Source organism: Ruegeria sp. K3 (genome assembly GCF_056531845.1).
The window spans coordinates 1-57,671 of sequence record NZ_JBQFMM010000017.1; the positions used below are offsets into that span (position 1 = coordinate 1).

Consider the following 57,671-nt stretch of genomic DNA (forward strand, 5'->3'; position numbering starts at 1 on the left):
CACCGGGTGGTAGCACGATTTTGTATCGGTGGAATGCGGGCAGTTCCAATGTGACGGCTGTTGACGGCGGAGGGGATTGGATCGCAGATGCGTCAGCCGTTGTGGGCGGGCCCACGAACATCTACACCGGCAATGTCTCTTCTCTGGATTCCGGAGTGGATGCGACAGAAGTTCCGACGGACCTGTTCAGACAGGAGCGCTGGGATCCGTCAAGTGGCTCGGAAATGGGCCTTGAGTTTGGCGATGGCACGCTAGAATCTGGCACTTATGCAGTCCGTCTCTTTATGGGTGAAAGCTACTATAACCCAGGTGTCCGGCAGTTTGATGTACTGGTCGAAGATCAGCTCTTCCTTGATGACCTTGATCTTGCAGGTACTCTGGGCAAGGGCAATGGCGGTATGTTCGAGTGGATCGGAGAGGTGTCCGATGGCACCATCGATATCGACTTCCAGCGTGTCATCGAAAACCCGCTGATCAATGGAGTCGAGATTGTTCAACTCGATACCGGCGCTGATGAATTTGCATTTGTATAAACTGGCGCGTCAGTCATAGAGCCCGGATTACTTCCCGCCGATGTCGGCAACTGTCGTCCCGGTGAGCCAATGGCGACAAGGTGCGGAAAGGCTGGCTAGATCTGAGCTTTCAACTGATTGACGTCGACATAGTAATCGTTCAAAGCGTTTTGCGGCTCAAACACCAGCGGCGTGTGTTTGCCGCCAAGAATGTTTGTCAGTGTTATGAAATATCCCCGATCAAACACGTCTTCGGCAAAAAATTCTATAACGTCGGGCCTGTCGCAAAAGATCATGTTGGTCAGGCCGGCACCATGGGGCGCAACAATAGTTTTGACTTCGGAGAACAGCTTAATTTGTTCATGTACAGAGAGTTTCTCTGCCTCGACAATCTCAAAGCCGCGGTCCTGTAGAAATGCGGAGACTTCGTCGTTGTTCAATATCCGGCGCTGGTCTGCCAAACGCCTTGTGACGTAGATTTTTTTGAACGGCTCTGAGCGGTCGGGCGCAACTGCATCCAGAACAAAATTCCTCAAATTTTCAATTGCGTTTCTTGAAAGGGCAAAACGATATCGCGTTGGCGATCCGATCAATAGCCGCCGGACTTTGACGCACCGATCCGTAATATCGATAAAGTCATCCGGGTTGACCCCTAGAATTTTAAGATACTCCCGTTGCCAGTCCCAGGGGACGCCATAGGTTAGAATTTTGGTGTTGGGTGTAATCGCTCCGCAGCCTCTTAGTTGAAGATATGTGGCGCAGCAATCCACTAGAAAATGATAGTAATTTCTCCACCATTGCATTGAAAAGATGTAAGCCTCTTCAAAGTCACACTCGCCTTCGCGCGCGTGTTTAAACGCTCTTCGTCGGCCAGCAGAATTGAACCGCCAGTGTTTGCCCTCAACTGTCGGTGTTGGGTCGGCTAAAGTTTCCATGATGACTCGGTTGGGTCTGACGGGGTCCACGATATGAGGCAGGTTCACGCCCGCGCTCTCGATATGAAAATAGTACGGGCGGGGTATGGCCTGCGGTGTGTAATGCAAGCTCAGTTGCCTGTAGTTGCTACATGGATTGTTCTCAGGCAAGACCGGGGCATAAATCTGGTGGTCGCCGAAAAACACCACATCGTAATCAAACAGCGTTCGATTGAGCGACTGCATTGGAATTTGCTGATCCATCATCCAGGCATCAGTGAAGATGCCATCAGCTGTTAACTTCAGTCGTTTCAGCTGTCTGTATCGGGTTGGCATTGTTTGGCGCATCAGCGCCAGAGGAGACTTAAAATTTGTCATAAACGTTGATCCGAGCTTCAAAGCTTTGGAATGCATAATAACTCATAAAAAGGGGTAAGATATCCATATCCATCGATATTCGGGCGCAAAATGTGCACGTACGACGGTAAACGACCACTGAACGAAGGGTTCTCTTAAGATAGTCATTCCAACAGCCTCCATCTCGACGATCCGCCGAGCTGCGGAACCCAGCGTCGGTCAAAGGCTCGCCCGATGTATCTGAACCAATCATCCGGGCTTTAACAAAAACTTCCATGAGTAGTAGTAATGCATGTGCATTGTGTTGATCTAAAGGCATTTTAACAATAACGTTTTGGCTATGATAAACACATTACTCCATCTGGGCCACTGTCGCGCGGCACAGGGTTTCTAACCAGCGAAAGCCACCTTCGCCCAAACCAAGGGTCGGGCGAAGCATTCAAATCCTGCCCACCATCGCGCCACTAGGGCACCAATCAAGCGCAGAACTAAAAACTAGCGTTTTCTTTTGAGACCGGACACAATGAATTTCTTTGATCCATTTCCTCCGCCCGTTCGATCCGGGACTGTTGGATTGATTGGTACTGTCAAAGATGAAGGCCCGTGGTTGATCGAATGGGTCGCGCATAACAAGGTACTGGGTTTTGACGAAATCGCTGTGGCCAGTAACGATTGCTCCGACGGAACTGACCAGATTTTGGACCGCATGCAAGACTTGGGTCTCTTGGTCCATATTGATAATCCGGGTCCATATCAGCGTACAATCCAGATGGATGCCTATTTTGCGCTGCAGAATCTCCCGGTCATGCGGCAATGCGAGTGGCTTATGCCGCTCGACGCCGATGAGTTTTTGGTAGTCAATATCGGTGATGGTACTGTGAAGGCGCTAGTTGAAGCAGGCAAAGGTTGCCACCGGATTCCGGTGCGCTGGCGCATCTTCGGCGATAGTGGCATTTCTGGGTTTGTTGATCCGCCGATTACCGAAAAGCTCTTTCAATCCGCTCAGCGAGAAGACCCTCAGAACTCTTACTTCAAGGCCCTTGTCAGGGAACACCATAACTTTGAAATGAGTGTTGCGCTAACGAGGGTGCGGAGGCCACGCGCTCGCTTTGGTCCGTATCGCTTACAGAAGCTGAAATACTACTGCGATGGTAAAATTCTAGTATTTCCCCAAAATGCTTCCTTTGACAGCGTAATAGAGTCCGTTCGGCATCATGGCGCACAAAGCAAAACAGCTCAAATCAACCATTATTCGGTCCGCACACGAGAACTGTGCCAACTGAAACGTTATAAGGGCGATGTAAACAGGAACCAGGCTACCTATGGGACCGATTCATACTTCAACCGCCTGAATCTGAATCACGAAGAAGACCGGTCTGTGCTTCGCTATGTGACACATAAAAACAAACTGATGAAAGATTGGCTTAGCGACCCACAACTGAAAAGCCTCTATGAAGAAACAATTGAGTTTACGTGCAACCAACTTGAGGTTCTCTCTGCGGGATAGCTTGAAATGATGAGCGCGCGGAGATGCATTCAATATGAGGCCGTCGGAATTGATTGTTCCCAAAAGCGTCAGAAAACTGATCAAACGCCAAAACCGTGATGAAATCAATACATTGATACGTTGATTTTGGCGCCTCATTGCCTTGCGGATTGTTTTGCCGAAGCAATTTTGCGACAACTTCCGTTAAAGGCGATGGAGGCGTCTACTATGAAATTTTTTAATCTGATCTCCTTTGTTGTGGTTTTGTTGATCAGTGCAGTGACGGCCAATGCGCAGGGTGACTACCGCATCAGACCGGGCGATGTGCTACAAATCGAAGTGCTGGAAGATCCTAGCCTTAACCGGGCGGTTACTGTTTTACCCAATGGGCAGATCACCTTCCCATTTGTAGGTACCGTCCGAGCGGGCAGACAGACCGTAAGTCAGGTGCAGACCTCATTGCGCCAGGGGCTCAGCTCCAATTTCACTTCCCCTCCAACAGTTTTTGTCGGTGTGCAACCGTTTCTGGACCTCAACGCAACGACACAAACTACAACCGGCCCGACAATTGATGTCTATTTTGTTGGAGAAGTGAACAACCCTGGAGTGATCCAGGTTGAAAGGGGCACGACCCTACTGCAGGCAGTGGCTGTCAGCGGTGGTGTTTCGCGTTTTGCAGCAATCAAGCGTATCCAGTTGCGCCGAACCGATCCGCGCACGCGTGTCCAGCGAGTAACAATTCTTAACTATAAGGCTCTGGCAAACGGAGCTGTAACAACAGATATCGAGCTTAAGGATGGTGATGTTATTCTGGTCCCGGAACGGCGTTTGTTCGAATAACCGACCCGCGCAAAAGAAAAAAAGTTTTACCGTGCAGCGAGGGGCGGTGGCTGTCACCCTCATTTGCTGTGCCGGAGTTGTAGTTCACGCACAGGGTGTGCCTTCTGCAGAGGAATCCCCTTCAGGACTCCTTGCGACCTTCGATGTTTCGCAGCGCTTGGAGTACAGCGACAATCCAGATCTGGATGTCGATGGCACTTCTGATTTTTATGGGCGCACCGTTCTGGACTTTGGTTTGGAAAGTGTCACGAACATCCAGCGCTTTTCGCTAAATCTTGGAACTGATATTGAAGAATTTCGCGAGGATAATCCGAACAGCTTCGACTTCACGAACACATTTGCGACGCTTTCCTACGACAGGACAACTCGTAATGCCTTTTTCGGAGCGGATGCACGGTATCGCGAATCTGATACCGACTCGACGTTCTCTGACGAGGATTTCGATCAGGACAGTAGTATCATCAATCAGGATAGCGGTACACGGGTCAGCTATGGTTTCGCTTTGGGCGGGGCCGTCGGCGAGGAGGGGCCGCTGGGGGCCAGTTTCGACTGGGATTATAACGAGATCAGATTTAGGGATACCGACGACCCCGGCCTCAGTGACAGCACACAGAATGATATCTCTGGTCAGGTCGATTTCCGGATCAACCCGCGTATAACATTGGGTTTGACAGCCGGCTACAATAACTTCACCACTGAAGCCGTAGACGGTACAAACCGCAAAACCAGACGCCTTGGGTTGGCGACCGAACTTGAGTTGAGTTCCGTCCTGACAGTGGATGCCGAGCTGAGCCACGACCGAATTGAACGGACCGGCGGGACAGAGCGGGACGACGATGGCATTAGTGGCGAGATCGAGTTCACGCGAGCGCTACCCAACGGCACCATTGGGTTGCGCTATGCATCAGAGGTCTTTGCGAACGTCGACGGTCGGCGGTCTTTCCTGAGCGTAAGTCGGGACATGGACCTGCCCCGCGGTGCTCTAGCCGTGTCACTAGGGGTGACAGGCACCGATGCGGTTGGATCAGATCCGTTAGTAGAGATTGACTACATATATGAGTTACCGGCCGCCCAACTGAGCTTTGGTTTAAGTCAACGAGTTGTGGTCGACGAAGATGACAACGAAGATATCAATACCTCTCTGCGTGCCGCATACGATCAGGAGATCAACAGCCTTTCCAGCTTTGGGATCAGCGTCGATTTTTTCGACCGCAACGAACTGGGTGACGGTAACAACGATGGTCAGCGACTTGATGTTGAATTGGTGTACCGCCATGACCTGACCCGGGATTGGGCGCTTGAGAGCGGGATTGCGCATACTTTCGAGACCGAAGACAATGAGGAAAACCGATCCCGTACAACCCTCTTTGTCGGGTTGGAAAGATCCTTCAGCTTTTCGCCCTGATCGACCTTACTTACTTTTGTCGGATCAGGAGGCTAGCGGAGGCATGGGTTACATTTGACTGTGTGCTGACAGCTTTGAATACAAAGCTCGAGGACACCTCCTTCAAATAGACTTCCAAAGGTGAAGCCGCTATTATTTAGCTTGTAATTAGTGAGGATTGTTCATGCCAACCTTTAAAGCCGTTGCATTAGCTGGCATTTTTGTATGGCCCGCGTCGATTATTTCAACCGCTCATGCGGACACCGTTGGATGCTACCACTACAAAGACGAAATATACGATTCCTATAGATCATCCGATTGGGAGAAAATCACCGCCGACCTGAAAATATGGCTGTCAAAGCATAAAAGACATCACCCGTATTACTACACGATGCAGAACAAGCTCATGGATGCCGAATACAATCTAGAACAGTCGAAAAATACTGGACACCACAAGAAGAAGCGCAACAGATGCAAGGATGATGTAAGCCCCAGTTAGAGTCAGCGATGCAGAAAGACTCGTCCCAACGTTGCTCTTTGTCTGTTTTGGTCAACGGTGGAGGATAGGGGGCGAGCGCGGCGGTAGCTATCGGTTTTTTTGTTCTCCCACGACTGCGGAAATTGCATCTAAATACTCTCTTAGGACAATATTTTCGTCGAACTCCCGTTCTACTTTTGCCCTTGCTTGAACGGACATCTGCATAAATTTTTCGTCATCTAAATCGCAAAATCTTTCTAAAGCAATGAGCAAAGAGTTTACATCACGGGGCTCTACCATAAATCCATTGACTTCATCATCAACAACATCACGACAACCTACATTGTCGGTTGTGATGATTGGGCGCCCTACCGCGCAGGCTTCCAACAAAACCCGAGGTACACCTTCACCATAATATGAAGGCAAAACTAAACAGTGCGAACTCGCCAGCAATTGATCTATTTCTTCAGGCTTAACAGCGCCATGGTACACCACCTGACCTTTTTTTACCATTTTATTTAAAATAGAAAAATCCACATATGAGCTATGATTAAGATGCTCGCCAACAAAATGAAACTCAGCTCGGTTTTTTCGATCGGGTTGCCCCAAAAAGCTTTGAATAGCCTCTAGAAGTTCTCGTACGCCTTTTTCCTTCAGCATGCGTCCAACAAAAATAAATCTGATTGCTCCGTTTCGGAAAGGTTTGACCGAGAACCGTTCCAAATCGACCCCGCTTCCGGGGATTCTCTGCGCGAGTTCCTTTGCAACGACCTTTTTGTTAACAAACATTTTCATGTCGTCGAAGTTTTGAAAGAAAACTCGAGACGAGTGCCGCAGTCCTCTTCGGTATAGCCAAAGTACAAGCGACCTCAACATCGTACTCTTGCCAGAAAATACCTGCCCTGCACCTGCTACGTTGTTTATGACCGGAAGCCCGGCCCGCTTGGCGGCAAAATTTCCGAAGATATTTGGCTTTACGGTGTAGTGCAGAGAGGCGACGGGTTTGATTTCTTTCAATAGTTTTTCGATTTGCAACGCACATCGTATCTCGGAAAGAGGGTTTAATCCATATTGGCTCATACCTATTGGATAGTGCCTTATTCCATGATCTGTTAAGTAATCAGTGCTTTCATCTTTTGGAGACAAGACACAGACATCATACCCAGCAGTCTGAATTTCAGCGATAAGACGCATACGTGACTGAGCAATATGTCTGGAACTGTTGTAGACAATAGAAATTACTGGCTTTTTCATCCAACTCTTTTCCGCTCAATTATGTTGAGCTACTCCCCAGTCTTTAGATGAGTTTCGATGTACTTTAAGCTACCCTTTGCATCTGATGAGCGGGGCAGGCTTCGTTTCTTCTCGGTCAATAGACCATGGCTAGTAGCTCGTCGCCAAGGGCGGATTTGAGCTGCTTATGGTTATGGGTTTCGAGCCATTCCCCATCCCGCGAAGGCATTGCCAAGGTAGCCCGCGTGCCGTCCGATCAAAGTAGACGATGGATTCAGTATAGCGCAGACCTACGAATTATTTTGAGCATGCCTTATTCTGAACAAACCGCGATGGGCCAGACGTGCCGAAGGGTGCTACACCCTCGAAAATCCTAACTCTTGTTTCGACGATAATGTCGTAGGCGCTTTCAACGTTATGGATACAGTGCGCCAGCATGAGGTGAGGCATTTGTTGATGGCCTCAGCCGGCTCGTGTTATGGAGCCAATAAGGACATACTCTTTGTCGAAGCCCATAAGGCCGACACACCGCTTGTTATCTATGCCGCAACGAAAATACTAATGACAGCACGGGTCATTCCTATGAGTATTTCTGGAACCTGCCCACGACGATGTTCCGCTTCTTCAACGTATTTGGGACCTAGGGGTGACCTGATCTGGCCCTGTATCGTTCGTTCCTGCTTTCGATACGGCAGGCGATTATTTTCAGCGCAGTTATTCAACCTTTCATGCAATTAGCAGTCAAGGCCAGTGCAATTTCGCGCTTGGCGCCGCCGTAAGACCGAAGCTTGTTTGTGATGAGCTCCTTGGGGATAAATCCTTGTCGTTTCATCGGCTTCATCATCAGCTACTTTGCAGTTTGTTGATCTTGTGGGGTCTGGAGAATTTGATCTGTTCGTTTGAAAATCTACGTTGCATATTGTACCCATTGTTTAGAAGGATCACTAATATCTCGTCGGCCTGATTTCAGGGGGCTGGGTTAGTAGCCTGAGCAATATGACTATAATGATAGGCTGTACAGGGGTAGGTTTTGTCGAGGTCGCCACCGTACCAGGAGCGCCCTTACAGACCGGAAAGGCAAGCGTACATTTTGTCACGAGATATAGTAATCTCGGTATTTTCCTTTGTAATAATTATACCCGTCATATGCGTATTTCGAGGCCCGTGCCTCGTTTACCATCGTCATTACAACACCAGCAATCGGGGCATCTACAGATCGCATTTCCTTTAAGCCCTCCAGCACAGCACCGCGTGGGGTTTTGTCCCATCGCACCGCATAAATAATCGTATCCACCAGCTTTGACAGAATCCGCGCGTCAGCTACGATCAAGGCCGGTGGCGCATCAAGGATCACCATATCATAGTTCGAACTCAGGACTTCGATAAGTTTCTCAAAGCGTTTAGAGGACAGAACATCAGCGGCATTGACTGTTCCAAGACGTTCGCCTTCTCGGACTGTGAGTACGTGGACGCCTGAGGTAGGTTCGGTGTAAATCGCTTCATTGATCGGGGTTGTCCCATCGACTACCGATAATAATCCGGGACGTTCATCGGTGTCTTGGAGCATGTGCGCCAAAGCGGGCATGCGCAGATCGCAATCAACTATAATTGACGTTTTTCCCATCTGGCGGCTGGTCATTGCCGTTAGCATTGCGCTTGAGGTCTTACCTTCTTGCGGGACGCTGGAGGTGAACATTAACACTTTTGGCGGATTATCCACATTTGACAGGAGGATGCTGGTTCGAAGGTTTCGGACGGATTCCGCCAGCGAGGAATTGGGTTTGTTCCGTAAATTATCCAATAGGGCTTGGCGTTTCATCCGTGAGCCGATCGATGGCAATGTGCCAAGAACTGTTATTCCAGACATCTCCTCCAACTGTGCCGGCGAACGGAAGGTGTTGTTCAGGAAGTCAAGCAAGAAAACGATACCAACTCCGATCGCCCCGCCCAGAAACAGGGTTAGTAGCATCGTGCGGCGCTGCTGTTGTGATTGTGCAAAGAGGGGAACCTCTGCTGGGGACAAAATGCGGGCATCTGCGGTTTGCAAATCTTCTTGCACGTCTGATTGCTGTAGCCGAGCCAGAAAGTTATCATAGAGAACCCTGCTAGCCTGCGCCTCCCGCTCCAGTTGGCGCAGTGCCACCTCATCCGCAGCCTGGCTGAAGGCTTTCTGCTCCAACTCACGCACCTGCGCTATGAGGACAGCTTCCCGCTCCTGTGCTGCGATAAGGTCGTTTTGAGTGGCTGCCACGATTTTGGTAGCTTCCTCGAGGACTTGTTCGCGGATTTGTTCGCGTACATCTGCGAGTTGCCGCTTGGCGAGCTGCAAGGATGGGTTGTCCTGTGAGACAGATGCATTCAGTGTGAGAACCTGTGCAGCAAGTTCAGATTCCTGCCGTCTGATCTGCGAGATCATTGGTGACGCTCGAAATGTCGAAATCGTGTCCAAACCATCCGGGTCTGCCAATGCGGCTTCCAGCCGGTTATACTCCGCTAGAATGCGCGTGGTGTCACTTTGCGCCCCTACCAACGCGGCGTTGAGCGCAGCCAGCTGCTGTTGGGTGATGTCAAGGCTCTGACCCTGTTCGGCGGCAAGGGCTGCACGGGCGGCTTCGACTTTGTTTTCTGCAGTTTCCACATTGGCCTGCAGTTCATCGACTCGGACACTGAGCCAGCCTGTAGCAGCCTGTGTTGCTTCAAGCTTTGCCTCAAGCTGGTCGACAATATACTGATTTGCTATGGCATTGGCGATATCTGCTGCGGTGTTCCGGTTGGTCGAAACATAGGAAATGCCCAGAACATTGGAATTGCCCAAGGGAGCCAAGTCTAAGCCCCTCAACACATTGCGCACAATTAACACACGCAGGCGTTCTTCCCGCGCGAGTTGACGCGCTTCGGGATCGGTGATCGGGGGCGGAGGGGGGGCGATCAGACCGAGATCCTTCATGATATCGGTAATCTCGGGGGGGAGCGAAATATAGCTTCCAACACGTTCCAGCAAGCTGGGTATTGGTTCACTCAAAGTCGGGTTGAATTCGGGATTGTTGTCCAGATTTAAGTCATCCACTACGCGTTCGATCAGGTTGGTTGAGGACAGGATCATTATCTGATCTTCCAAATTGCCCCGATCAATACCTTCTTCGTTCAGGATACTTTCGATGACGTTGCTTTGCTGGACATCAAACATTACCGTTGCTGTTGCCCGGTATGTGGGTACGATCTGGGATATCGAGAGATAGCCAAGCACATAGGCAATCAGCAGGCAGATCGCTATGATCCACTTGCCATGCCAAAACTTTGAAACAAGCCCGCGAATATCAATCGTGTCGTCGATGTTGTCCAAGGGGTTGTTCCGTGGTTTGGCCGTGTTCACCGGGTTCGACAGGACTAATGGCTGAGCTGACTTATTCACTTTATACACACCTGAACTAGAACCAATTTACAACCGTAAAAAACTCTAAACACGCGCCTTCACCAGCGCGCACCAAAATGCGCCGGAAACCGGTTATCTGTACTATATTGGCCCACTTATATGCATTTTCTACAGCCTATATCCACCTTAAGGCATCAGCTTTTTTACTTGCCGAGACTGACAAGCGTCTGAATATTGTATTCATATCACGTTGAAATAATGTGCAGACGTTGTCTAAAAGAAGGCGATGCCCAGGCTTTCCTGTTCGAATTTGGGTGTTAGAGAGTGCGGATTGTGAAAATTGAATTTATCGAGAGCGTTGTCCGTGTCTTCACCATTGTCGTTTTTCTGGCATTGGTGTGGGTGTGTTTGGGCGGGGAAACAGTGCTTGTGGCCCCGACGCCGATTTCAAGCTTCCTTGTGCATTTGGTGGCCTTCTTCTTCCTCGGTTCGGCCTGCCATTTAGGCTGGGTGGAAGCCGCCGCCCGCGTGGCTGTTTTGATGGTCATCCTTGCAGTGGCACTTGAGGTCGTCCAGATTGCCTTGCCCGGGCGTACTTTTTCCGTGCTAGATCTTGCCGGAAATTTGATCGGCGTGGGATTGGCCTGGGTCTTTTTCAGGGTTTTGCTGAATTTCAAACGGACTATTCGACTGTAGACGTGGCCATTTGGTCTGTGGATGTCTGTGACGGAGTGGCGGGTTTTTGTGTGGCTCTGCCTGTCCGCGGATTCCGTGTCGAAAAACTCTGGGCCCACCCCATTGCAAGGATGACTGCAAACAATGCTGCAACGGCGGGGATCTGCAAGCTGAAATCAAAGAGAGAATGAGTGGCTGCCGTTGCAATGACGGCGAGCGCAAAGCAGGGGAACACTCGGTTTCGGTGGCGGTTTACGGTTCCGCGGTAAATGCGCAGGGCGATGATCAGAAGCGCCAGATAAAAGGCAATCGCGGCGGGAATGCCAAACTCGAACATGTTCTCCAGGTATGAGTTGTGCGCTCTGACCCATTCGCCAATGGCCGCTTCCGCGGGTACATATTGGCGAAAAACATCATGAAACGACCCTAGCCCATGGCCCAAAGCCGGGCGATCCATGATTGCCCTGACGACTTCAGGATAAATCAGAAAGCGAGCGTTTCCTGCCTCTGTCGTTAGGATTCTGTCAATCATGCCTGTCGCGCTTGTAAGAATGACAAACCCGACCACGGCCACCACAACCACTAAGAGCCACGGGTTCCACCGCCGTCCTCCACCTTTCCATGACACCAAAAACACGCACAGCCCCACAAGTCCTGCAAGCCCTCCTGCGCGGGACTGTGTCAGAGTCAACGCCCCTAGACACAAAAGGGCGCCAAGGGCATAGATCCATGCACCGCTAAAGAACCCCTCCAGCATATCACGCAGAAAGCTTTGCCAACTATCGTTGTTGACCGGCGCACGGCTAACGAAGTGCAGATAGGCTGCAATATTTGCCAGAAACCCAAAAACCGCATAGGTGGCATAGTTATTGCGGTTGACAAACGTTGAGGTCACAACCAGCACCTGCTCGCCGTCGCCCAAAACAGGATTATACCCGGTTGCCATTGTATAAAGGCCGTAGATCGCGAATGCGGTTGAAGTGATGGCAATAATCCTGAGCATCATTTCCACGCGAGCCGTGGCCACAGAGGCACGGAATGCGATCCAGAAGATCATCGTGTAACACAGATAACGCATGATAATCTGCCGCCCCTGTCCGGGATCAGCCGAGATGTAGCCGGGTATATCGCCCAAGGCAGTCCAGACTGGATGTGTTTGAGGGGCCGGAAGCCCGGGAAGAAGCTGGATACAGCCCCAAATAACCGCGCCCAGGAACAGAGCGGCAGGCAACCACAGCCCCCTAACTTGTTTGGGCAGGCGCTGGATGCTGTCAACAAGCACCTGCATTACGAAAATCACCAGGATGGCAAGGGACAACAGCGACCATGATACCGGCCGGTTCGCTCCCAGGGGCACAGCTGCAAGTAATACGCACCCCATAAGCGCCCATAGGATAGCCCATTGAAAAATAGAGAATCGTTCACGTGTTTTCATAGCACCACGTTTCCTCGGAATTGCGAGACTATCTCAGCAGATCTGTGACAAAAGCCCCGGCGATACGCTATGCGGGCAAACGTTGCGGCGAGGATACATCTGCACCGATTGACCCCAAATCGCAAAACAGAGCTGCAGCCCAATAGACAGGCAGGAGAACTGGCGCCTACACTAAGTATTGCGATCTTTAATGTGCCAGGTGTGACAATGGGAAAAATTTTGGTGCGCATTTTTTGTGTCGCTGTCCTGATTGGCGCGATTATGAATTTTGCGATGGTGTTCGAAACCAGTCCTGCCTTCAATAGCAACGCACGAGATAAAAACGTGGGAGGTAATTGGAGAGTGCCCAACGCCGCCGCCCATTACGACAAATCGGAATACCTGCTCGAACTTGCGTACAGCTTTCTCAACGAGCTTGACCTGACTTATGATCCGGCCACCGGTGATGCGATGGTCATTAGTATAGAGGAACAAGGGGCGCGAACCCGGAAAGCGCTGGACCTAATCAATCGGTCTCTTCGTCTTGACCCCGCAAACGCCTCTGGCTGGACGTATCTGGCACAGGCCCAAGCCCGCGCTGGTGATATCGATGCCATGCGTGACAGTCTGGAGCGGTCGTGGGAGCTTGCCCCCTATAACGTGCAGCTTGCGCCATTGCGGCTGCAGCTTGTGATGCAGGTATATTACGCCAATCTTCACTTGCCTGAACAAGTGACGATCCTGTCCGATCAGGAGATTGCATCAGCCTATCGAGATGGCAAGGTGCTGAACGCGCAATCTCCGATCCATTTTGAGCGCCTGATGCCCGATGGCGACCCGGTTCGCTCGTTACTAGGTGATTTCGGAATTATACACTCCAGTAGTTAAGCCGAGCGTATGTGAAATTTGGCGACATTTTGGACCATGGATCTGTCACGGAGAAGGATACCACTACCTTCTGGTTGAGCGTTTTCAGAGAGTTCAAACCAGTCAGGGACAAATCGGGTATACCTATCGGTGTGATTGAATACATCTTCAAGTAAAAGTGACTGATGCCTGGTTTCCTTTTACGTGTTATGATCCATCTCAACATAGATAGGCAGAACTCCACCGTTCGGGACAATTATTGTAGCATAAGCGTCTAAAAGGCTGTTAACTTGTTATTAAGGCGAGTGGTGCAATAACGTTCAAAAAAGGACAAGCTAAAAAATGGCCACATTTCTCATTGGCGTTGTGGTGGGATGGGCAGCCACTTTTGCCATGTGGTTTGGTTTGTCGTTCGGTTTCATATCAGGTCTAATGTGGGGCACACTGATCGGTGCCGCCACCATATTTGTGCTCGCTGTTTTGCAATGGGCGTTTCGGGATATGAACAACACACAGAACCACAGTGAGAAATTTACCTGATTCAAGGCTCATTGAACGCGGTTTGTGAAATATGGCGCCGATTCTTGAGCGCTGGGTGAATAAGTAGGTATCTCCGCTTTACACGCTTATGATGGGCCCATCTCCCAAGGAAACAAAACCCGATCGAGCGCACAAGATTGTTTCCGATTTTGCGCAAAAAAGGCTTGAAACGCAAGACTGTAGCGCTTCGCGCACATCGGTCCTGTGCCTGTACCAACTGTATTGCTTCGGTTCAAATTTGCTGGTAAAAAGGGGAAGGTTAACGATTTAAAGGAACGGAATAGTGGCCAAAAAACTTAAAACCTGGGAAGCCCCTAAGCTGAAAACGCTTGACGTTGAAAAGACACTTAGCGGCCCTCTTACTCTTCGCCGGGAAATTGAATTGTACTGCTTTGGCATTGGCGGCCCCCAAGGCTCCTGAGCGACTTTAAAAAAAATTCCAAGACATTTCTGCCTTGGAATTAACAGGTAGCCTGTTGTCAGCTTTTGTAGCTAACAACAGGTGAATATCTTTTTCGCTGATCTTCCCCTAGCAACACTTCATGTCCCACGCAAAGCCAGGCATGCGCGTGCATGTCTTCTTTGGCTTCGGAACGACCTGTGTTCACGCCAAATACCAGAGATGAGCTGACCCCCCTTCGCCGCAACATATCTTGTCCTGCCATCCCGACCATCAAACACGTGAATACGCCGCCAAATATGCGGTTCAGTTGATTGATAGCCTTACGGACCAACCTGATTTCCAACGTTATTTCAATCTCTGCGGGAAACACTTCGCCAGGTGAGGATGTCCCCAGACGCCCTTTCCATTTTTTAAACGGAAAACACCTCACCAAAATCCAGGCTTGGCAAAGTCGAAAAAATGCCTCGAAAACGATGCGTTTCTTTTGAGCAGGTAAAGATATGAACTGGGAAAATCGCGACATTTTCAGTACTTCGCACAGATGGTGGGTTCAGTCATCCCAAATTTGTCGCTAGCGTCCAGTTTGAGATGATCTGTAGTTATTGAGAAAACTATGAGCGCAATCCTTGGTCGAATTGAATACAGCGGACGATCGCTTGACAGGTCCCAATTCGACAGGGCCTTCAAGACATTATCCGACTATGGGCCCGATGGTAAATCCACCGTTTACGGAGAAAATTTTGCATTTGGCCTTCAGTATTTCGGCGTCAAGGCCGGGCAGTCTGATGGTTTAGAACTGGAACGCAATGGCTGTATTCTGACGGCAGATGCTATCATCGATGCGGGCGAAGATTTGGCGGCCGAATTGGAGCCGCTACCATCGTCAGAGAACGGCCTAACCGATTTTGAACTGATCAGAAGCGCCTATCTGAAATGGGGGCAACGCAGTCCGGATTTCCTGTTCGGTGACTATGCCTTTGCGGTGTTTAATCCCGAGACCCAAGAGCTGTTTCTGGCGCGGGACCATATTGGTAAACGCCCGCTTTATTGGGCCCGCAGAGACAACAGCTTTACATTTTCCACGGACATTGCCGCCCTTTTGGAGTTTGATGACATAAGTCGTGAGATTGATCAGGACATCCTGCTGCGGTTTATGGTGCGCGAAGTTGCCTGGCTGCCGACAAAGACGCTCATTAAAGGAATAAATTTCGTTGATCCCGGCTGTTACATGACTGTTGACCAATCTGGGCAAAAACAAAAACGCTGGTGGAATCCACATGATGTCAAGACGGCCCACGGGCGTTCGGCACAAGATTGTGTTCAAGAACTGACCGATCTTCTTACTGAAGTGATGGAAGATAATATTGATACCAAACTGCCCGTGGGTGCGCATTTGAGCGGTGGAATAGATTCTGGGGCAGTAACAGCGTTGTCGGCAAAAGCGCTCAGATCGCAAGATCGATCTTTGGTGTCAGCTTACGCTTGGGCACCTGATTTTTCAGACGATTTTCCAGACAAGGGTAAGGTTGACGAACGTCATAATATCAATCGCATATGCGAGAGCTCAGGTATTTCGATACGTTTCGGCAGTCAGGATTACAAAGAACTGGAAGCGTTCCATCAGCGGGAATTCGAAATTGAGGGATTCGCAGACCTAACTCAAGAGGCCGGCATTCTCTCTCAGGCATCCCACGATGGCGTTCGCATCCTTCTTTCCGGCTGGGGCGGAGATGAGGCGTTTTCTACGATGGGGAGATTTTATCTACCATATTGCTTGAAACGGTTCAGGTTTGCTGAGGCTTTTCGGGTTCTAAGAATCGTATCCGGTGGCCGTAGAAAGCCCAAAATCCTTCTGCGCAGTCTTTACTATCACGGTCTGCTGCCGCTGATGCCTGAATGGTTGAAGCGACGATTGACGCAGGACCCGAATTTTGGTGAGCCCGCATCCTTTATCCATCCAATATTTCTGAAAAGCGACCCCAGTTTGAAGACCTGGTGGTATGGTCAGGAACTGCCCGAACCAGCGAACCCTAAAGTGTATTTGGCGCATCTCCAGCTTTACGGTCATTTGGCCGAAAGGGCGGATACATGGGCCGCGTGGTCATCCAGGTTCGGTATCCAATATCGATATCCTCTGATGGATCGCCGCATTATGGAGTTTATCCTGGGTGTTCCCAATGAACTTCTTTTTGCGGATGGGAAGCCCCGGTTTTTAGCCCGGCACGCGACTAAGGACGTGCTTCCCGACGATTTGCAGAAATATGACGTCGCCAATGAAGCGCTGCGCTCCAAACGCCGGTTGGACTATTGGAAGGCTCTATTGGAGTATGAGCGCGTCGGGATGTTTGATGGAGAGAGTTCATGGCTTGATATGCCAAAAGTTAGAGAAGTAATCCGAAAATCCCAAGGCCCTCTCGGCAAAGAGGAGACACTGCTATTCAGGCGCCTCTCGTTGTCTATTAGAATCTGGTACCTTGAACAAAGAAACCGCTCGATCTCTAAAAAACCGTAACTGTGTCGTGCTGAGACAGCGGCCTGTCAGATTTGACTTGCATGGTATCATACGAACACTGCCATCCAGTTGAGCCACTGAAGCGTGCACGATCAGTGCCCTGCGATGGCGTTCTATTGGCGCTATACGCGCTACAAAGTGGCTTCTTAGGACCCTAATCCAGCACCCGTTGTTCTCTAGAGGTCATTACCCCTATAGACCTAAAGTCGGTCATGAACTAACAATTAGGTCGAACCACTCAGGTGGAGTTGATCGCCAGACTAGGCTAGCTAAATTCATTTACTAAGCTGGAAGTTATGTCCCAAAAATTAACAACATTTCAAAAAGCTCTCCGGATGCTGACGCCAAGAGAACGCAAATCCGGTTTGCTCTTGCTGTGCTTGATCATTGTAAAGGGTGTTGGCGACATGATCGGTGTTGCGACAATCATGCCATTCCTATCGTTGCTGGGCAACCCAGACCTAGTCAAGACAAACCCGATCGCAAATTACTTTTACGTCCTCTTTGACTTTCGGACCGTAGACTCGTTTATCACGATGGTTGGTGTCGCATTTGTGTGCATGCTGATAGCAGTGGGTATTTTGAGGAGCGTCACAGCATATGCCTTAAACCGCTGGATATCCATGAGAGAATACAGCCTCTCTCTTCGGCTCTTATCCGTTTATCTGCGCCAGCCTTACGAGTTTTTTTTGAACCGGCATACAGGTCAGCTCGGCACATATATACTCAACGAAAGTGCTCAAGTAGTAGCCAACGCTTTCAGACCAGCCACTGAAATAATAAACAGCCTAATGACATTTTTTTTGATCGCCTCATTTCTTCTGTGGGCAGAACCAACTACAACAATTATTTCTGTATTGGCTTTCGGAGGATGTTATTTTTTACTTTATTATAGCCTCAAAGCTATGATTTCGCGTATGGGGGACGACGTTCTCCAGGCAAACCAAGCACGCTTTAAGATAGTTGTTGAGGCGTTCAATGGAGTAAAACAGATTAAGCTTCTCGGGCGGGAACAAAGCTACGTAGCAGAATTTGCAAATGCCGCCGCACGACAGGCAAAAATTCGTGCTCTAAGTTTAACTCTTCGGCAAGTGCCCAAATTTGGACTTGAAGCCCTAGCGTTCGGCGGAATTATTATCCTGACATTGGTTTTAGTAGCACGCAATGGCGGTCCAGGAAGTGAAACAGTTGCAGATATCCTGCCGATATTGGGCCTTTATGCGTTTGCCGGGTATCGAATGCTTCCAACCATGCAAACTATGTACTCATCTATTTCTTCCCTTAGGTTCGGAGAGGCGGCCGTGAACGCTATCTACGATGACCTAAACCTACCCACCGAGTCGACCGACTTTCCAAAATCCCACGTGACACCTTTAGGTCTTACAAAAAGTGTCAACTTCATAAGCCTAAACTATCAGTACCCAGGCTCAGACGAAGGTGGACTCAAAGATCTGACATTCGGTATAGACCGTGGCCAGACGGTCGGCGTGGTTGGAACCACCGGCGCTGGTAAGACGACACTCGTAGACGTTTTTCTTGGCCTACTGCCGGCGACGGACGGTCGTATTGTCATAGATGACAAAGACCTGACTCCTAGTCGTGTGCGTCAGTGGCAAGCAAGTGTCGGATATGTCCCCCAAGAAGTGTTTCTGGTGGATGCTTCAGTTAGCGAGAATATCGCACTGGGCATCCCCAAGGATGAAATTGACAATGAGGCTGTGCGCAAAGCGGCAACGTCGGCCCAGCTGCTCGAATTTATCGAGACACAGATGCCCGAAGGATTCGACACGCATGTGGGTGAACGCGGCGTCCGCATTTCCGGGGGCCAGCGGCAAAGAATAGGGATTGCCCGCGCCCTCTATCACAATCCCGAGATACTCGTATTTGATGAGGCGACCAGCGCTCTGGACAACGCCACAGAGCGAGAGTTGATGAAAGAGATAAATGCGCTTTCAGGTGACAAAACAATCATCATGATTGCGCATCGGATCAGCACTTTGAAAGATTGCGATTATGTTCTCGTTCTGGAGAAGGGTCGATTGGCCAGAAAGGTTACATATGATGAACTTCTGGCCGACAACACGTTCTCTGAGGAACTGACATCGTAAAAGAGAGTCAAGCTGCTTTGATCGAGATAAGCTTCGCTTCAAGCATGTCGTCAAGGAATGAGATAACGTTTTCCAGGCAAATATTCTGATCAACGTCATATGTAGATATTAGGGTATCAACCAGCGAGGATACTGATTTAGGCTCGCTGAGTTCCTCAATAATGACTGTTCCGACCTCATTCAGGCCAACATACGTCCCACTTTCGTCGTCGAAAATAACCGTCTCGTCCCCGACTTTCGTCGTTGCCAAAGTTCTGTCCATCGTAATGACACTTTCTATTGTGATGGTCATAATTTCATACCTCGTACTAAACGCCTTCCCAACAGGACAATTCTGGAAGCTGCCCCTCCCGGAACTGGTTAGCGGGCAACGGGCTTTGAAAAGTGTTTGTCGAATGAGAAAGTTACATGCTCCGGATCGCGCGCTCCAGAATGGTCCGCGTTTACTGCGCCAGTGATAGCAGGGGCTGGAAATTAATCCAGCCCCAATGCCTTAGACAATAGCATCTATCAAGCTGATGTTGTCGAATGTGCTCATCGCGGCGAGGTTGGCATCGTCATCGTTTACCAAAACAAGCTGTTGCACAGAGCCGGTGAAATACTGACCTACGGGAATTGAATAGGAAGTATAGCCCGATCCTGTCTCATAGCCATCATTGAAGTCCTGAACGCCAAGGGTCTGCGACCCGTCGAGTTGGAAAAACGTGGTTTCCAGTTCGCCATCCTCGTTGACGAATCCAATACCTTGAATTTCACCTTCAGCATCGCTCTTGAAATCAAACTCAAGAACTGTCGCCTCCGTGATATCCTCATTGATAGCCAATGATTTCCAAGCACTACCTTCAAGCTCGATTGCGCTTTGATCTATGGAAACCGTCGCGACTCCTTCATCCTGCGCCTCGGAGTAGCTCGAAACAATATGTGCGCTTCCGTCAATGAGAACGCTGTCATAATCTCCGACTTCGAATTCCACCGTTACCTTCTCAAGGACCGACCCCTTGCCGTTTTTGTCTGAGTACACGGTAAGAGTAATGGAATGGGCCCCGTCAGAGAGCTGCTTTCCACCAAAGAAATTACCTTTGCCGTTGTCCCCGAACAAGGCATAGGGCTCAACGTTCTCTACCCGACTATACTGTCCGTCCAATTCAAGCCTTACGCTGCCAATGTTGACGTTTGGGTTGAGTGCCTCGGCCGACAGCGTAACTGTTTTACCAGAGAGGTCGCTGCTGGAGAGCTTGGCACCCTGGTAGAGGTCTGTCAGAAACGTGTCTGTGCTGGTGTCAATCAACTGGAGATCCAGAAGTTGGCTGTAGGGTTCCTGTGGGGTTGCGTCCGGCGCTAGATTTTCCTCAGGTGCAACCACTTCAACCGGATCTTCTACCACCGGATCCTCAGCGATAGGATCTTCTACCACCGGATCCTCAACGATGGGATCTTCTACAACCGGTGCCGAGCCTGTGTCACCAACAGTGAATTCGAATGTAACAGTTTCAAGCACGCTGCCCGAGCCCTTTTGACCATCAAACACGACGAGTTCAGCGCTATAAGTTCCCTCGGTTAGTTTCTGTCCACCAAAGAAGTCGCCTTTGCCGTCGTCTCCGAAGAGGGCATAAGGTTCCACATTTTCCACACGGGAACCAACGCCATCTACTGTAAGCTTCACGCTGCCGATCTGCGGCGCGCCGTCCTGCGAGGTGGCAACGATGGTCAGCGGACGGCCATCCGTGAGGCTGCCATCAACACTCGAACCGTCACCAAGCTGCGATACCGTTTGATCGGTGTCAGTGTAAGCGAGGAAGATATCGAGATAGTTGCTCGCTTCGACAGGTGCCGGATCGTCCTCAACAGGATCGCTCTTGATCGGCTCCTCTACAACCGGTTCATCGACACCCGATTCGACCTCACCCGGACCAGGCTGAGTAGTTTCCGGTGGTGTTGGCGTCCCATCAACCGGATAAGAGATGTTCGACCAATCTGGCCCCGCCAAGTTCTGATAGTAGGCGTCGCCAGCCTGTCCGCGGGTTTCACCTTCTGTTACGCCCGTACCGGAGACGTTCTGAGGTAACCCTATATTAAGGTTTGAAATTTCTCTGGATTCATGCACCAAACCCAGAAGGCTTACATCACTCCAATGTACATTATATCCGTCTTTCACCAACAGCATGCGACTAGAGTAATTCGACGAAGTATTCTCAATGACGGAGTTTTCTATGGCAATATTCTGAGCGGCGTATTGTTGAGCATTACTCGTATTCAGATACGAACCTCTATCCTCAGTTGTGACAACAACGGCATTGGTGTTGTTAATAAACTCAGAATCCGTAATGAGGATGCCGTCATTCCGGTTTCCCATAAGGTCATCAGATGAATCATAGATTGATTTGATGTCCATTCCGGACACGCCGTTGCCGACGAAGTAAGTGCCCGTAACAAGCGAGTCTGCAAACCCTCCGGTGGTGTCGATTCCATCTCTGCCATTATTGAGAAAAACAGAACCAATAACTGTCGCTTCGGAGACACCAGTTCCGTTACCACCTGGGACAGTTTTGATGCCATCCCCCAGGGAATTCTGAAACAATGAGTTTTGGATAGTGGGGCCGCTGAGGTCTCCTCCAAGCCGCAATTGGTAGAAACCACCATTAAATTCTGTATTCTCGACCAGAAGGTTATCGCCCCCCCGGATGTCGAGCTGAATCCCGACGTTACCTTCGAAGTAACTGTTCAGAACTTTTACGTCGTCTTTGTTTTCAGCAACAATAGTGACTTTGTTATGATAGTCGACACCTGACTTCGGATTAGTCGAATCTGTCCTTGTTTGAGGGGCATTGCTGTGCGTAACGGTTAAATCAACAAGGGTATTAGCATTCCCCAATTCGATCAGCGGGTTCGAATTTGAGGCGGTATCGATCACATTGATACCCGCCCCCGGCGCTCCCCCGGCAAGCGTGAAATTGTCGGGCAGCTGTATGCCGTTTCCGGAGATGTCATACATGTGGTCGAAGACAAATGTATCGCCTGGCTTGAACGTTTTCGCCAGTGCAGCAAACTCTTTGGAGATGTCCTGGCCTTCGGTCCAGCCTAGGTCGGATGAGTGGATTATCGTCATTCTGGTAACCTGTCTACATTTGTGGGCAGCGATCATGCGATGCAAAAGAGTTTCGAATGATCTTAGTCAGGGCCCCTTGGTGTTCATGTGAGTGGCATTTGTGGATTAGCGCCAACCGCGCTGTCTTGACGAACTATGTACCGCCAGGGATTTGATCGACATCGCGTTTGAACAGAAGGACTCGCTTCAAATGCGCGCGAATATAGATCCGCCCGGAAGCGCGGAGCCTCGGCTCTGCAATGTTTCTTACGTCTGCTCCCTGCTCTCTTACTCATATTCAAATGTATGCCGGTTGTTATTGGCCCTTGGTGGGCGAAACTCCGGTTTTTCGGTGGCGAAAAGAAGTCTTAAATATGAGGCAAGGTCAGCACAACATGACCCTAGGGCAGGCAATCAAAAACCGGAGAAATTTCGCTTATGACAATGATAATTTCAGCGCGAGCCTGCCCATTTTCCACTCAAGCTCGTCAAAGCGGTGTAGATTGGCCGTTCGGGCCAGAGCAATAGCACGGCAGCTTTGGCTCTTTTTTGTGGTGAGTGCCAGCGCATCTCTGTATCGCCGAACCTGTAAGTATGGTCGCGCGAGCACCTCAGTCATCCGACACAATATCGCAATGAGAAATGCCGTCTTTCAACTTAACCAAGCGCTCAATGAATGGGCCTTGAGGTCATCAATCGAGTAAATTTTGCCGTATTGTTCTGCCTTACGGGCGGTCTGGTCGAAATTTGTCAAAAATATGTTGCTCATAATTCTAACAATACTTTACCTAACGACAGTGTAGTGAGAGTGTGGTATACAGATTCTCGTGTGAGTGCCGTTTGCACATTACGAGTAAAAATGGATACATTCTTGATGGTATTTGAGCTATAAGGGTACTGGGGGCTTTCAGCCGTAAAATAGTGAGTTGCTTCGCTGATTTTCAGCGTATCTTGGGTTAAGTTAGTACGAGGTTTTGAGTATGACCGGTTTGACTGATGACACTGCTGCCAGTGGAAGCTGGCATTTTAAATCAACAATTAATAACACCACAAATAGAGGCAAAGCCGTTTACTTTGCGTCTAAGCGCGTTGCCGACATCATCGTGAGCATTGCGGCAATGCCGATCTTTGCGGCCCTTTGTATTGTTGTTTCCGTATTGAATATCTTCTGGAACCCAGGGCCCCTGTTCTATTGTCAAACGCGTATGGGTAAGGATCAGTGCAAGTTCAAGATGGTCAAATTTCGCACGATGCTGCCCGAAGAAAGCTCCGTCAAGCGCGGCCCATTTGATGGGCTGGAGGAGTGGCGGATAACACCATTCGGTCGCTTTATGCGAATGACGCGTTTGGACGAAGTCCCACAGCTTCTGAACGTTATCATGGGGCAAATGAGTCTGATCGGGCCGCGTCCCGAAATGTTTGAATTTGCTCAAACCTATTACAAGGCGATGCCTGACTACCACGTGCGGGGAACCGTGCGGCCAGGCATCACGGGTTACGCGCAGGTGACGCAGGGCTATACGGATTCTGAGGAAATGGTGCGCGAGAAGACAAAACATGATGTATTCTATGTGCGCAATATGAATTGGTGGCTTGATCTCAAAGTACTTCTTTTGACAGCACGCGTTATCCTTACTTCTCACGGGGCGCGATAACGAGGTTGTTTGGTTGTATTTGATTGCCGACGTTCAATATCTCAAATCGGTTTCTGAACACATGCCTGTTGATATCCGCATGAATGGCATTGTTGCTGTCACATTAATTCCTTTAACCCCAGAGTAAGGTGTTCATCGTCAAAGTTTCTCCGAAAGCTGAGGCCATTTCTTAGCCGAGGCTCTGGTTTGATTTCTTCTCCATCTAAGCGGCAGCGGCTTGGTGCTGCAACCGGCGTTTTCGGATTGTCCGTTTTTTTGATCTCTGCTTACATTTTCAGGACTTTCGCGTTGCGGCCGCGATAGATATCGACCGGGGTCAAGTTAGTCAGACTCTCGTGGTAGCGATGGTTGTTGTAGTGGTTGACGAAGGTGCCAATCCGCTGTTCGAGGTCACCGAGCAGGAAGTAGTTTTCCAGCAAAACCCGGATCTTCATGATCTGGGGCCAACGCTTGATCTTGCTCTGGGTCGGAGTGTGATACGCTGCACCATGAACACGATCCATACCATTGTCGTCGAGGTATTTGACCAGATCAGTGGCCACGTAAGATAAGCCATTTTCACTGAGCAGTCGCGGTTTGTGCGCGACGGTCGCGTTATCGCGGCCTGAAGCATCCACGTGTATCTGTTGCATCGCGTGCCTTCATCGTGGTGCAAATCTCCCAATCGACGATTAGCGGCTGTAATCGTCGAGAATAACCAACTTGTCAGCAGCGCGCTTCGATGGTCCGGGTTTCTTATTAATCTGCACTCCATATAGGCTTCGATGAACCAGAAATCTTTCGTAACTCAAACCCCTAAACCTATCAGAAAATCCCAGACGTCAGATAATCGCCAGCCATAAAATCACTCGGCTGGACGACATAATGCCATACCGCTACGCTTCCGACGCAGCATAACTCGAACTCATCATGCTCAAAAGAGCGAGTTCATCGGGCAGGCACGAGACAGTCAAGAATTCTAAGTGCAAAAATGGTTTTAAGGAGTTGTTTAGTGTCAAATGACAAGTCAACTAGTACTTATCAGGAAATTTACCATGAGGTGAATTTATTACAGAAAAACAAATTTTCGTCTCTAACTTTGCGAATCCTTCGAAGGTTGCGGCTTATGAATGCGCGGACTGACGGCCAATCGCAAGAGTTAGTGTATCATGCTCACTTTTGGGGAGACCAACCGGAACAACAAAAGAAAAGAGTTAAGCTACGTGATTACATCGTTGGCCGAGACGACACTAAGTGTTCTGGGAGCAGCAGACTTGAACGTTCTTTCGTAGCTTCACGCGATCTATATGCGACACCAGCTAATTATTTCGCTTCAAACGTCACATACACATCAAGAGGCTATGCCTGGGTGGGACGTTGTTTGGACCGTAGCGCTTCATCTGCCAACATAAGATCCCCGCTACGATTCTTTAAAGAAATATCCATCCGACCATCTCGTCGGATAAAGGAGGGTACCATCGTACAGTCTACCACACCATTCACATATGGAGATTGGGCTGGCGATCAACGAAACTCGATAGTTTCTGCTAAGAAGTTTCCTACCCCCCTGATACTACCTTCGTGGATTGGAAATCGTCCGTATGTAAAAAAGGACCTTTCAGACCTCGGAGTTGAGTATATCTTGGCAGATAGCGACATCTTCATTCGCAAGGCTTATGTTCTTCAAAAAAAGAGCAGGTGCAACCTGTTATTCGAAGATGATGTTCAAGCGTATAAAGCCGCATACAATTCCCCCGATGTTACACCTAAACCCGGCAGCATAGTTTATCTATCACGAGGGTCATTCTCTCGCCTTTTCGAAATGGCGGGCCGTAACTACCCTAGTGAGATTATAGGTAAAATTGTTGAAGAGCTCGGCGGTAGGGTCATTGATACCAATGGGAAGGACAGAAAGTACTATCAAAAGATTGCAGATGAAGCAGATATCGTAATAGCGGACCATGGGGGTGCTCTTTTTCATATAATGGAATGGAAGCCCCGTGTAGTAATCGAGATTGTAGAAGATGGGTGGTGGTGGCCGTGTTTTGTTTTTTTGAGCGCCGCCTGCGGAGCAGTATATCACGGGATAATCAGGAGTTCGCATCGATCTGAAAGTGAGCTTCGCAAGCAGATAACTGAGCACATTGAAAACGGAACAAAAAAACAAGATCGACTGACTATTCGGAAGCTTAGCCCGGAAGAGGCTTCAGCCATAGAAGTGAACGTAACCTATCAGAACGCATCAGATGCTGAATTAGTGCGGTGAATCATGGGGGCAGGACCCATTGATTTCTGTTTTTCGGCATGCTTCATCTCGCCCAAAACAAGCGGTGACAATGTCTGATCTTTTTTGGTTGAGCGATGAGAAAATTGCCGACTAGCGCCCTATTTCCCGAAACCCCATGGCAAGCCTCCCGTTGATAACAGGTGTGTCCTCCGTTTCTCAAACAATAACGGCGATCCAAATCAAATGGGGCACTCCAGGGCCACATACGACCTTGTACAAACGTTGAAAGCGATAGGGTGACGATCCATCCCACCCCTCGTTTCATTGCGCGTCATACTAAGTGTCGTTGTGGTCGCAAGTACTCCCATACTCTTTTGTTTAATTGTTTGACACAGCCAAACGATCCTGCAATCAGTGAACAGCATTAATGTCCGTTTAAGGCCTGTTGGAGAGGTCTGCGGGAAAAGGAAATAAGATGAAGAAGGTTTTGATAACAGGGGGATCTGGTCTGCTTGGCAATAGCATGATTAGGTTGAATCCAGGCAAGCTGGATATCCACGCAACGTATCATTCAGCATTCTCAAAACCGAATCCAAACACTCATTGGCATAAAGTAGATCTCGCCGACGAGGACGCCCTCAAGTCTCTGATTGATACGATCCAGCCCGACGCGATCGTGCATGCAGGCACTATTGGCAGCGTCGATTTCGCAGAAAAAAACCGCGAGATTTCCTACAGAATTAATGTGGATGCAACCCGCATTGTTGCTGAATCTGCCGAACGCCTTGGCGCCCACATGATTTTCCTCTCGAGCAACGCTGTTTTCAACGGTGAGAAGCCACCATATTCAGAGGATGACCCAGTTTCGCCAGTAAACTATTATGGCGAGCTTAAAGTCTTGGGGGAGGAAGTGACCAGAGAGTTTGGCGGGTTGACATCCATCGTCCGCCCAATCCTCATGTATGGTTGGCCGAATGAGGGGCGTCGCGGCAACCTCGTAACCTTTTGGTTGTCTAAGCTCGAAGCAGGAGAGGAAATCGTTGCAGTCAACGATGTATGGAGCAAGCCTCTCTGGGTGGACGACGCATCAAAGACGTGCTGGGCTGTGCTGAACGGCAGGTTTGAGGGTACGTTTAACGTCTGTGGCGGGGAACGCGTTACTTTGCATGGGCTAGCGAGTGCCGTTGCACGGAACTTTGGCTTCGATCTTCAGAAGGTCAAAGCGGTCCCGAGTTCTTACTTTGGCGACATTGCGAACCGGCCAAAAGATACGTCATTTACAAATGAAAAAATTCAGAAAGTCTTGGGGATTAACCCGTTAGGGGTGGATGAGGGCCTCGCTGCGATGAGCGCCGCGCGCTAACTGTTTGCCTCAGAGGACGACATTCCTTCAGCAGAACATTGGTTCAATGCTACATCAACAGGCGCCAGATCACGACCTAATCGGATGGAGCCGGCAATGCCGGTCGAGCCCACCCCAGGGAGACAGGTAAGCATCTCGAGGATAGCAATCCCTATCGACGTCTAGGTCATGTTGACAAATGGCGCAGCCAGAGGCGGATCGATGTGATGTTGATGAAGCCGAGGTAGCTTTCGGCGGTCTTGTCATATCGGGTAGCGACACGGCGCGCATTCTTCAGCTTGTTGAAGCAACTCTCCACCAAGTCACGAAGGCAATAGAGCGGCCTGACGACACCAACACGATTCTTGCGTGATTTCCACATGGGGATGACTGGCAGCATATCGCGGTTGTCCATAGTTTTGCGAATGCCGTCAGCCTCATAACCAAGGTCTACCAAAAGAACGCGCAACGGGGCAGATTGTCTGCCATGACCAGATTAAAGCCGAGACGGTCGGAGGTCTGGCCTGACCTGATTTCTGTTCTCATGGGTAGACCATGCACGTTCACGCGGAGATGGATCTTGCCCGTGATGTCCGGCCCTGCGATATTTGAAACCTGCGGGCTGCCAAACATTGCTACTATCATGCCTCCTAGTGACACTTCTGCTTTGTGGACCGCGTGACATTTTTGTTTGGTTGCAACGGGAGCCCCATCCGCGGCCCATTCTAAACTGAATTGCTACAAATCCCTTATCTTGCTGGGAAGGAAAGAGAACGGAAAATCACTCAAATACTAGATGGTGATGAGCGAGGCAAAAAAGCTACGCTTCTGCTGCCATTAAAACTCTTTTCCAGACCATCAATGCCAAACTATTTTATTGACCGCTTTGTCTCAGGTGCCACGAACAATCACCCTCGGTATGGGAATGATCTTGGACTTCGAAGCTCAAACCGCTTTAATCAAAAAAAATTAGAGCAGTATTTTTATAGTTACATATCAAAATTTTAAATGGCACAAAAACGTAGACGTTAAAACCAAATGCAAAATAAACAAGGCATCAGCTAATGGCTCAAAATTGTATCGCGCAAGTGGCTTTCTCAACATGCTCATATCTTACGTCAACGCGAAGCCCTCGTGCCCGCATCGTGAAGGAAGCTCTTGAGACATGGGATGGACTGCTAGACTTAGGGTTTTGTCGCCGTTTTTTTGTGGATGACAGAAGCCCCAGTTGTTCCGCTACCAATGCTCTCTTAATGACAAGCGTATCGTCGAAATTCGATGACATTCGTTATACGCCCTTTTGCCACCCACCTCACTCCAATTTCGGTATTGTCTACAGCTTCGATATCGCTGATGCACCATACATACTTCATCTTGATGATGATGTGAAAGTGCGAGGGTCTAGGCAAAAACTCCTTCAAACCATCCAACAAGCCGTCGAACTAATGGATAACGACAGCAACTTACTAGGCATTAACCTGCTTACGCTTGATAAGCCCGACGAGAGTCAGAAACAATGGAAACCAAAACTAGATTACAGCCGAGATCCCTCAAATAGTTTTGCCCATCCCGCAAAATTCTTTGGTACGTGTGCAAGTCTAATTCGTCGCGATCTTCTGAATAAGATGACATTGGATGAAGTTATTTCACTCGGAGATGCACAGCCAGCAGGGTGGGAGGAAAGCGTAAGCCATGACACCAAGCAATTTCTAGTTTCGCAATCAACCACACCTTTCTTTGTTGACCAAGAGGCATGGTCGGTCACCGCATCCTCTAGCTTTGGCCTAAGGAAGCAAGCTAAGGCCATAAGGAGGCAAGCTAAGGCGATCATAAAAAAGCTCACATGACATCGTTGAATAGGCTGCTCCGACTTCGGTCCAATTATGATTACCAGTATGGATTGGCTAAGCCATATTGAAAATGACCCAACCAAAGGTGGATTTATGTGTCTTCGATGAAGCATTAGGCTGTCTTCTCATTACGAGTGGTGACACGGCGGGCATTCTTCAGCTTATTGAATCAGCGCTCCACCAAGTTGCGAAGACGATAGAGCGACAGGTCGTTACCGACACGCTTATTGCGTGATCCCCACCCGACGACGCATACTGAGTCAGCTTGGAGCAGAAAAAGCAACCTGAAGTGAAACCAAAATCCACCTTAAACCGGGCTGCAAACTGGTCAAAAATCTAGTGCCACCTCTGGATTTTGTGTCCCTGCCCCTCAAAGATGGTCAGCAGTTCCACGTGTTGTGAATCGTGGAGATTGCTCGCGGGAGGCATTAACCCCGTCGTGGATCTACTCTCTGTTTGATGCCCGCATGACCCGTGAATTGGACGAACTGATCTGCCGCCGTGGCCAGCCGGACATGATTGTCTCAGACAACGGGGCGGAATGACTTTTCATCCCATTCTAAAATGTTGCAAGACAGTTGTGTCTACATCGTGCAGGGGAAACCTATGCAGAATGCCATCGTCGATTCATTCAATGAACGTTTGCCGGACGAATGTCTGGACAAACACATCTTCGGCGATTGAAGAACCGTCCTCAACACACAACGCCATACATATCAATTGGTGAACTAGCTCCTGCCGCCTACACCAATTCTCAACCGGACCACCCGGCTTGCTTCGCTCAACAGATCTTGACCACAACCTAATCACGAGAAAGAAACAGGAACAGATTTACATCCAAATGGCCAGGATTAAGGGGCTGAGCCGATATTCTTGAGAAACTCCGAATTTTCCGAAACCCGGCACAAAAAGTGCCAATCGGATGATTGGGCGAAGGGGTCGGACAAATTAATGGTTTGCCCAGAAGCGCTCACGGACTCTTCTGGGCAAACATATCCCTCTTTTCCGACAAATGGAGTTTCGGAAGAAAAATACCAGAGCCAATTTTTTGAGTTTTTCAACACAATCGGCCACTATCTTTCTGCATTGCTTCGAATTAGTTAATTAAAAACAGAACTGGTTTAAACACAACTCATGACCAAGACAGCACGTTACTTGTACCACGTATTCGGATTTCCTGTTGTGTCTGATTTTGAACTTCCGGAACTCGCCGCACCCAAAGCGATGGATGTTCACACGCCGCCATCAGATCAGGTTGTTCACATCACAAGAGGCTCTGTCCCGAACAGCTTGGAAGACAGTCATAAAGTAGAGGATTTCCTGGAGTTCAACAGAACCGAATGCATGTATTTTGTGAAAGACGTTGGAAAGTACCTGATATCTGAAGGAAGAAGGATTGTCATTCAGCCCGACACCGATGCCTCGTTGATTGATATCAGGTATTACCTGTTCGGCACGATATTCGGAGCCCTCCTGCATCAACGAAAGCTTCTTCCGCTACATGTGAGCGCCGTTGAGACCCCAAATGGTATTTTGGCCTTTACCGGCCAAAGTGGCGCAGGAAAGTCGACAACTGCCTACGAAATCCTTAAGGAAACCGGTTGGCGCTTGTTATCTGACGATGTTGCGGTCATCGACCCGACTGAAAGCAAGACGCTGCTCCATTGTGGTATTTTCCGTCAAAAGCTGTGGAAAGATACAGTCGAACGCGCCGGATTGCAGCCTGATACCCTTACACGCGATACAACCCGCGCTGAAAAATTCCACGTCTTTTCGCCGGAGTTTTTCGTCACTGAACCACGTCACTTGCATAAGCTTGTGATCCTAGATGTTGCAGATGAACCAAAGTTGGATCTATTGGGGCCATCCGAAGCATTTGCCCAAGTCATGAACACGATTTATAGACCCGACCTCGCGCGTCTCTTCGGAGACTTGCCGGCAACCATGCAAAACGCAGCAGATATCGCGAGCGAAATTGAGACCTTCAGATTTAGCCGACCCTGGTCCGTCGAGCGTATGCCGGCTTCAATACACTATCTGATTGAGCGCTTCGGTGATGCACACCCCGGAGGCTCAGCGCAACTATCAAAATCACTCCTGTAGCTGCTTCAAATAAGTACCATATGTGGACTTAGCGAACAGTTGCGCACGTTCGGCAAGCGCGGCGGCGTCAATCCAGCCGTTTTGCCATGCGATTTCATCAAGGCTTCCAGTCTGCATGCCCTGCCGATCCGTCAGGGTTCTGACAAAGTTTCCAGCATCCAGCAGGGAACCATGGGTGCCGGTATCCAGCCAGGCAAAACCACGGCCCATGGTTTGAACATTCAAAAGTCCTTCTTTGAGGTACATCTCAAGCAATGTGGTGATTTCCAGCTCACCGCGTTCGGACGGTTGAACCTGGCGCGCGCGGGCTGGCGCGTCGCCATCCAGAAAATACAATCCGGTCACTGCGTAGTTTGACGGCGGAATTTGAGGTTTTTCGATGATGCCGCGGGCTTTCTTGCCTTCGAAATCGACCACGCCATAGCGTTCGGGGTCCGCAACCCGATAGGCAAATACGGTTCCGCCGCTCTCCTGTACGTCGGCCTCGCACAGCAAATCCGGAAGACCGTGGCCAAAGAATATGTTATCGCCAAGGATCATTGCGGATGGTGCGCCCGCTAGAAAATCCTCTGCCAACAGGTAGGCCTGTGCCAGACCGTCAGGAGACGGCTGCGTGATCCAGGTCAGCGATAGGCCATATTGGCCGCCATCACCCAGCAAGCGCTGAAACTGATCCTGATCCTGCGGTGTAGTGATGATCGCGATCTCGCGGATGTTGGAAAGCATCAGCACGCTCAGCGGATAGAAGATCATCGGTTTATCGTAGATCGGCAGTAGCTGCTTCGAGACCGCCATGGTGATCGGATACAGCCGTGTGCCGGATCCACCAGCCAGAATGATGCCTTTACGTTGCATGCTCTATCCCTCTTTCACAGCGGACCCGCCTGGGGCCTTCAGTTCGGCCAGCACATGCATCAGACCAGCTTTCCAGTCAGGCTGCCGGAGCCCGTAAATATCACTCAGACGCGAACATTCCAGACGCGAATTCAGGGGTCTGGGCGCCGGGGTCGGGTAGTGCTTTGTCGGAACGCCAGAAATCTGAATTGACAAACCAGCTTGTGCTGCGATTTCGCGAGCGAAATCTGCTCGGCTAACATTTGGCGCGCCGGAATAATGAAATAACCCGCCGTTAAGGCGCTGTCCCGTCTCGGCAATGGTCAGCAAAGCATCGGAAACATCGGCGGCCGGCGTCGGCCCGCCAATCTGATCCGACACGATAGCCAATTTGTCGCGGGTTTCGGTGAGCCTGAGAATGGATTTGACGAAGTTATCTCCATGCGCCGAAAACACCCAACTTGTCCGCAGGATCGCATGCCATCCCCCTGCTTGGGCGATCTGGCGCTCTCCTTCCAACTTGCTCCTGCCATAGACACTCAGAGGGCCGGGCGGATCTTCTGTGGTGCGGGATGCGTCTCCCGACCCGTCGAACACATAATCAGTTGAGATATGCAGGAAAGGGAGATTGCGCTCGGCAGCGGCGCGCGCTATGGCACCCGGAGCTTCCGAATTGATCAATCGGGCCAGTTCCGCCTCATCCTCGGCTTTGTCGACCGCCGTATAGGCGGCAGCATTGATGATCACCTCTGCATCCGTCCGCCTGACGATCGCAGCACAGCCTTGCGGATCGGACAAGTCCGCCCGAGAACGGCTAAGCGCCTCGACTGTTATGCCGCGCGGCTGCGCACGTCTGCGCAATTCCGTGGCCACCTGCCCACTATGACCAAAGACCAGCGCCTTCATCCAGAAATCCCCAAGCGCGCTCCAACACCGCTGCGGTCCCTCAAAGCTGCAAACCATTCCCCGTTGTCCAGATACCACTGAACCGTCTGCTCCAACCCGGTTTCAGGCGTGTAAGAGGGGCGCCAGCTCAACTCGTTCCGAATACGGGCTGGGTCGATGGCATAGCGACGATCATGACCGGGGCGGTCAGTGACAAAGGTGATCAGATCGGCGTACGGCGTTTTGCCCGGCTTCAACCGATCGAGTATCGCGCAGAGCATTTTGACCAAATCGAGATTGGTCATCTCGTTCTCACCGCCAATATTGTAGCTGCGGCCCAGCTCACCTTTTTCCAGCACCAACAGCAGTGCCTCGGCATGGTCTTCGACGTGCAGCCAGTCGCGGATGTTGTCCCCTGCCCCATAGATCGGGATGGGTTTGCCAGCCAGCGCGTTCAGGATCACCACCGGGATGAGTTTTTCCGGAAACTGATAGGGGCCGTAATTGTTCGAGCAATTGGTCAGAACCACCGGCAGGCCATAGGTTTCGCGCCAGGCCCGGACAAGGTGGTCGGACCCGGCCTTCGAGGCCGAATAGGGCGAGTTGGGCTGATAGGGGCTATCTTCGGTGAAAAACCCGGTCTTGCCCAAAGATCCGAAAACTTCGTCAGTCGAGATGTGGTGAAAGCGGAAACTTTCCGGGCGATCAGATTTTGCCCAATACGCGCGCGCGGCTTCCAAGAGAACATAAGTGCCGGTGATGTTAGTGTCGATAAAGGCCGCAGGCCCATCTATCGAACGGTCGACATGGCTTTCGGCCGCCAGATGCATGATCGCGTCGGGTCGATGTGTGTTCAGGATCGTGGCCATCGCAGTCGCATCACGGATGTCGGCATGCTCAAAGGTATAGCCCGGCGCATCTACCACCGAGGCAACATTGTCCAGACAGGCTGCATAAGTCAGCGCATCGACATTGATGACGGCATGGCCTGCGGTAACGGCGCGCCGGATCACGGCAGAGCCAATGAATCCCGCACCACCTGTCACCAGAATTTTCATTGCATGCCCTCAATCTCAAAAGGAGTTTCGATATCCCGCAAGCATGGTGCAGCTTTGTCTTTTTCTGACAATAGCGGCTCGGCCACGTCCTGCGGCCAATTAATTCCAATATCGGGATCATCCCATCGAACTGCACCTTCTGCTTCCGGCGCATAGGTGTCGGAACATTTGTAGATGATCTCGGTATCCGCCTCCAATGTCATGAAGCCATGGGCAAAGCCAGCCGGAACAAGCAACATCCGGCCATTTTCAAAACTGAGCTCTTCACCAACCCACTGACCAAATGTGGGCGAACCCTTTCGTATGTCCACTGCGACGTCAAAAAGCCGCCCCCGCCCACAGCGTACCAGTTTGGCTTGAGCCCTAGGAGGAGCTTGAAAATGCAGCCCCCGCACCGTGCCGACAGCGCTGGAAAGCGAGTGGTTGTCCTGCACAAAGACCGTTTCAATTCCTTCGGCGGCAAAACTGTTCACGTTGTAAGTTTCTTCGAAAAACCCGCGATGATCACCAAATCGCCTAGGGGTGATCAGGATCACCTCCGGGACTTCAAGTGGTACCAATTCCATAGTTACAAATCTCACTCCACAATGCGATGTTGCCGCCTTCCGGGACCATGTCATACCTGTTCCGGCAACGCCAAAGCTTTTATCAACTTTCTTGTAAATCGAGCTCATACTTTTCGGGGATAAAAATGTATCACGTCCTGACGATTTGCTGCAAAGTTTTGAACACGGGGCGTCATTTCGGCGATTAGATTGAGCTTAGGTGACCAGTTCGACAAATTGTTTGAAATGACAGAATGTGCTTTCCGATTTCATCAGCCGCAGCTGCATCAATGTACTGGTCGCATCGTCGATAAAGACAAGCAACGTAAAGGCCGGAGCGCGATCCTCGAACCAGCGGTGGTCAGAACCGTCGATCTGGATGAGCTCGCCAAAGCATTCCCGGTGCGAGCGCGGTTGGTGGAAGTTCCTGCGCTGTTTGCGAGATAGCCAGATTCCGTCTGCCTGCATCCATTTGCACAGTGTCACGCGCAACACCTTTGCTTATCTTATCCGAATAGCGCGCCTAAGCCTCTTCAATAGCTTCCTTGGAAGCCTCGAGCCCCTTTGTGGCTTCTTACGACCGTCGGCTATCTTAAACCCTTCGGCGACTTGTTTCATCCCGTCTTCCACCAGCATGTTTGCAGCAATTTCGAAACAATTCTTCAACTCACTCGGTGCGCACATCTCTGGAATATTTGAAAAAAAAGTATCAGGCCCAATTTTTGCAATCTTTTGATATCCTCGAGCCTCCAGAAACTCCAAAGCGCTAACTTCATCGAATGTTTCGACTTGCATAACGACACTGCATGACGAGAGTATTTCTTCCGCACCCTTAAGAACCTCTACTTCGTGCCCTTCTGTATCGATTTTGAGGCAAACTCGTTTATTCTGTAGCCCCAGATGGGCGTCCAAAGATACACAACTAATCCGCTCTACAATAGGTACTGATTTATCCCTATGGATAGAGGTTGCCATGGCGTGGTTCATAGGGCTACCAGGCGATAAGAAACCGAACTCTATCTCTCCATTTTTGCTTGATGCAGCAAGATTATGGAGCCTGATTTCAACGGATGGCTGCCACTTACTTAGACATCCGCGAACCACTTCAAACGAGTATTGGTCGGGCTCAAATGCCTCGATCCGCGATACTTGACTGGCTTCTGCAACCAACCTTAAGTAGACTCCGCGGTGCGCCCCAACGTCGATATATACGTCTGACTGCGATCGTTGAATTAACCCTAATAGAAAGTACGGTTGAAACGGCTCATAGAGTGAAATCATAGGATTGTTTTACCTTAACAAAAACGGAACGCCTTCAGTAAACAGAGAATTAAGTATCTTAATTGCCTCTCTCCTCCAAAGCCGCCAGTATAATTTTATCTAGTCTTCTCTATAGCATCAATAAGCCCTTCAAGTTTGATTTAGTCAATTGCTTCACAGAGTTTTCCAAAACTGTAAAAGAAGCCGCTCAATCTTCTTGCCACCGATCTCTATCTCATACATACGTCATGAACGGTTGGTGGGACGCTTTCGGTACAGCGAAGCATCAGCTACGAGACCAACATACCGGCTGTCACTATGCCTTTAATTTCTGGAAGCGGATACAGGGGTATGGATTTCCGGCTTGATCTCCGGGTCTGCGCCCAGCTGTAGCACACTGATAGCGTCGCTATTGTTTCCCAAAACAGTCCGTAACGCTTGCAGGTTTTAACCTGCTGTTCCTCCCGGCCCGGGCCGTCTACATCCTATGCTTCCTTTGCGGGATAATATAGATTGTGCTATCGACACTCCAATGGACCCGCAGTCGGTAAATCGTTTAACTTAAAACTGAGCTTACAAACGCCCGGCCTGCTAGGGTCTCGCACGGTTTTTGATCGTGGAAAGCCGCCCCGTGCCGAAAGGCGTACCTAAATCTGTAGCCACAGCCAAGCTATGCAGCTTCGACGCCTCACCTTCACAATCTTTATTGCTCAGCCGACAACATTAAAACTAACACCGCCGTGAAAAATATTAGCAACGCAAAGCTGTCCGGTCGCGTAAGCGCCGGTATCGATCGAGATAATACCTTTCTCCGCAACTGGGTTGCTAACGATGGTATGACCGTGAACGATCCACAAACCATCCTCTCGCATGACCTTTCCGAAGTCATGGTGGCCCCAGATAAAGCTATGTTTGTCTTGTAGGTCGATTTTTTGCTTTGGGTCAGCTCCGGCATGTACGACGATGACATTGCCGTTTCGGTGCTGGTAAAGTAGATTATGCAACCAGAAGATTTGCTCTGGCCCCATCGCTTGGCGAAGGGCGTCCCGTACAGCTTCCAGCCTGTTTGGATCGCAGGTTTCCGTAACGTTCGAAACACCAAAGCTAGCCAGTGTTTGCAAACCACCATAGCGCAGCCATCTAGACCCATTCGCACGTGGATTTTCTAGAAATGCCAACAGCATCTCCTCGTGGTTTCCCATGAGAAAATGAGAGTTGGGGCGACCAATAAGTCTGCGCAAAACGCCTGCGCTATCTTCGCCGCGGTCGATATAGTCTCCAACAAAAACAATCTGGGCGGCCTCTGGCAGTTGCAACAGCGCACGCTCCAACAGATCAGAACGACCGTGGATATCACCGATTGCATAGAACGGTTGTTCAGGCTCTATCGGCTGAAATACTTGATATTTCTCTCGCCGCTTGGCGGCCCAGGCTTTCAACATCTTTTGCTCCAATCCATCGCAACGGCAGTGCTCAGATTTCGCTCGCCAAATAAGGCAGCGCCTGTGCTAAAACGTTTGCTGCAACAAGATCAATCGATTGGAATCGTATCCTTTTTCATGATCTGAACAAGCCCGATACCTACTATCGCCCCCAAACGATTTAAGTTTCTTTTACGAAGATTGAAGTCGATAGCAACCAACTCAGGACCAGTGTCGGGGTTAAGTGGAAAGTTCGGCGAGTTGCTGGAACCGAGAGGCTCCAAGCGTGGATTGACCCTTAGGCTGTGAAGGTGTGAACGCTCCCGTTGGCCTCGGTGTGCCATTGTGGGTTAGCAAACAGCCTGAATGGCGGAGATAAGCATGATCGATCAGAATCTAGCAAAGAACAACTTTCAGCGGCATCGCTAATCCTCTTTTCTGGCAAACTCCCTACCTTCGTTACGCGCAAGACTACGCCCTTTTGCACGTTACTTTTGCCACACCGCTAACTTTCTATTACACCTGATAAGTATCTCTTATCAACATAAAGTGAATCCGCCTTACAATGACGGCCTCTCGGACATCTATTGGAATGAAGACGCAGAATGGACCACATGAAGCCCCCTGCCCCATATCTCCCGGCCGCCTTCCCTGCCCTGTCTCAAGCCGATCAAGAGGCGCTGACGGACCTCTATATCCGCGGCACGCCGGCCAATACGCTGCGCGCTTATGAGCGCGACCTGCTCTATGTCACCGCCTGGAAGTCAGCGCGCTTCAGCGCGGCGCTGGATTGGCCTGAGAGTGAGGCCACAGCCCTGGCTTTCATTCTCGATCATGCCCGCGATCTCGGAGATGCCCCGGACACAGACATCGCACTTCAAACGGCGGAGACACTCATCGCGCAAGGGCTGCGCAAGTCCCTCGCCTGCCCGGCACCGTCGACGCTGGACCGGCGCATCGCCTCCTGGTTGACCTTTCATCGGATGAAGAACCTGACCAGCCCCTTTGGCACGCCACAAGTGAAACAGGCCCGCGCCAAGGCCCGTCGGGCCGCCGCCCGACCCCCTGCCCCGAAATCGCAGCACCCGATCACCCGGGAGGTGTTGGAACAGTTGCTCGCCACATGTCGCGGCAGCCGCCGGGATTGCCGTGACCGGGCGCTCCTGATGCTGGGTTGGGCTTCCGGGGGTCGCCGCCGGTCTGAGATCACCGGATTGATGCGCGAAGATGTGTCTATGAAAGAGTTCGACAAAAGTGGGATCGTTTGGATCTCGTTGCTGGAGACCAAAACCACAGGAAAGGGCGAGACCCCGCGGCTGGTGTTAAAGGGCCGCCCGGCGCAGGCATTGGTGCATTGGATCGAGGTTGGCGAGATCAGAGATGGGCCGCTGTTCCGCCCGATCTCCAAAGCGGATCGTGTGCTCAAGCGCCGCCTGTCCCCGGAGGCGATCTATCAGATCGTCAAACATCGCCTCCGGTTGGCCGGGTTGCCGGAGGGTTTTGCCTCGCCCCACGGGCTGCGCTCCGGCTTTCTGACCCAAGCCGCCCTCGACGGTGCCCCGATCCAGGCCGCCATGCGCCTGTCGCTGCACCGCTCCATGGCGCAGGCGCAGAAATATTATGACGATGTCGACATCACTGAAAATCCAGCGGCGGACTTGTTGGGGTGAAATGTGGTTCTTTCGCAAACTCTATTCCCAACTGTCATTCCGCCTGCGTATCTGATGGCGCGCGTTCGGATATGACAGGAGCAGACTGTGACGATCTCATTCAAAGGGGCACATTTTCCAAAAGACGTGATCTCGCACGCGGTCTTTTTCTAATTGCGCTACGGTATTTCGCACTGGGATTTCGAGGAGATCATGGCCGAACGCGGCGCTGGCCTGGATCATGCGACGCTGAGCTGTTGGGTAAGCAAATATACCGGGCTCGTGGCTGCAGCCGCGCGATGTCGAAAGCGCGCCGTGGGTCGTTCTTGGCGCATGGATGAGACTTATGTGAAAGTGAAGAGCGAATGGGTTTACCTTTATCGGGCCATCGACAAGTTCGGTAGAACGCTTGGTTTCATGCTGTGCATGCGCCGGAACAAAGCTGCGGCAACAAAATTTTTGCCAGCGCGCTCGTAGTCAACGTGCTGCCACGTAAGATCCTCATCGACAAAAGCGGGGTGAACACAGCTAGGATCAAAGCGATCAACGAGATGCCCAAAAGCTTTGGTTGCACGATCCCGACAGAGATGGTGAGGCGGAAATATCTCAATTACATCAATGAACAAGATCATCGTTTCATCAAACGTCGGATCGGGCCCATGCTGGATTTCAAGCCATTCGCTTCAGCTGCATCGGCCCTAGCCAGCATCGAACTGATAAACATGATACGGAAAGGTCAATTCACACCTGGACTCTCTCCGTTTCAGCAGTTTACCCAACTGGCAGGGTAACGAATAATGCCAAATCCGCTGATGCTGCTGTCAAAGGTAGTTGGGACAGAACCCTTCCCAACTACCTAGTTTTGAACAAGCCAAACTGCTTGTCTATGCAATAAGACCTACGGGGCGCATTACGCTTTAACGACCAATATCGTCTTCTCTCAAGCGTTCGGCTTTGCGCTCTTTTGCGCTAGACCTTTGTTCATTGTCGTAGTTGTCCACCCGCTGCTGCGACTGTGTCGAATTCTTAGTGCGCTTGTTGCGTTGCAGCCCTTTTTTCTTTTCGATTTGTTCAAGTAGCTTATTGAATGCTTCTTCGTCGATTTCACCAACAGTGTTCTGCTCAACTATGTCTCTAAGTTTGTCAGCATAGTCATCGGGTATACTACACTCACAAGCTTCATTCTCATTTTCTTTTGGATCTGGTTTGGGGTCTGGATCGTCATTCGGATCAGGTTGATCATCAGGTTCTGGATCGTTCGGCCGCTCATCTGGAGGTCCTTCACCGGAGCGTTGTTCGGAAAGCCCAATAGACGCTGTTGGTAAATCCGACAGAAGTGCAGCCAACTTGGGGCACTCTGCACCGGTCCTAGTAAGGTAGTTGCTGAAGTCAGCACGTCTTTGGATGTACTTGATCATATCCGATGTGACGGCATCGCATTCACACAGTATCTCTGGTGAACTCGAAGCTTGTCGGGCGGTTGAGACGGTACAGGCAGATGCCTCGGCTGGGCTTGCTACACTAAACTGAAACAAAACCGCAGCGGCTATTGCGGATATTCCATAGGACCGAATGCCCATAGTTATACTCCTATATACTCATTACGAACTACACCGACCATATGCACGATCAGAACCATGCGTTGTATGAACCACGCCACAGTTTGGTCATAAATACACCTTTCTCTTGGCGCATTTCCAGAGCCGTCGCGTGAGATGTGGCGTCTGAGATTCTCGCCAGCGGTGAAATCTTTAGGAAAAACAAGAATTAATTCTTCCCGGGCGGAAATCATGTTTAATTCCACTATTTTCAGAATGGATGGAAAAATGTCACAGTTTGACGATTGTTTCGCGTTGAGAAATCCAATTTGAGCAGAAACTCAGGCGGATTTGGCCAATCGCTTATTCCCAAGCCATGTTTGGGCTGACCTTGTTGCACGGATTGGCTTCCCAGATTAGTGAGCTACTCCCCAATGTTTGGACAGACTTCCGCGTAAATCAGGCTACTCTTTGTTCCTGCTGATCGGGTTGGGTCTCGTGTTTTCTCAAAAGAACAGGCACAAAATGCGACCACGGTGCCTTTGTCGACATCCTTTAACCGCTGGATTAGGCGTCTTTCCATTCCATCAAATGGATCTCACTACCAAACTTTGGGATCAAACAACTAAGTGCAGCGTTGATCCGAACCTAGCAACCCACTGCCCCGCCCAACACTGCGCCTCTGCAATGCGGACTTTTATAAGTCACGCCCGTTAGCTTACCGTTCTTACCGGTGAATGGACAACGCGGTGCGTAGGACACTTTGCTGTGAATTGGGCACTCGCAGATCGTGAAAATATTTTAAGCGCTCTACGGCTGCGGTGGCAACGTAATCGTATAGGCCGTCAATAATGTCATACTCCACGGTGTCGGATATTAGGTCTTCGATCAACCTTGCATATCCCCGGATTTTCAGCCGGTTGATTGCAGTTTTGTCTTCGAGATACTCTACTGGGAGAGCTGTCATATATCGATCAACTGCATCGGCGGGCAACATATCTCCATTGAGTGATATCGGCTGATACCAGCCAGACGCCTCCTGCGGAAATCCAATAAGATGACCACTGCCTGCGTCACCATCAGGTGCATGGTTTGATATCCAGCCGCGGGTTCCGGTTACAAATAAGGTACCACGTGCGTAGTCTCTTGGCATGATCGTCCGACAGGAAATGCCGTTCCCGGTGACAATCACATATGACGGTTTGCCATATTCCGACATCGTTGCCTTTATCGAGCGGAGCCAACGCGTATCGGCGATGGATCGCAAGGTCGCAAGCCCGTGGTAGCGATAGCTCATGCGGTCCAACATGATCTGTCGCGGCGCACCGATCGCACCACCTGCAATGAGATCTTTGATGAGCAGTATTGGGGAGAGCTTGAACCAGTCCTCCCCTACGATGACCGACTTGAACCCTGAGAATGCACGTCTTTTTACAAAATCAGAAAGCTGAAGAGGAGGCGTATCCATAACAATAGAAATGTCTTTCTTGTGCGGGATATCGTTGAGCGCCTTAAGAACGCCCCGGATCGCGTTCGTACGCACAGCAACGATAACTATATCGATGTCTTCGAAGTGCTTGGCATCCAAGGATGTGATCGTGGACAGCTCGCTGCCATCTGGTAGCGCCACAGAACGAGGATTGCGGCTGTGGATACCAGAGAGCACGACCTGGTTTCCTAAGGCCAGAATGGCCGGTAGAACTGTGAACCTGACGCGTTTTCCAGCACCCACGATAGCAATTTTTGGTGTCATAGAAGCTTAACCTTAAGTCGGTCCGCAAGGCGAATAGCCAATGCAACAATGGTGAAAGTTGGGTTGGCAAAGCCGCCGAAGGGAAAGACCGAAGAACCGGCAATGTGTAAATTGTCGATGCCATGTACCTGACACTGTACATCAACAACGGAACTCGCTGGGTCTTCGCCCATTCGGGTCGTACCCATATGGTGTGAGGAGCTGGAATACGGCAACTCATCGGTTTTCGGAGGCCGACCTGTGTCCCAGAAAAGAGTTCCAGAACCAGTGTCATCCAGAAGGGTCCGGATTTCATCATGCAGTTTTAGGACTGACTGCAATTCAGCCTCTGACGCCTTCCAGCGCACCTTTGACAATGGCTTTCCGAGAGGGTCCAACCTATCCGACAGGGTCACCCTGTTTTCAGGGTCCGGCACCATTTCGATATGGTAATTGATCCGGAACTTGCGGTCAGGCCCCCGAAGCCCCGCTTTCTTAGACACAAGAAACCACAGGTATCGGACAGCTAGGATCTTCTGCACCTTAAACAGATCGCGCAATAGTTCGACGTATAATTTGAAATGGTTCGGGCGGTGTTTGATCAACACAAGTGTTGAAAAGAGCTTGCGTATCTCAGCGGTCGGCACCACGTCCAGCGCGGCCCGCCAAACAAAGTACGAATTGACGAAGCGCCCATTCTCGCGCGTTTGAGGGGTCATGTATGACCCGGTATCCATCCTGTTTTGGCCATTCGACGGAATAGTCATGCCAAGATCGTCCGGGAAGGTCTTCCCGCGATTGAGTGTCACCGTCGCGACACTTCCGCTGGGGTGATCCATATAATAGCGACCAACGACATCGTATGTGTTTCCAATCCCGTTCTTCATCTGCCCATTTGACGCCAGCATAAGACGCGCGTTTTCGATGCCCCCCGAAGCCAGAACATATTCTCGCGCGGCCACTCGCATCGTCTTATGGCCCGGTTTGGACTGAGCTTCGAGATACGCCACCCGGGACAAGTCATCTGTCAGGACGATGTTGGTTGCTGTGCATTGCAGAAACACGGTTATCGTCTCGCTTTTTGCGATGGCCTTACCTATCGTTTGGCCAAAGTCCAACTGCCCAGTGTCAAGCCAATAGACCGAGGCTGGCTTCAAACGCGTATCCGACGCATTTATCTTGGGTATGGTTGTCCATTGCGCATAATCTTCAAGAGCAGGTCCTTTATGAATTATGGAGGCGCGCGCATAGTATGGCTGTAGGTCTTCGGGACCGATGGGCCAACCACCGTCTTTTACCCAACTTGGTCCTTGCAAATCTTCCGGCGTTACTGGCAACCACTTCCCAGACCAAGCCGTAGTTGACCCTCCGAACTGGCGAATTCGCGCATAACGCGGCACCTCGCATTCAAGGCTTTCAACGTCGGAAAATACCTGTGCAGCGTGGTTTCGATCAAGGTCACCAGTATCGAGAATCGCAACCGTCAAGCCCACGTCAGCCAGTTCATGTGCCACAGTCAGACCAGCAGCACCTGCACCGACTATGCACAAGTCTACGTCGAGCGTAGCCGGAACGTCGGAGGTGTTTTCTTGGTGCATCATGATAAGTTCGGCCCAAGTTCAACTAAAAATCGATTCTTGCCGCCATGTCCAACCTATGAAGGTATCCTGGCGCTTTGCGGATACTGCCTACCAGACTGTCTAAGCAACGTAATGCCACGGCACAAATTCGTCGAGGCGCGTGATATTGTTGCCTGCGTTCCAGGTGAAAACCCATGTGATCTAGACCTGCGGATAGATGTGGCACAGACCGGCAGCCTAGACGAAGATCCAGGCCGTGACGGCCGAGGCATAGCCCCCTCGCCCACCCTGTCCCTCAGGAACTGGTGATGCCGACCGGGAAATCTGGGCGTGGATTTGATGATTGTTGAGGCATACCTTCACGGGAGCACCCGATCATTCCCGCAAACAAGTTAAACCGCGCAATCTCGTACCCACTGCTCTGTTTGCTACAGGATATGGAAAAAACGCTTGCAAGAATCGCCACAAGCACGGCATTAATTACGGAAATAAGTGAATAAAACGGCCTAAAGCGTAATAACGCGGAGCCGAATGAGGGCAGAGATGGAGCAAGCAACTGCAGGGGTCCCCATACCGGAGGCCCAGCAATCTAGCTATAATAGGGAACGGATTGACCAGCTGGTCGGAGATCACGCCCAGCGTTTGTCAGAACGGCTGCAGGCGCATCGCGCTCAGTTGTTCCCGCCGGATGCCAGGCGATCCCTGCGCAAGTTCACGTCGGGAGAAGCGGCAGACTTGCTCGGCGTTAAGGACGCTTACCTGCGCAAACTGCATCTGGACGGGCGCGGCCCGTCACCCGAAACCCGTGCTGGGGGGCGGCGCTATTACTCACCCGAAGACATTCAGGCCTTGCGCGAATTGCTTGAAGTCGGAGCCAAAGCGCCCGGCAACTACCTGCCCGGACGGCGCGAAGGAGATCATCTGCAGGTAATCACTGTCATCAATTTCAAGGGTGGCTCTGGCAAGACCACCACCGCCGCCCATCTGGCGCAAAAAATGGCGCTGGATGGTTATAAGGTGCTAGCGATCGATCTGGATCCGCAGGCCAGCCTGTCGGCGCTGCACGGATTTCAGCCGGAATTTGACCTGCTGGACGGAGGCACGCTGCACGACGCGATCCGCTATGATGATCCGATACCGCTGCGCGACGTGATCCAAAAGACCTACTTCACCAATCTCGACATCGTACCGGGCAATCTGGACCTGATGGAGTTCGAGCACGACACCCCCCGTGCGCTCACGCAACGGGACGGTAACCTGTTTTTCACGAGGATCGGCGACGTGCTGTCCACCGTAGAACAGGAGTACGATATCGTTGTCGTCGATTGCCCCCCACAACTTGGATTCCTCACCATGGCGGCCCTGTCCGCGGCGACAGCCGTTCTGGTCACGGTACACCCGCAGATGCTCGACGTGATGTCGATGTGTCAGTTCCTGTTGATGACCTCGAACCTGTTGGGCGTGGTGGCCGAGGCCGGCGGCAACATGTCTTATGACTGGATGCGCTACGTGATTACGAGGTATGAGCCCGGCGATGGCCCTCAGAACCAGATGGTCAGCTTCATGCGCTCGATGTTTGGTGACCATGTACTAAACCATCCGGTGCTGAAATCCACCGCAATCTCTGACGCCGGGATAACCAAGCAGACCCTCTATGAGGTCGAAAAAAGTCAGTTCACTCGCGCGACCTATGAACGCGCGATGGAAAGCTTGGACGCCGTGAACGGCGAGATTGCATCCCTGGTCCAATCTGCATGGGGGCGTGGCAATGGCGCGTAAGAACCTGCTCAAGGGGTTGATGGAAGCCCCCCCTGCCCCCGTATCCGATGACGCACCTTCACGGGTTGATGTGGCCAAACCGCGCTATGGCTCGGGTGCGATCGGGGCAGTCAGCCAGTCGATCTCGGACCTGAAATCACGTTCGGTTCAGGAAATCGACCCGCGGATGATTGATGACGGTGGCCTGCGCGACCGTCTGGAGGAAACCACCGGTTTGGCTGAGCTGGCCGAGTCAATCCGGGAGTACGGTCAGCAGGTGCCAGTGCTGCTGCGGCCCAATCCGAATGATGGGGAACGGTTTCAGGTCGTTTATGGTCGCCGTCGGGTGGCCGCACTGCGCGAGTTGGGGCTGCCGGTCAAAGCCTTAATCAGGGTATTGGACGACCGTGCCGTCATTTTGGCTCAGGGTCAGGAAAACAGCGCGCGGCGTGATCTGAGTTTTATCGAAAAGGTCAACTTCGCCCGCCAGATGCAGGATATGGGTTATGAGCGCAAGGTGATTTGCGACGCGCTTCATGTGGACAAAACATTGATATCAAGAATGCTGTCCGTATCCGATCGCATCCCCGAGCCAGTGATCCAGGCCATCGGGGCCGCCCCGTCGATAGGTAGGGATCGTTGGCTGAAGCTGGCTGACCTACTGCCGCAAGATCAGATGCAAAACGTGATCGATGCTGCACAGGGCGACACATCCGATGACCGTTTCGAGGCAGTTCTGACCGCCCTCACCCCACACAAGCCCCCTGCTCCGCGCACCGATGTGCTGCTGAGATGCGCAGATGGTACTGCATTAGGTCAGATGCGCCGCAATGGTGCCAAAGCCGTGCTGACGCTTGATACCAAAGCGACCAGAGGATTCGAGAACTGGCTGGTCGAAAACATCGCAGATATTCACCACCGGTGGAAAACCGACAAGGATGAATAACCCCGCAACCGCGGGATAATCGTGGAGCAGCGACAAGGAGGCACGAACAGGCAGGACGAAAAGAAAAGACCCCTCAGAACCGAAGTTCCAAGAGGCCTGAATTGGTGATTTAGCACCTCCGATTTTATGGCTTTGAGTTGACAGCTGTCAACTGGCGTCGAGCCCGGCGGGTGAAAAAGTTTTGTCTCGTGACAGCAAATGGAACACATTACAACAACGCCTTTTGGGCGGCCGGTAACGGCTGGACTGATCAAACAGGTGGCGGCTATGCAGACCGCACCCGAGATATCGCATATCGACAAATGGGAACTGCTGCGCAATCTTTGCACCGCCCGCCGCGCCTTTGGCGTGACCGATCGGGATCTGGCGGTGCTAAACGCGCTGGTTTCTTTTCACCCGAACATGGCGCTGTCAGATGACGACAGCCTGATTGTCTTTCCATCAAATGCAGCCTTGTCAAACCGTGCGCATGGCATGGCCGAAAGCACGCTGCGTCGTCATTTGGTAGCACTGGTGCGTGCAGGGCTGATTGCACGCCACGACAGCCCCAACGGCAAGCGTTACGCCCGGCGTGACGTCGACGGAGAGATTACCTGCGCGTTTGGCTTTGATCTGCGGCCGTTGCTCCAGCACGCTGTGCAGATTAACGTTGCCGCCCAAGAAGCCCGCGCCGCTCAGGCGCAATTGGAGGCTGCTCGAGAGAAGCTGTCCTTACTTAAGCGCGACGCTCTAAAACTGGCGCTCTATGGACAGGAAATCGCCCTTCCTGGCGACTGGGACGCACTTCTGGCCGATCTGCTGGAGGTTCACAAGCAGATGCGCCGCAAGCTGGGCCTTGAAGCGCTGTCCGAGTTGGAACGCCGGACCTCGGACATCCTCGGAAACATCCGCGCCTTGCTTACCTTGGAAACAGAAAAAATGAGCGGCAATGACGACGATTCCGGGCGGCACTATCATAATTCAAAACCAGATAACCTTGAATCTGAACATTGCCCTGAAAGGGATAACGGCGAAGGCGGCCCGGTTGGTTCTTCTGAACCGGATCGGGAACTGCCAAGGGTGCCCCTGCCACTGATCCTGAAGGCATGCCCTGATATCCTACCTTATTGCGAACGCGAACCGCGCGAATGGTGTGATCTGGTGATAGCCGCCAGCTATGTGCGCGGAATGATGGGGATCAGTCCCTCGGCCTGGCAGGAAGCTCAAGAGGTGATGGGCCCGGAAACCGCCGCTGTAACCGTCGTCTGCATTCTGCAAAGGTTTGGCAACATCAACAGCCCCGGCGGGTATCTGCGGGCCCTGACGGGAAAGGCGGTGGTCGGAGAGTTCTCTCCCGGACCGATGGTGATGGCCCTGCTGAACGGTGTGAACCGTGCTGCAGCCTGAATGTTTTCGTGTCAGACGATAGTTTTTTCAGAGTCTACCAGAGGCAACCGGTTCGAGTTGACAGCTGTCAACTTAAAGGCTGGTCCGGCTCAATTCGGAAAGGAAGCGAGATGCTTATACACCGTCACGGGCTCTCTCGGCGGCGGCCAACTCATCCCGGCGCCAGGCTCCAAGGAGCAGGCGTTTGAAACCAGCGTAAGTCGCATCAAAGGCCTGACGTCCCTGCGCGTAAGCCTCGCGGTTGAAATCCCGGTAGTCAGTCTCGTAGACGCTCGTGACTTGTTCGTCTGTCTGCCCAATAAGCGGCGTGAAATCCTGACGGTAAGGGGAAAGCACCGTCCCGAGATGGCCCTGCATGAGGGCGGCGGTTTCCGCTTGTCTGCTGCTGTCAAAACGAGTGATCACTGCGCGCACGGCGTCCCAGTTAAATCTCAGGCCCGTATGTCCCAGCGCCTGGGCGGCGATATTCTCGGTCTCTTCAATCGAAGCAAAAGTCGTATGCAGCATGTCAAAAAATCGACCGGTGGCTTCAAACTCAAGGAACGAGGCACCCGTGGGTACCAGCAGGATGTCGCCGGCGGCCAGCGCGCTAATCGTCAGATTCCCCAGAGAGGAGGGCGTATCCAGGACTACAAGATCGTACTCCTGCAGTATCCCATCTGCGTCCAACCGATCGGACAGCGCATCCCACAGCTTCCATGTCCGCGCCTGGGTGCGCCAGATTGGTGCCTGGAATTCAACCCAATACAAATCCAACTGTGCGCCCAAAAGATCAATGTTTGGCCAGTGGGTGCGCTGCACCACATCTTGGGCTGTCATTTCTATGGCTTGGGCAACGGTGCCATCAAGGGGAAGGGGAGGTTCACCCCGATCCAGACGCGACTGGTTGTCCCGCCGCAAGTGATCACCGTAATGGCGAGCAAACAGAGGAAAGACGGTTTCCCATTTGTCTTTGATTTGCCCGCCGAAGATCGAAGACATTGATCCCTGACTATCAAGATCAATGATCAACACCTTGTAACCATCCAGAGCAGCTGACATCGCCAAATGAGCCGCCATTGAGGTTTTGCCCACACCACCTTTGAAATTGGCTACGGTCACGATCTTGGCAGGCAAACCGGGGGGGCGATAGGGTAGGTAGTCGCGATGCTTGCTGCCTTCCGCCGCGAAGTGATTTCGCAAATGTAGCACCTCATCGAGCGTGAACCATTTGGCACCGCCTTCGGTTTCCGTCAGACCTTGTGGCAACTCGGGGTTCTGGCGCAGCACCCGGCGGAAATGGGCCGGGGCCACGGGGATGAGATATTTGGTGATCTCCCATGTCGAGAAGCGGCGCAGGGTTTTCTGATCGGTTGTATTCTGCCTGTAGGCAGTAAGAATATCCCGACCATTCCGGCATGTTTTTGCAATTCCTGCGAGATCTTCTGTGCTGATCGGCGCCTCCATACTTGCCAGCGCATCATCTGATGAAATGCCTAGATAGGGGACTTGGCCGTTATTGCCCATCAATGCCTCCATGTATCATGTTTTCTGCCTGATTACACAAAATATGTAGCATGGATGATTTTTTGTACACTCCCTTATTTTTTCTATGAAAATAGGGACATCCCTTGCCAAATCGCGGTTTTGGTCAGTTTCTTGCCTGCTTATGGTGTTAAAATTTTGTTATTTGTAGTTAAGGTAAAAAACTACCTTTATAAGGTATTGAATAAAAACATTTATTTATGGTTTTTGTATTCAGAATGACTCTAAAACCCCGATAAAACGACTCTGAACCCCCGAAGGGCTGACTCTGAACCCCCGATTTGTGCGGGTAAAAGACTATACCTGAGCTCACCCTGTGGATAACTTGGGTGTCAATGAAACGACGAATCCATTTTAGGGGAGCCGAGCAGTCCTTCCCCGACCAAAAAATGTAAGTAATGCATAGTCCGGCAAGCCGGCGGATGGAGAGGCAGATGACGACAGGCATACCGGCGGCAGGCCCGGGCGATTTCTTTGTATGTGACTTCTTTGCGGCTAGTCCAAAACATGATCTGGCTTCACTGGAGCATCCGCTCTTTTCACTGGCTACGCGCCCAGATAGGCGCATTCTGAACTATACTCACAATGATGTGGCAGTGACTGTGACACCCTCGGTGAAAGGGCGGGCCACGATCTTTGATGCCGACATTCTGATCTTTTGTATCAGCCAACTGATGGCGGCGCTGAACGCGGGTCGTGCTGTATCGCGGCAGCTCACGCTTACAGCGCATGACTTGCTGCTTGCCACCGGTCGTGAAACCAGCGGAGATGCCTACCGCCGCTTGAAAGAGGCCTTTGAGCGGCTCGCGGGAACTCGCATCACGACCAATATAGTCACAGGTGAGCGCGAGATCACGACAGGTTTTGGCCTGATTGAACGCTGGGAAATCGTACGCAAAACCCGGGCAGGGCGCATGGTTTCGGTATCTGTCACGTTAAGCGAGTGGATCTATGAGGCGGTGCTGGCGCGTTCGGTTCTGACGCTGAGCCGGGCGTATTTTACGCTCCGCCGTCCGTTGGAGAGGCGGTTGTACGCGCTAGCGCGCAAACACTGCGGTCAGCAATCAGGCTGGCGCGTCTCATTGGAGGTGCTGCTGAAGAAGTCGGGTTCCGCCAGCCCGCGGCGCGTCTTCCGCGCTATGGTGCGCGATATCATCGCCACCGACAATCTGCCGGACTACAAGCTGGAAGAAGAACCCGGCGACATCATCTCTGTCACGCGTCGCGATACGGTGGTGGATGAAGGCGGCAGGCTGTCGCTGACCCCCGAGACGCTGGATGAAGCCCGCAGGCTGGCCCCCGGTGCGGACATCTACGCGCTGGAAGCCGAATGGCAGGCCTTCGCCGCTCGCACCCCTCCGCGAAACGCCGACAAGGCGTTTCTGGGGTGGGTTGCCAGAAAAATGAACTAGGCGCTCCTTACCCCAGCCTCATGCGATGCCCGCTTTCACGAGGTGCTCAAAATAATCGATCGTGGGGACAAGGCCTTCGCGAAGGGGGACTTTAGGTTCCCAGTCGAGGTGTTTTTTGGCCAGCGTGATATCGGGTTGGCGCTGTTTGGGATCGTCTTGCGGCAGGGGTTTGTGAACGATTTTGGACTTGGTGCCCGTCAGCTCAATAATCGCTTCTGCCAGTTCCAGCATTGAGAACTCGCCTGGATTGCCGGTATTGATTGGGCCCGTCACATCGTCTGGCGTGGCCATCAGGCGGATAAAGGCCTCGATCAGATCATCGCAATAGCAGAACGAGCGTGTCTGCTGACCGTCTCCGAAAATGGTAATATCTTCGTTCTTGAGCGCCTGCATGATGAAGTTCGAGACCACACGCCCGTCATGAGGATGCATACGCGGCCCGTAGGTGTTAAAAATCCGGGCGACCTTGATGCGCAATTTGTGCTGTCGGTAGTAATCAAAGAACAGGGTCTCGGCGCAGCGTTTGCCTTCGTCATAACACGAGCGGACGCCTATCGGGTTCACATTGCCCCAATAGCTTTCAGGCTGGGGGTGGATATCGGGATCGCCATACACTTCGGATGTGGAGGCCTGCATGATCTTCGCCCCCACACGCTTGGCCAAGCCTAGCATGTTGATCGCACCATGCACCGACGTCTTGGTCGTCTGGACCGGATCGTGCTGATAATGGATCGGTGAAGCAGGGCATGCCAGATTGTAAATCTCATCCACCTCCACATAAAGCGGAAAGGTCACGTCGTGGCGCATCAACTCGAAATTGGGTGCGTTCATGAGATGGCTGACATTGCCGCGCCGTCCGGTGAAATAGTTGTCGACACACAGGACCTCATGACCGGCCTTGACCAGGCGATCACACAGATGGCTGCCCAGAAATCCAGCACCGCCGGTAACCATGATGCGTTTGGAAGTAGGATTGCTAATACTTGTATCACTCATAAGCGGTCGCCCTGGGAAAAGTGTTGTTTCACCGCCTTAACATAGATTCTCGTTTGGTCACGCTGCAATTCCGGGTAACCTAGTCCGACTGGTCCGGTTTGATAGCGAGCGCATGACAGTCCTGTGATTTATCTGAGCTATGGTTTCCCAAGGCTCTGTGCGGTGCGTATTTGTTTTAGCCGGATACCTGGTGTCATTTGCCACGGCTTTCGATAATAAGTTTGGAGTGTCAAAATTTTTCGGTGTGCTTCGTACAAATTTTTGTTCAGACTGCGGTTTGTTGGCGGTTTTGTAAAAGGTTGGATTATGTTTTGGGAGGGTCGAAACGGTGCTGGCGCGCGCGCCATGCCTAGAGCAACCTTCAGGCCGACTTTTACTGATACCGGCGAAGGAAAAGGTCCGGCCCTCCCATGACGACACCTTCCGTTCCAGACCCTCAAAACCTCAGGGTTGCGTTTATTCTGCTGGGAGATCGCAACAAGGCCAGCTCGCGTGTGCGTGGCTATTGGATCGGCGAAGAACTCGAGACGTTGGGCTATCGTGTTTCCTACCATCACGCGCCGCGCCGGCGAGACTACCTGCGGATGTTGGCGGTTACGATGCAGCACGATGTCCTAATTTTCCAGAAGCAGTATTCTCGCTATGATATTGCCTTGTTGCGCATGGCTAAGCTTATGGGCAAGCGAGTGTTTTTCGATATCGATGATGCGCCCTCGCGGGCAGAGCGTAAGGTGTCGCAACGCAATGCGGCAACCATGATGCGCGATGCGCACGGTGTTTTTGCCGGCAGCCGCAATCTGGAAACTTTGGTTCAAGAGGCGGGTGGTAGGGCGCATTTCGTCCCCTCGGGCATTCGCCTGGATCAGTACAGGGCACGCACTGCAGGTGACGCGGGACAAGTGTGTCTGGGCTGGATCGGCAACGGCGCCCATTATGTCGAAGATCTGACCTCGATTCTTGAAGCACCGCTGCGCAGTCTTGCCGCGAAACACGACATCCGCCTTAAAATTGTCGGTGCCTGCGGCGAACCAAAACTGGCTGAGGTCTTTGGTGATATTGACGGGCTGGTACTCGATCTAGTGGATGAAGTGAACTGGTCTGATCCCGAGGCGGTAGCAGCTGCAGTGGCCGATTTCGACATTGGCCTCTATCCGCTTATTGATAACCCGTTCAACATCTATAAATGCGCGTTCAAGGCTCTGGAATATATGGCCACATCCATTCCTGTAGTGGCAAGCAGGGTAGGGGCCAATGGTGATGTGATCACCGATGGATTGGATGGTTTTTTGGTTTCCTCAGACAAGGAATGGACCGCTAGCCTGTCCCGGCTGATAGCGGATGAGGGCGAGAGACGAAACTTTGGTACGCATGGTAGGGCCAAGATAGAAGGGCATTACAGCACAAAAGCTCTGGCCCACCAGATATCAGTCATTTTTAGAATCGGAAAGATATAGGTTTGAAAAGACTATCCATAAATGAACTTCAACCCAGCCTTCTATGCTTGGAGTGCGGCGGAGAATTAACGCTTTCTGCCAGCGGGGTATTGGTGTGTGGCGATTGTGGGAACGAGAGCATCAACTGCAATTCAATCCCGGTTCTGATGAGTAATACCAACGATCTTTTTCCACGATCCGCCTATAAAACGGAAACCGGAGGAAGGGGTCCAGCGGCCCAGAAAAAGACTTTGCGAACAAGGATCAAGAATATCGTTCCATCACGCTCACTTAACTTGGCGCGTGAACGGATGTTCGGAACGATTGCCAAAGATTATGGCCAATCAGGTAGGGTGGTTTTGGTTGTCGGCTGCGGCAATCAGGAAGCACAACTAAAAAAGCATTTTTTGGATGATGACACGGTTTTCGTTTTCTGCGATGTCGACAAGGGCGCAAGTGCGGATATCTTCTGCGATGCTCACGAGCTCCCGTTTAAATCCGGAAGCTTTGATGGAATCATTACAACAGCAGTCATGGAGCATGTAATCCGCCCGGACCAAGTCGCTGAAGAAATGCATCGTGTGCTCAAAGATGATGGGTTTATCTACTCAGAGATACCGTTTCTGCAAGGTGTTCATGAAGGGGCCTATGATTTTACACGTTATACTTTATCTGGTCATCGACGGCTTTATGAAAAATTTGCAGAGATCGAGACCGGGATGGTCGCTGGGCCAGGTACAAATCTCAATTGGCAAATTGTTGATTTCGTCAGAATGCTCTCACAGAATGCCCGAATCTCCAGCGGGCTGGCTTTGATTGCACGAACACTTTTTTTCTGGGTCAAGTATGCGGACCATATCTTTAAGCATAATCGAAAAGCCCTGGATGCAGCATCTTGTACATATTTTTATGGCAAGCGTCAGCAGCAGGCATGCGACCCTTCAGATGTCGTGGCTCGGTACGGTGTTTCGGGCTTTAGTCATACATGATGACAGATTTTCAATCGGAGACGTCAGCTTGTTTTGATAGGCCCATCAGAGTCGCTTTCGGCTCCGTGCCTAAAGACAGTGGGACCTTCACGTTTTACCGCAATATGCGCCCCGCTCTCGCGGCGCGGGGGGTTTCGCTTTATTGTGTGACCGTAGGAAAGCCGCAAGCACAGCTCTGGGAAGACGCCTATGTGGATGACGGCTGTGTTCAATTGGCCCCGGCTTCTCTGAGTATGAAACGGCAGGCGCAGGTTTTCACGAAGTGGTGCGCAGACAACGATATAGACTGTGTCATGGCGATAAACTCCGAAGGTATATTGTCTGCAATCCCGCATTTACCCACACATATGCGGGTTTTTTCGCGTTGCGCTAATGCGTTTGATCACGGCTATCGCATCACTATGTCAGGCCGGGAGCGTTTGGCCCGGATCATAGCCCTAACTCCGCGATTACGTGATGACCTCGTCGCCGATTACGACGCTGACCCCGCGAAAGTTGCGCTTATTCCCAACGGCATCGATGCGGCCAAGTTCGAGGCCGCAGCTCAATCTGAGCGTGGCACTGGCGCGCAACTGGAACTGGGGTTTCTGGGTCGTCTCGAGCATAACCAGAAGGGGGTGATGTATCTGCCCGCCATTGCTGATGCGCTCAGAGCGGGAGGGGTGCCGTTCCGATTGCGGATTGCGGGCAAAGGCGTGGACCGGGCGCGGCTGCAAGAGGCGATGGCCTCACATCTGGCCGAGGGCCGCGTTGAATTTATGGGAGCGCTCACCCCTGCGGAGATACCGCAATTTTTGGGCAAGACTGATATCTATCTCTTCACCTCGCATTTTGAAGGCTGTCCGAACGCTCTTCTAGAAGCGATGATGGCCGGATGCGTGCCGGTTTGTGGTCGGATCGTAGGCATTACCGATTTCCTGGTTGAGACAGGACGCACGGGGTTTATCGAGGAACTGGGGGACGCGGAGGGTTTTGCCAGCGCCATCGTGGCCCTGCACCGTGATCGAGCGAAGCTCGCGGCGCTTAGCCGGGCTGTGGGTGCTGAAGCGCGGGCGCGGTATACAAATGAGGTTGCTGCCGATGCTTATGCCGCCCTGATCCATGATGTGATGTCGGAATCCGCACCGGACTGGACACCCCGCCCGTGGTGCGCGTTCAGGCCCGACCCCAATTTTCCTGGTTACTGGCGACACCGAATACCGACGGGGCTGAAGGATTTTTTGCGGAAATTCAGGTGATGACATATATTCGGTTTTTTCAGAGGTTTATTGATGTTCACACAGCCAAACTTTTTCGTCATCGGCGGCATGCGATGCGGGTCTACAAGTCTGAACCTGATGCTCGAACAGCATCCGGATATCTACATGTCCCCAATCAAGGAACCAGAATACTATCTGGCTGAAGCATTTCGCAATATTAAAGACCCGTCACCCGAAGACAGGGATTTCCTGGAGACATTCTTGAAAAAGGGAAAATACCGGACAGGTGAGACCTATCAAAGCCTGTTTCAGAATGTGAGGGGGGCAAAAATTGTGGGCGAAGCCTCACATTATATCTACCATCCTGATACCGCGGCTGAAATTTTCAAAGATTGTCCTGAGGCGCGCATTCTGATCTGTCTGCGCAACCCAGTGGATCGCCTTTTCTCCGAGTATCTTCTGTTTTTGCGCGATGGAACTGAGACCGGCAATTTTGCTGATTACGTTGCACGTTATGCGTCGGATTATTTGGACAAAAAGATCCTGAGTAAGATCAACGTTCCAAAACTGAACAAGGGGCTTCAAGCCGAGTTGCTTGCACCTTGGATCGCTCAATTCGGGCGGGGTCGGATCAAGCTGGTGTTGTTTGATGATCTAAACCGCGCTCCCGCGGAAACAATGATGGATATTTTTGGTTGGCTGAAGATCGATGACAGCTTTGTCGTTCGTGAAATTCATGCACAAAAAGGCGGCGCTGCAAAAGCAAAGTGGATGATCCGGGCGCTGAATTCAAAGCACGCAAGATTGAAGAGAATAAAGGCTCTGATACCTAAATCGGCCAAAGTGAAAGTGCGGTCTTTGATTTTCTCTAAAACTCTGGAGCGCCCGGAAATGGACGCGCAAACAAAGGCATTTCTAGCGCAATTCTACCGAGACGATATCGAGAAGCTATCTAATATTGTCGGTAAGGATCTGTCTGAGTGGTGCAATACAACGTAGAGACACGAAGAAACAAGAAAGACAGTGAAGATATCGTGAGAGTTGTGCAGATTATAAATAGTTTCGGCTATCATGGGGGGGGAGCAGAGCGGCTTGTTAAGGATCTTCACCTGGATTTGCTTGCATCTGGTGTCGATGCGCATCTCGTCGCGCTGGAACGTTGCGAGACAGCCGGGCTGCGCAATGCCGTATCTTTGGGGGTTTCGAGCCCTTACAAGCCAGGGGGCATTCTGGCTTTGCGCAAATACCTGCGCGCGATGACCCCGCAGCCCGATGTTGTGCATGCACACCTCTTTCCAACCAGCGCTTGGGTTGCCGGTCTCAGAAAGAGCGGTGCAATCCGCTGTCCGGTGATTTTTACGGAACATAGTACATCCAACAACCGCCGCGGATCCTTTGTGGGGAGGATTGTCGACCCGCTGATTTATAAACAGTTCGAAAAAATTTATTGTATCAGTGATGGTACGCTGGAAAGCTTGGTGGCCGCTTATCCGACTTTGTCGAACAAAGCAGAGGTCATTCTGAACGGCGCCAATCTGAGATTTGATGATTTCACTAAGCGGACCACCTCAGATCGAGTCAAAATCGTTTCTGTGGGCGGCTTGCGCCAAGCAAAGAATTATTCGGCGGCAATTATGGCCCTTGCGTTGATACCTGAAAACAAGTGCGATTACAGTATTGTCGGTGATGGTGACCTAAGGGCTGATCTGGAAGCTAGGGCGGCGACCGTAAAAACGCCAGTGCGCTTTGAGGGGCATGTCACCGATGTAAGCCCGTTTTTGCAGGAGGCGGATATTTTTTTGATGACGTCACTTTGGGAAGGGTTCGGTCTGGCTGCAGTTGAAGGGATGAATGCCGGATTGCCCGTAGTTGCGTCCGACATTGCAGGATTGCGCGAGGTTGTGGGAACCGACGGGGAGTGTGCTCTGCTTGTGCCGCCAACAGAACCACGGGCGATTGCAGGGGCCTTGATGGAACTGATTGACGATGAGCAGAAACGGCAGAACATGGGAGAGGCTGGTTTCCGTCGTGCTGAATCTTTTGACAAGCGACTGATGTCCGAGAAATATATTGCGGCTTATCATGCCGCAGCGCGGTAGAGCGGCCATGCTTAAGCAGTATTCCCACGGTACAATAGCAATGGCGGTTTTTGTTTTTATGCTGACTGCCGTTCCCAAGATGAATGTCCG

47 protein-coding genes and 4 pseudogenes (1 of these 51 running past the window's edge) are annotated in these 57,671 nt (G+C 51.3%); 30 read left to right on the plus strand and 21 right to left on the minus strand.

Features of this window, described 5'->3' with window-relative positions:
* Positions 1-533, plus strand: a 533-nt coding sequence (locus tag ACR0MP_RS20990; protein ID WP_480762279.1) for a malectin domain-containing carbohydrate-binding protein, incomplete at its 5' end; no start/stop codon positions are given.
* 95 nt (positions 534-628) lie between these two features.
* Here ACR0MP_RS20990 and ACR0MP_RS20995 read toward each other — a convergent pair.
* On the minus strand, positions 629-1,804 hold the full coding sequence (locus ACR0MP_RS20995; RefSeq protein WP_170737338.1) for a glycosyltransferase family 61 protein: 1,176 nt from the start codon (positions 1,802-1,804) through the stop codon (positions 629-631).
* A 502-nt stretch (positions 1,805-2,306) separates the two neighbouring features.
* Between ACR0MP_RS20995 and ACR0MP_RS21000 the strand changes: the two genes are divergently transcribed.
* From ACR0MP_RS21000 to ACR0MP_RS21015, 4 genes are all read left to right on the plus strand, one after another.
* Positions 2,307-3,290, plus strand: a complete 984-nt coding sequence (locus tag ACR0MP_RS21000) for a glycosyltransferase family 2 protein (protein ID WP_170737340.1) — start codon at positions 2,307-2,309, stop codon at positions 3,288-3,290.
* Positions 3,291-3,416: 126 nt separating this feature from the next.
* Positions 3,417-4,109 (plus strand): polysaccharide biosynthesis/export family protein, encoded by a 693-nt coding sequence (locus ACR0MP_RS21005; protein ID WP_480893897.1) that lies wholly within the window; start codon positions 3,417-3,419, stop codon positions 4,107-4,109.
* A 46-nt stretch (positions 4,110-4,155) separates the two neighbouring features.
* Positions 4,156-5,514 carry a hypothetical protein gene (locus ACR0MP_RS21010; protein WP_480762285.1) on the plus strand — a complete coding sequence of 453 codons (1,359 nt, stop codon included), beginning with the start codon at positions 4,156-4,158 and terminating at the stop codon, positions 5,512-5,514.
* Between the two features lie 163 nt (positions 5,515-5,677).
* Positions 5,678-5,992, plus strand: a complete 315-nt coding sequence (locus ACR0MP_RS21015) for a hypothetical protein (RefSeq protein WP_170737348.1) — start codon at positions 5,678-5,680, stop codon at positions 5,990-5,992.
* A gap of 87 nt (positions 5,993-6,079) precedes the next feature.
* On the opposite strand, the gene ACR0MP_RS21020 is transcribed toward ACR0MP_RS21015, so the two are convergent.
* Positions 6,080-7,225 (minus strand): glycosyltransferase family 4 protein, encoded by a 1,146-nt coding sequence (locus tag ACR0MP_RS21020; RefSeq protein ID WP_170737350.1) that lies wholly within the window; start codon positions 7,223-7,225, stop codon positions 6,080-6,082.
* 396 nt (positions 7,226-7,621) lie between these two features.
* Between ACR0MP_RS21020 and ACR0MP_RS21025 the strand changes: the two genes are divergently transcribed.
* Positions 7,622-7,942, plus strand: coding sequence for a hypothetical protein (locus ACR0MP_RS21025; protein ID WP_480887822.1), 321 nt, complete (start codon positions 7,622-7,624; stop codon positions 7,940-7,942).
* A 355-nt stretch (positions 7,943-8,297) separates the two neighbouring features.
* Here the strand turns inward: ACR0MP_RS21025 and ACR0MP_RS21030 are convergent, their stop codons facing one another.
* Positions 8,298-10,616, minus strand: a complete 2,319-nt coding sequence (locus ACR0MP_RS21030; protein WP_480762293.1) for a GumC family protein — start codon at positions 10,614-10,616, stop codon at positions 8,298-8,300.
* A gap of 294 nt (positions 10,617-10,910) precedes the next feature.
* Here ACR0MP_RS21030 and ACR0MP_RS21035 point away from each other — a divergent pair, with 294 nt between their 5' ends.
* The gene (locus ACR0MP_RS21035; RefSeq protein ID WP_170515605.1) at positions 10,911-11,273 is read left to right on the plus strand and encodes a VanZ family protein; all 363 of its coding nucleotides are present in this window, start codon (positions 10,911-10,913) and stop codon (positions 11,271-11,273) included.
* Here the strand turns inward: ACR0MP_RS21035 and ACR0MP_RS21040 are convergent.
* On the minus strand, positions 11,260-12,540 hold the full coding sequence (locus ACR0MP_RS21040; protein WP_480762297.1) for an O-antigen ligase family protein: 1,281 nt from the start codon (positions 12,538-12,540) through the stop codon (positions 11,260-11,262). The two genes, ACR0MP_RS21035 and ACR0MP_RS21040, sit on opposite strands and share 14 nt — an antisense overlap.
* A 489-nt stretch (positions 12,541-13,029) precedes the next feature.
* Between ACR0MP_RS21040 and ACR0MP_RS21045 the strand changes: the two genes are divergently transcribed.
* Positions 13,030-13,554, plus strand: coding sequence for a class I SAM-dependent methyltransferase (locus tag ACR0MP_RS21045; protein WP_170515600.1), 525 nt, complete (start codon positions 13,030-13,032; stop codon positions 13,552-13,554).
* A 321-nt stretch (positions 13,555-13,875) separates the two neighbouring features.
* Positions 13,876-14,073 (plus strand): hypothetical protein, encoded by a 198-nt coding sequence (locus ACR0MP_RS21050; RefSeq protein WP_170737356.1) that lies wholly within the window; start codon positions 13,876-13,878, stop codon positions 14,071-14,073.
* A gap of 479 nt (positions 14,074-14,552) precedes the next feature.
* Here ACR0MP_RS21050 and ACR0MP_RS21055 read toward each other — a convergent pair whose 3' ends face one another.
* Positions 14,553-14,999 carry a lasso peptide biosynthesis B2 protein gene (locus ACR0MP_RS21055; RefSeq protein WP_480762300.1) on the minus strand — a complete coding sequence of 149 codons (447 nt, stop codon included), beginning with the start codon at positions 14,997-14,999 and terminating at the stop codon, positions 14,553-14,555.
* A gap of 90 nt (positions 15,000-15,089) precedes the next feature.
* Here ACR0MP_RS21055 and ACR0MP_RS21060 point away from each other — a divergent pair, with 90 nt between their 5' ends.
* Both ACR0MP_RS21060 and ACR0MP_RS21065 read left to right on the plus strand, forming a co-directional pair.
* Positions 15,090-16,988 carry an asparagine synthetase B family protein gene (locus tag ACR0MP_RS21060; protein ID WP_480887819.1) on the plus strand — a complete coding sequence of 633 codons (1,899 nt, stop codon included), beginning with the start codon at positions 15,090-15,092 and terminating at the stop codon, positions 16,986-16,988.
* 296 nt (positions 16,989-17,284) lie between these two features.
* On the plus strand, positions 17,285-19,096 hold the full coding sequence (locus tag ACR0MP_RS21065) for an ABC transporter ATP-binding protein (protein ID WP_170737362.1): 1,812 nt from the start codon (positions 17,285-17,287) through the stop codon (positions 19,094-19,096).
* 7 nt (positions 19,097-19,103) lie between these two features.
* Here the strand turns inward: ACR0MP_RS21065 and ACR0MP_RS21070 are convergent, their stop codons facing one another.
* Both ACR0MP_RS21070 and ACR0MP_RS21075 read right to left on the minus strand, forming a co-directional pair.
* Positions 19,104-19,388 carry a PqqD family peptide modification chaperone gene (locus ACR0MP_RS21070; RefSeq protein ID WP_170737364.1) on the minus strand — a complete coding sequence of 95 codons (285 nt, stop codon included), beginning with the start codon at positions 19,386-19,388 and terminating at the stop codon, positions 19,104-19,106.
* Between the two features lie 201 nt (positions 19,389-19,589).
* Positions 19,590-22,202, minus strand: a complete 2,613-nt coding sequence (locus ACR0MP_RS21075; RefSeq protein WP_480887814.1) for a right-handed parallel beta-helix repeat-containing protein — start codon at positions 22,200-22,202, stop codon at positions 19,590-19,592.
* A 959-nt stretch (positions 22,203-23,161) separates the two neighbouring features.
* Between ACR0MP_RS21075 and ACR0MP_RS21080 the strand changes: the two genes are divergently transcribed.
* Entirely contained in the window at positions 23,162-23,836 is a 675-nt protein-coding gene (locus tag ACR0MP_RS21080) for a sugar transferase (RefSeq protein WP_170737371.1), read from the plus strand.
* A gap of 266 nt (positions 23,837-24,102) precedes the next feature.
* Here the strand turns inward: ACR0MP_RS21080 and ACR0MP_RS21085 are convergent, their stop codons facing one another.
* Positions 24,103-24,468: an integrase core domain-containing protein gene (locus ACR0MP_RS21085; RefSeq protein ID WP_170737373.1), complete on the minus strand. Its 366-nt coding sequence runs from the start codon at positions 24,466-24,468 to the stop codon at positions 24,103-24,105.
* Between the two features lie 989 nt (positions 24,469-25,457).
* Here ACR0MP_RS21085 and ACR0MP_RS21090 point away from each other — a divergent pair.
* The 3 genes and pseudogenes from ACR0MP_RS21090 to ACR0MP_RS21100 all read left to right on the plus strand — a co-directional run bounded on the left by ACR0MP_RS21090 (position 25,458) and on the right by ACR0MP_RS21100 (position 27,405).
* Positions 25,458-26,081, plus strand: coding sequence for a glycosyltransferase family 61 protein (locus ACR0MP_RS21090; protein WP_480762313.1), 624 nt, complete (start codon positions 25,458-25,460; stop codon positions 26,079-26,081).
* A gap of 70 nt (positions 26,082-26,151) precedes the next feature.
* Positions 26,152-26,325: pseudogene (locus ACR0MP_RS21095) on the plus strand (IS5/IS1182 family transposase); the annotation flags it as partial.
* 192 nt (positions 26,326-26,517) lie between these two features.
* Positions 26,518-27,405, plus strand: coding sequence for an SDR family oxidoreductase (locus ACR0MP_RS21100; protein ID WP_170737378.1), 888 nt, complete (start codon positions 26,518-26,520; stop codon positions 27,403-27,405).
* Between the two features lie 166 nt (positions 27,406-27,571).
* Here ACR0MP_RS21100 and ACR0MP_RS21105 read toward each other — a convergent pair.
* Positions 27,572-27,966: pseudogene (locus ACR0MP_RS21105) on the minus strand (transposase); the annotation flags it as partial.
* A 563-nt stretch (positions 27,967-28,529) separates the two neighbouring features.
* Between ACR0MP_RS21105 and ACR0MP_RS21110 the strand changes: the two are divergent.
* From ACR0MP_RS21110 to ACR0MP_RS21120, 3 genes are all read left to right on the plus strand, one after another.
* Entirely contained in the window at positions 28,530-29,231 is a 702-nt protein-coding gene (locus ACR0MP_RS21110) for a hypothetical protein (protein WP_170737380.1), read from the plus strand.
* 567 nt (positions 29,232-29,798) lie between these two features.
* Positions 29,799-29,918, plus strand: coding sequence for an integrase core domain-containing protein (locus tag ACR0MP_RS21115; RefSeq protein ID WP_170737381.1), 120 nt, complete (start codon positions 29,799-29,801; stop codon positions 29,916-29,918).
* Between the two features lie 450 nt (positions 29,919-30,368).
* Complete coding sequence (locus tag ACR0MP_RS21120) at positions 30,369-31,337, plus strand: hypothetical protein (RefSeq protein WP_170737383.1); 969 nt, start codon at positions 30,369-30,371, stop codon at positions 31,335-31,337.
* Here the strand turns inward: ACR0MP_RS21120 and rfbA are convergent.
* The 7 genes and pseudogenes from rfbA to ACR0MP_RS21155 form a co-directional block, all read right to left on the minus strand.
* Positions 31,326-32,192 (minus strand): glucose-1-phosphate thymidylyltransferase RfbA, encoded by an 867-nt coding sequence (rfbA, locus tag ACR0MP_RS21125; protein ID WP_170737386.1) that lies wholly within the window; start codon positions 32,190-32,192, stop codon positions 31,326-31,328. The genes ACR0MP_RS21120 and rfbA overlap by 12 nt on opposite strands.
* A gap of 3 nt (positions 32,193-32,195) precedes the next feature.
* Positions 32,196-33,077: a dTDP-4-dehydrorhamnose reductase gene (gene rfbD / locus ACR0MP_RS21130; RefSeq protein WP_170737388.1), complete on the minus strand. Its 882-nt coding sequence runs from the start codon at positions 33,075-33,077 to the stop codon at positions 32,196-32,198.
* Positions 33,074-34,114 (minus strand): dTDP-glucose 4,6-dehydratase, encoded by a 1,041-nt coding sequence (gene rfbB / locus ACR0MP_RS21135; RefSeq protein WP_170737390.1) that lies wholly within the window; start codon positions 34,112-34,114, stop codon positions 33,074-33,076. The genes rfbD and rfbB overlap by 4 nt, the downstream gene beginning before the upstream one ends.
* On the minus strand, positions 34,111-34,680 hold the full coding sequence (gene rfbC, locus ACR0MP_RS21140) for a dTDP-4-dehydrorhamnose 3,5-epimerase (RefSeq protein WP_170737392.1): 570 nt from the start codon (positions 34,678-34,680) through the stop codon (positions 34,111-34,113). Before rfbC ends, rfbB begins: the two co-directional genes overlap by 4 nt.
* Before the next feature lie 219 nt (positions 34,681-34,899).
* A pseudogene (locus ACR0MP_RS21145) lies at positions 34,900-35,157 on the minus strand (ISNCY family transposase); the annotation flags it as partial.
* A 3-nt stretch (positions 35,158-35,160) separates the two neighbouring features.
* Positions 35,161-35,940, minus strand: coding sequence for an FkbM family methyltransferase (locus ACR0MP_RS21150; protein WP_480762319.1), 780 nt, complete (start codon positions 35,938-35,940; stop codon positions 35,161-35,163).
* Positions 35,941-36,629: 689 nt separating this feature from the next.
* The gene (locus ACR0MP_RS21155) at positions 36,630-37,361 is read right to left on the minus strand and encodes a metallophosphoesterase (protein WP_170737399.1); all 732 of its coding nucleotides are present in this window, start codon (positions 37,359-37,361) and stop codon (positions 36,630-36,632) included.
* 593 nt (positions 37,362-37,954) lie between these two features.
* Here ACR0MP_RS21155 and ACR0MP_RS21160 point away from each other — a divergent pair.
* Positions 37,955-39,010: a tyrosine-type recombinase/integrase gene (locus ACR0MP_RS21160; protein WP_170737401.1), complete on the plus strand. Its 1,056-nt coding sequence runs from the start codon at positions 37,955-37,957 to the stop codon at positions 39,008-39,010.
* 87 nt (positions 39,011-39,097) lie between these two features.
* A pseudogene (locus tag ACR0MP_RS21165) lies at positions 39,098-39,780 on the plus strand (IS6 family transposase).
* A 126-nt stretch (positions 39,781-39,906) separates the two neighbouring features.
* Here ACR0MP_RS21165 and ACR0MP_RS21170 read toward each other — a convergent pair.
* The 3 genes from ACR0MP_RS21170 to ACR0MP_RS21180 all read right to left on the minus strand — a co-directional run bounded on the left by ACR0MP_RS21170 (position 39,907) and on the right by ACR0MP_RS21180 (position 43,860).
* Positions 39,907-40,335 (minus strand): hypothetical protein, encoded by a 429-nt coding sequence (locus ACR0MP_RS21170; protein WP_480762324.1) that lies wholly within the window; start codon positions 40,333-40,335, stop codon positions 39,907-39,909.
* A gap of 919 nt (positions 40,336-41,254) precedes the next feature.
* The gene (locus tag ACR0MP_RS21175) at positions 41,255-42,280 is read right to left on the minus strand and encodes a Gfo/Idh/MocA family oxidoreductase (protein WP_480762326.1); all 1,026 of its coding nucleotides are present in this window, start codon (positions 42,278-42,280) and stop codon (positions 41,255-41,257) included.
* Entirely contained in the window at positions 42,277-43,860 is a 1,584-nt protein-coding gene (locus tag ACR0MP_RS21180; RefSeq protein WP_170737407.1) for a GMC family oxidoreductase, read from the minus strand. Before ACR0MP_RS21180 ends, ACR0MP_RS21175 begins: the two co-directional genes overlap by 4 nt.
* 522 nt (positions 43,861-44,382) lie before the next feature.
* Here ACR0MP_RS21180 and repA point away from each other — a divergent pair.
* From repA to repC, 3 genes are all read left to right on the plus strand, one after another.
* Positions 44,383-45,618, plus strand: coding sequence for a plasmid partitioning protein RepA (gene repA, locus ACR0MP_RS21185; protein WP_170737409.1), 1,236 nt, complete (start codon positions 44,383-44,385; stop codon positions 45,616-45,618).
* A complete protein-coding gene (gene repB / locus ACR0MP_RS21190; RefSeq protein WP_170515644.1) occupies positions 45,608-46,543 on the plus strand; it encodes a plasmid partitioning protein RepB in 936 nt (311 codons plus the stop codon). The genes repA and repB overlap by 11 nt, the downstream gene beginning before the upstream one ends.
* A gap of 198 nt (positions 46,544-46,741) precedes the next feature.
* Positions 46,742-47,929 (plus strand): plasmid replication protein RepC, encoded by a 1,188-nt coding sequence (repC, locus tag ACR0MP_RS21195; RefSeq protein WP_170737420.1) that lies wholly within the window; start codon positions 46,742-46,744, stop codon positions 47,927-47,929.
* A gap of 114 nt (positions 47,930-48,043) precedes the next feature.
* Here repC and ACR0MP_RS21200 read toward each other — a convergent pair whose 3' ends face one another.
* Positions 48,044-49,435, minus strand: a complete 1,392-nt coding sequence (locus ACR0MP_RS21200) for an AAA family ATPase (RefSeq protein WP_480887806.1) — start codon at positions 49,433-49,435, stop codon at positions 48,044-48,046.
* 452 nt (positions 49,436-49,887) lie between these two features.
* On the opposite strand from ACR0MP_RS21200, the gene ACR0MP_RS21205 reads away from it, so the two are divergent.
* On the plus strand, positions 49,888-50,865 hold the full coding sequence (locus ACR0MP_RS21205) for a replication initiator protein A (protein WP_480762329.1): 978 nt from the start codon (positions 49,888-49,890) through the stop codon (positions 50,863-50,865).
* Positions 50,866-50,883: 18 nt separating this feature from the next.
* On the opposite strand, the gene ACR0MP_RS21210 is transcribed toward ACR0MP_RS21205, so the two are convergent.
* Complete coding sequence (locus tag ACR0MP_RS21210; RefSeq protein WP_170737432.1) at positions 50,884-51,861, minus strand: UDP-glucuronic acid decarboxylase family protein; 978 nt, start codon at positions 51,859-51,861, stop codon at positions 50,884-50,886.
* A gap of 410 nt (positions 51,862-52,271) precedes the next feature.
* Here ACR0MP_RS21210 and ACR0MP_RS21215 point away from each other — a divergent pair, with 410 nt between their 5' ends.
* The 6 genes from ACR0MP_RS21215 to ACR0MP_RS21240 all read left to right on the plus strand — a co-directional run.
* Positions 52,272-53,315 (plus strand): glycosyltransferase family 4 protein, encoded by a 1,044-nt coding sequence (locus tag ACR0MP_RS21215; RefSeq protein WP_170737434.1) that lies wholly within the window; start codon positions 52,272-52,274, stop codon positions 53,313-53,315.
* Positions 53,316-53,317: 2 nt separating this feature from the next.
* Positions 53,318-54,283: a methyltransferase domain-containing protein gene (locus ACR0MP_RS21220; protein WP_480893900.1), complete on the plus strand. Its 966-nt coding sequence runs from the start codon at positions 53,318-53,320 to the stop codon at positions 54,281-54,283.
* A gap of 104 nt (positions 54,284-54,387) precedes the next feature.
* On the plus strand, positions 54,388-55,521 hold the full coding sequence (locus tag ACR0MP_RS21225; RefSeq protein ID WP_480887802.1) for a glycosyltransferase family 4 protein: 1,134 nt from the start codon (positions 54,388-54,390) through the stop codon (positions 55,519-55,521).
* Between the two features lie 33 nt (positions 55,522-55,554).
* Positions 55,555-56,481 (plus strand): sulfotransferase, encoded by a 927-nt coding sequence (locus ACR0MP_RS21230; RefSeq protein WP_170737439.1) that lies wholly within the window; start codon positions 55,555-55,557, stop codon positions 56,479-56,481.
* Positions 56,463-57,581, plus strand: coding sequence for a glycosyltransferase family 4 protein (locus ACR0MP_RS21235; protein WP_170737441.1), 1,119 nt, complete (start codon positions 56,463-56,465; stop codon positions 57,579-57,581). The genes ACR0MP_RS21230 and ACR0MP_RS21235 overlap by 19 nt, the downstream gene beginning before the upstream one ends.
* A 7-nt stretch (positions 57,582-57,588) precedes the next feature.
* Positions 57,589-57,671, plus strand: partial view of an O-antigen ligase family protein gene (locus ACR0MP_RS21240; protein WP_480762337.1) — the beginning only. It continues 1,285 nt past the right edge of the window; only the first 83 of its 1,368 coding nucleotides appear in the window; its start codon is at positions 57,589-57,591; the stop codon falls past the right edge of the window.

Bases quoted from the DNA above. Each gene is read 5' to 3' on its own strand.
- ACR0MP_RS21040 (WP_480762297.1), bottom strand. From the start codon at position 12,540: ATGCAGGTGCTTGTTGACAGCATCCAGCGCCTGCCCAAACAAGTTAGG.
- ACR0MP_RS21055 (WP_480762300.1), bottom strand. From the start codon at position 14,999: ATGTCGCGATTTTCCCAGTTCATATCTTTACCTGCTCAAAAGAAACGC.
- ACR0MP_RS21075 (WP_480887814.1), bottom strand. From the start codon at position 22,202: ATGACGATAATCCACTCATCCGACCTAGGCTGGACCGAAGGCCAGGAC.
- ACR0MP_RS21230 (WP_170737439.1), top strand. From the start codon at position 55,555: ATGTTCACACAGCCAAACTTTTTCGTCATCGGCGGCATGCGATGCGGG.
- ACR0MP_RS21160 (WP_170737401.1), top strand. From the start codon at position 37,955: ATGAAGCCCCCTGCCCCATATCTCCCGGCCGCCTTCCCTGCCCTGTCT.
- ACR0MP_RS21015 (WP_170737348.1), top strand. From the start codon at position 5,678: ATGCCAACCTTTAAAGCCGTTGCATTAGCTGGCATTTTTGTATGGCCC.
- ACR0MP_RS21210 (WP_170737432.1), bottom strand. From the start codon at position 51,861: ATGAGTGATACAAGTATTAGCAATCCTACTTCCAAACGCATCATGGTT.
- ACR0MP_RS21000 (WP_170737340.1), top strand. From the start codon at position 2,307: ATGAATTTCTTTGATCCATTTCCTCCGCCCGTTCGATCCGGGACTGTT.
- ACR0MP_RS21070 (WP_170737364.1), bottom strand. From the start codon at position 19,388: ATGACCATCACAATAGAAAGTGTCATTACGATGGACAGAACTTTGGCA.
- rfbD (WP_170737388.1), bottom strand. From the start codon at position 33,077: ATGAAGGCGCTGGTCTTTGGTCATAGTGGGCAGGTGGCCACGGAATTG.
- ACR0MP_RS21120 (WP_170737383.1), top strand. From the start codon at position 30,369: ATGACCAAGACAGCACGTTACTTGTACCACGTATTCGGATTTCCTGTT.
- ACR0MP_RS21215 (WP_170737434.1), top strand. From the start codon at position 52,272: ATGACGACACCTTCCGTTCCAGACCCTCAAAACCTCAGGGTTGCGTTT.
- ACR0MP_RS21155 (WP_170737399.1), bottom strand. From the start codon at position 37,361: ATGTTGAAAGCCTGGGCCGCCAAGCGGCGAGAGAAATATCAAGTATTT.
- ACR0MP_RS21205 (WP_480762329.1), top strand. From the start codon at position 49,888: ATGACGACAGGCATACCGGCGGCAGGCCCGGGCGATTTCTTTGTATGT.
- ACR0MP_RS21025 (WP_480887822.1), top strand. From the start codon at position 7,622: ATGGATACAGTGCGCCAGCATGAGGTGAGGCATTTGTTGATGGCCTCA.
- ACR0MP_RS21150 (WP_480762319.1), bottom strand. From the start codon at position 35,940: ATGATTTCACTCTATGAGCCGTTTCAACCGTACTTTCTATTAGGGTTA.
- rfbB (WP_170737390.1), bottom strand. From the start codon at position 34,114: ATGAAAATTCTGGTGACAGGTGGTGCGGGATTCATTGGCTCTGCCGTG.
- ACR0MP_RS21050 (WP_170737356.1), top strand. From the start codon at position 13,876: ATGGCCACATTTCTCATTGGCGTTGTGGTGGGATGGGCAGCCACTTTT.
- ACR0MP_RS21200 (WP_480887806.1), bottom strand. From the start codon at position 49,435: ATGGGCAATAACGGCCAAGTCCCCTATCTAGGCATTTCATCAGATGAT.
- ACR0MP_RS21175 (WP_480762326.1), bottom strand. From the start codon at position 42,280: ATGACACCAAAAATTGCTATCGTGGGTGCTGGAAAACGCGTCAGGTTC.
- ACR0MP_RS21115 (WP_170737381.1), top strand. From the start codon at position 29,799: ATGTTGCAAGACAGTTGTGTCTACATCGTGCAGGGGAAACCTATGCAG.
- ACR0MP_RS21100 (WP_170737378.1), top strand. From the start codon at position 26,518: ATGAAGAAGGTTTTGATAACAGGGGGATCTGGTCTGCTTGGCAATAGC.
- ACR0MP_RS20995 (WP_170737338.1), bottom strand. From the start codon at position 1,804: ATGACAAATTTTAAGTCTCCTCTGGCGCTGATGCGCCAAACAATGCCA.
- ACR0MP_RS21225 (WP_480887802.1), top strand. From the start codon at position 54,388: ATGCGCCCCGCTCTCGCGGCGCGGGGGGTTTCGCTTTATTGTGTGACC.
- ACR0MP_RS21060 (WP_480887819.1), top strand. From the start codon at position 15,090: ATGAGCGCAATCCTTGGTCGAATTGAATACAGCGGACGATCGCTTGAC.
- rfbA (WP_170737386.1), bottom strand. From the start codon at position 32,192: ATGCAACGTAAAGGCATCATTCTGGCTGGTGGATCCGGCACACGGCTG.
- repA (WP_170737409.1), top strand. From the start codon at position 44,383: ATGGAGCAAGCAACTGCAGGGGTCCCCATACCGGAGGCCCAGCAATCT.
- repB (WP_170515644.1), top strand. From the start codon at position 45,608: ATGGCGCGTAAGAACCTGCTCAAGGGGTTGATGGAAGCCCCCCCTGCC.
- ACR0MP_RS21020 (WP_170737350.1), bottom strand. From the start codon at position 7,225: ATGAAAAAGCCAGTAATTTCTATTGTCTACAACAGTTCCAGACATATT.
- repC (WP_170737420.1), top strand. From the start codon at position 46,742: ATGGAACACATTACAACAACGCCTTTTGGGCGGCCGGTAACGGCTGGA.
- ACR0MP_RS21085 (WP_170737373.1), bottom strand. From the start codon at position 24,468: ATGCAACAGATACACGTGGATGCTTCAGGCCGCGATAACGCGACCGTC.
- ACR0MP_RS21180 (WP_170737407.1), bottom strand. From the start codon at position 43,860: ATGATGCACCAAGAAAACACCTCCGACGTTCCGGCTACGCTCGACGTA.
- rfbC (WP_170737392.1), bottom strand. From the start codon at position 34,680: ATGGAATTGGTACCACTTGAAGTCCCGGAGGTGATCCTGATCACCCCT.
- ACR0MP_RS21065 (WP_170737362.1), top strand. From the start codon at position 17,285: ATGTCCCAAAAATTAACAACATTTCAAAAAGCTCTCCGGATGCTGACG.
- ACR0MP_RS21080 (WP_170737371.1), top strand. From the start codon at position 23,162: ATGACCGGTTTGACTGATGACACTGCTGCCAGTGGAAGCTGGCATTTT.